Raw genomic sequence first — 57,671 nt, 5'->3', positions numbered from 1 at the left:
TGATATTTATGGTGGTACTTATCGATTATTAAAAACATTTGGTGAAACGTATAATATTAATCCAGTCTATTTTGCATCCATAGAAGAGATTGAAGGATTAATTAATGAAAATACGAAAGCAATTTTCTTGGAAACGCCTACGAATCCATTAATGATCGAATTTAATTTAGACATCTTTGCAAGTTTATGTGAAAAACACAATTTACTATTTATTGTAGACAATACTTTCTATACACCATACTTCCAACGTCCAATTGAACATGGTGCTGACATTGTGTTACATAGTGCAACAAAATATATTGCTGGCCATAACGATGTATTAGCTGGGCTGGTTGTTGCTAAAGGCCAAGATTTGTGCGAAAAGTTAGCTTTTGCTCATAATGGTATGGGATTAGTTCTCTCACCGATGGATAGCTGGTTAGTTATTCGTGGATTGAAAACGATGCACCTTCGTTTGAAACAGCATGACTTAAATGGAAAACAAGTGGCAGCTTATCTAGAAACAGAACCATTGGTTTCGGATGTTCTTTACACTGGTAAAGGTGGTATGCTTTCTTTCCGTGTAAAGAATGCTGAAATGGTGAATCCATTCCTGCAAAGAATTCAATTAATCACATTCGCTGAAAGTCTTGGAGGGGTTGAAAGCTTTATCACTTATCCTGCCACACAGACACATGCGGATATTCCGTATGAAGAAAGAGTTGCTCGAGGTGTTGACGATCGCTTACTCCGTTTCTCTGTAGGTATAGAAGAAGCCGAAGACATTATCGCCGACCTAAAACAAGTCTTTGACCAATTAAGAAATGAATTTTAATAAGACACAAATTTCCCAAGTTTAGATAAAAAATATACCTAATTAGGAAATCTTAAAGCGTGTAGCTCTATTTTGAGCTTCATGCTTTTTTGTACACTTTAATTGTTTGTAATCAAAACTAAAATGTTGGGTATTTCCCCCTCAGGCTCCCCCGACTTTAAGTTTAAGTTGATATGATTCTAATACTGCTCTCAACTATCAACTCACCTTAAAATTTCCAAGCCGCAAAAAAAGCCAGACTATAAAAAGTCCGGCTCTTAAGTTCATACAATTATTTTCCTAAACGTTCTTCAATTAATGTTTTCATATCGATGGCTATTGTATCTAGTGGTACATCTTCAGAACCAGGATAGTTTTTTACAGCAACTCCATTTTCATCAACTAGATAAAAAGTTGAACCATGTATAACTTGATCGCCGTCGGTTGGCATTTTTACTAATGATTTAAAAGAATTTAAAGCGAATTGCTCAATCCATTTTTGGTCATAGCCAGTTACAAAATTCCATTTAGACTCATCTGTAATCGTATACCGACTTAAATATTCAGATAGCACTTCAGGGGTATCGTTTGCCGGGTCTACAGAGAATCCAACAATGTTATAATCTTCAACCCCCTGCTCTTCTAGTGCAGCTTGAACTTCAGTCATATGGAATGTCATTGGCTGACAAATCGTTGTGCAATTTGTAAAAATGAACATAGCTAACCAAGGCTTCCCCTTTAAGCTTTCCAGCGATACTTCTTCACCCTTATGGTTTGTTACAGTAAAATCATCAATGACATATTCTGTGTCTGCTTTAAATTTATAATTACTACATGCACTTAAGACAACAGAAAGTATAAGTATTCCGATAATACCTACTATTTTTTTATTCAACATTATTCAACTCCTCTTTCCTTTTCCCATCTTATCGGAATATTTGGAAACACACAACCAATCAAATTCCTGCATATCGAACAAATTTGTGAATGAATGGCTTTGTGTAAGTTGAATTATTTTCCTGTTAGTGATTCATTGAAACGAGTGCAGTGTGGATTGCTTCAAGTTTGGTTTCAATACGGTATAACAAATAAAAGGAAACCACTATTGGAAACCCTATTTCTTGAATTAAACGAACCCATTCCTCCATCAACGAGTACCCTCCTTGTTTTTTTCTAAAGAGAAAGCCGACAAAACCTTGTATAAGATTTTGTCGACCTATCACTTAATTGTTAAATACCTTCAACGAATTCAATTTCAGATACGGTGCGTTCTACAATCTGTGCTTGGTTAATTCCAATTAAACTACTTCCGGTGTTATGAAAAATATTCGAGCTAATAATCGTTTGCATCACATTTTCAACTTCCGTGGGTGTTAGATTTTCCTTAGGATCATTTACGGTCAATGTCATCGTTTTTCCGTTATCCGTATCAAATTTCATTTCTAATACTTGTGCCACTTAAATCTCTCCTTTTTTTAAAGTTTTACGCATCAACAGTTTCTGTCAGGATTTTTTCAGCTAGTAAAAAATCATAGCTTGATAGACTTGAAAGAGCTTGTACTACAGATAATACTAGAGAAGCTTCAACGTTATCACGTACATTTCGGTACGTTTTAGAAGTAACAATTGCTTTACCTTGCTCATCTACACCTGTGACATAAGAAATTCTTAGTGTTGCACTGTCAAAATTAAATGCTGCCATGCTTATCACCTCCTTTCACTTATATAAATATCTTTTTTCTTTAAAAAAAGAGACATTTAAAGTGAAAACTTTTCTAGTTCCTTTTATAATAAGAAATAGTGATATTAAAGAGGTGAACGGATTGAACAACTTAGAAGGTTGGTTTATGTGGTTTATACTATTTTGGGTATTTGTCTTAATTACCTTGATGGGGATTGGCGGATTCTTTATGTTCCGCAAATTCTTGAAAGCATTACCAAAAAAAGATGGAAGATCTGATTTAGATTGGCAAAACTATTACTTAGATAAAACAATTCATTTATGGGGAGAAGACGCAAAAGAATTGCTGAATGAATTAGTAAGCCCTGTGCCTGATTTATTTCGTCAAGTAGCAAAGGAGAAGATTGCAGGAACAGTTGGCAAGATTGCTCTAAAAGAAAAGGCTAAATCAATTACGCATGACTTACTGATTAGAGGTTATATTTTAGCAACTCCTAAACGCGATCATAAGTTCTTGAGAAAAAAACTAGATGAATTGAAGATTGATGTTACTCCATATGAACATTATTTTGAGTAACATGTTTACATAACAAAATATAAACGGGACCCCCACAAGTAGAGGGTCCCGTTTCGTTTATACTGCAATTAATGTTTTTTCAATCTTCTTATATCGGAAGTACATGACAAGTCTCCATGGCCATAACATAGAAAAAGCCAGTATCCAAAACATTCCAGCAAGTTCACCAACATCAAACGAATCAGAAAGATATACTTTCAAAATAACTCGGAAAATTAATAAACAGGCTAAGATAAAGAAAAACGCCTTTGATCGTTTCATATAAATTTCTGCACTCCGCACTTCGAATCTAGATGTTGCAATCAAAATGGTAGAAAAAACAACTCCCACAGCGACCGCTTCTAAGATTTGTATAGGTGTGACACGAAATTCTTCAAAAATAAACATTAATCCTCCAGATGACATGGCAATAGGAGGGATTAGTATTTTTTTTGCGTTAACAGGTTTCTTTTGTGAACGAATGCGCACAACCATCACAAATAAACCCATTAAAAATGCCATTACCGTTGATCCAATAATAAAATATTGAGAAGGTATATTTGCTAACATAACTCTTCCCTCCTCTGTAAATATCTCTTTAATGGTATTATCATTACCTTATTCTCTGCAATATATCCTATTAACGATATTAAGATGATTAACGTATTGATAATACCGTATTTATTAATATTTTTCCACAATAAGCATAATAAGAAAATTCATTCCCCTATTACAATCGTGTATACTTAATCCAACACAAAGAACCTGCTATTGCTCATAGCAGGTTCCTTACCCTAAGATTCTTCATAACCTAATATATTATTGACAACCGTTTTCAATTGGTTTTTTTCAAAAGGTTTTGTAATAAAATCCTTTGCACCTGCTTCAATAGCTTCAACAATGATTCTTTGTTGTCCAAGAGCGGTCATCATAATGATATTAGCATCCGGGTACACAGGTATAATCTCTTTTACTGCATCCAATCCAGACATTACAGGCATAGTAATATCCATTGTTACAAGATCAGGCTTATAATGGTTGTATAATTCAACTGCTTCCCTGCCATTAGAAGCTTCTCCTACAACTTCAAAGCCCCAATCTTTGAACATATTCCCCACTGCTACCCTCATAAAAAGTGCATCATCAACTATTAATACTGTAGGCATTCTTCATTCCCCTTCTATGCTAATTCTGCTAATTCAATCTATTAGTATGTTGTTAGTAGTCATGGAAAATTTATTTTCAATTAGAATCCTGTAAATCCACCAAAAATTGGGGATAGAATACGAATAAGATAATCTAACCCATTGAAGAATAACAAAATTCCGACAGCAATCATAATGTATCCGCCAACTTTAACAATTTTTTGGCTATGTTTGCGAATCCAGCCTAACTTTGAAATAAAGAATGACAGGACAAAGAATGGAATTGCAAAACCAAAGTAATAAGCGAGCATATACCACATACCTGATTCTGGATTTGTTCCAGCTAATGCAATAATAGACATTAGTATAGGACCTGTACAAGGAGTCCATCCTGCTGCGAATGCAAAGCCAATCAATAATGATCCCAAGTAGCCGGATGGTCTATTTTTAAATTCAAACTTTCGATCTTTCATCAAGAAGTCGACTTGCAGTAATCCCACAATCATCAAACCGAATACAACAATTAAGATCGCCCCGATCTGTCGCATTAAATCTTGATAAGTAACAAAAAAATCTCTTGCGATTGATGCACCAAACCCTATTGCTATAAAAATTATAGAAAAACCAATTAAAAAGAATAACGTATGTAAAATTGCACGTTTTTGCAACATACCCTTTTCATTTTTCAATTCATCATAACTCATACCTGTGATATAAGACAGGAAGGCTGGATAAAGCGGTAATGTACAAGGTGAAATAAAACTTAAAAAACCCGCACCGAACGCTAAAAAGACATTCACATCTGTGTTCATGGTGTTCTCTCCTTACAAATTAATGTCTTCATAGTACCAAAATTTCTCTGATTATGCTTTGAAATGGTTTTGAAGATTTCTTGTCTAAAATGTGTAAGATTTGTGAATGAATAAATGAGCATTCTTGCTACACTAAATCATATCACATACCTAATTAAATAATATAAAATTCTAAAAGTTCAATTATTTTTATTAAATATCAGCATTAGCGGTTTCTTGAATTTGAATTCTCTTTCTAGACTCAAAAATAGTTGAGAAAGTAAAAATAAGTATCGATAACCAAATAAACATAAATGAAATTAACTCTGTTTTTGTAAATGGTTCGTGGTACAAAACAATACCTAAAATGAGTACAATTGTCGGTGTCATATATTGAATAAAACCAATAATGTACTGTGGAAGCAATTTGGCACCCTTAGCAAATAACACTAGTGGAATCGCCGTTACAATTCCTCCAATTACTAAAACAAGATCCGTTTGCCAGTTCACATGTAAAAAGGATATTTTTTTAGTAGACATAATATAAATATAGTAAACTACCGCAACTGGCAGCATTAACATCGTTTCAATTACTAAACCACGAGTTGCATTTAAAACAGTTTGTTTTTTTAACGCACTATAACTAGCAAAACTCAATGCTATTAACAATGCTAACCAAGGAACTTCCCCGTATCCTATTGAAAGTGATAGAACACCAATAAAGGCAACAACTACAGCACTAATTTGCATTTTGGAAAGTTTTTCTTTAAAGAAAATCATGCCAAATACAACCGTGATTAATGGATTAATATAATAACCTAAACTTGCATCAACTACGTGATTATTGTTTACTGCATATATATATAGAAACCAGTTGCAGGAGATTACGAAGGACGCTGCTAATAACGACAAGAATAACTTTTTATTTTTCCATAATGATTTTATATCTTCTATTATTAGTTTTCTTTGTTTAATTACAATAATGAAGAGTAAAGTAAACACAAAGGACCAAATTACTCTGGAAACCAATACTTCTAAACTATTGACATGGGCAAGCAGTTTCCAATAGAGCGGGAAAACTCCCCATATACCATATGCTGCGACTGCATAAAGTATCCCTTTACGATCTATATTCATTTTGACACCTTCTTAAGTATTTTTGCTTGGATTAAGCTAAACCAATTATAGTACTCAGAAAAATTGAAGTAAATGGTATAAGCAAAATGGACGATAACTGAATCCTTTACTTTAATAAAGAAGAGGATACCTACAATAATGCGGCATCCCCTTTATGATACTTACTCGACAATTCCATTTTGCAGTAGATACATTTTATGATACAGCCCTTTTTGTGCAAGAAGCTCTTGATGTGTCCCTCTCTCAACTATCTCTCCTTGATGTAAAACCAAAATTTGCTCTGCATCTTGAATTGTTGAAAGGCGATGGGCAATGGCGATTGTAGTACGACCTTTTCTCATCTTTTCCAGGGAAGCTTGAATTGCCACTTCAGTTTCAGTGTCAATTGATGCTGTTGCTTCATCTAATACCAAAATTTTAGGATTGGTGGCAATTGTACGAGCAAAAGCAACAAGCTGTCTTTGCCCACTAGAAAATGTAGAACCACGCTCAGAAACCTTTTGCTCATATTGACTTGGCAGCTGTTCGATAAATTTATCTGCTTGAACAAATTGTGCCGCTTCCATAACATGTTCTGTTGTTAAGCTTGGATTAAATAAGCGAATATTACTTGCAATTGTTCCATAGAAAAGGAAAGGGTCCTGCAGAACCAGACCAAGTTTGTTTCTTAACTCGTTTTTGCGATAGGACTTAATAGATTTCCCATCTATTAAAATATCCCCTTTTTCAAATTCATAGAAACGCATTAATAGGTTGATAATAGAACTTTTTCCGCTTCCAGTATGCCCCACCAATGCCACCGTTTCCCCAGGTTTTACAGTAAACGATATATTTTTCAAAACGTTTGTTTTGCCATTGTAGCTAAAGGTTACATCTTTAAACTCGATTAAACCATCCGTTATGGTTAGATCACTTTCCTTTTGCTCCGGCTCGACTTCATCATCATCCAACAAATCAAATACTCGCGATGCAGCAACAATGGCTTGTTGATAAAACGCTAACCGTTCCATTACACTATTGATTGGTTCAAAGAATCGGTTGATATATGTGATGAAAACATAAACAATCCCCACCTCTATTGCTGTGTTGAATGAAGTGACACCGAAATAAGTTAAAATAATAACGATGGCAGAGAAATATATTAAATCGATTACAGGTCTTAGCAGAAGACTATTTAATTTGATATTGTTCATCCCTGCGTTGTAATGTTCCTCATTTATTTGATCGAATTCATCTGAAATACGCTGTTCCTGACGGAAGGTTTGAATAATACCCATTCCAGATAAATTCTCGGCTAATTTTGCATTCAACTGACTAAGCTTCTCTCGCATTGCCATGAATATAACGGAACTATATTTTCGGTATAAATAAATAACCAAAAATATCAATGGCAGTAAAACAAGGGCATAAAAAGCAAGCATTGGATTTAATATAAACATCGCGGTATAAACACCGACAATTAAAAACGCCGCTTGCAAAAATGAGCTTAGTACGGATACGAATAATTCCCTTATTGCCTCCGTATCATTTGTCGCTCTTGAAACGATTGACCCTGCCGGTGTTTCGTCAAAATATCGCATGCCCAGTCTATGAATTTTCGTGAAAACATCTATCCGCAATTGCTGAATAACCTTTAACGCAATCTCCTGGAACTTTACAAGCTGTATATAAGAAATGATGACATTTAGTATTTGAATAATAAAATAAGAAACTCCTAAGAAAATAAGTGGCTCCATATGGAAATTATTCTTCACCACATGGTCATCAATAAATACACTTATGAGATATGGCCCGAGTACATCACCGATAACTGTTAGCATCAGTAAAAATAGAGCTAGTATTACAGCCTTTTTATGAGGCTTTAGATAAGAAAGCAGTCTTATGAGAATCTGAGTTTGTTCTTTACTAGAAAAGGCGAGCTTGTTTTTCATTCTCTTCCCCTCCCTTTTCTACCAATCTTTCAAGCTGCTGTAACTGATACATTTCAAAGTATCTACCCTGCAGCGCCATCAATTCCTCATGACTTCCTTTTTCAACAATCGTTCCTTCATGCATTACAATAATTAAATGCGCGTGTTCTATTGCACTTAAACGATGCGAAGTAATAATCGTTGTTGAGTCTTCTCTTGCTTCTTTTAGAGATCTTAGTATTGCTTCTTCCGTTTTTGCATCAACAGCCGATAAAGAATCATCTAAAATCAAGAGCTCTGGTTTCAACATAAGTGCACGGGCTATGGAGATTCGCTGTTTTTGTCCACCGGATAAAGAGACGCCACGTTCTCCAACAATTGTTTGATATCCTTCAGAAAATCTTAAAATATCATCATGTATATGAGCAATTCTTGCTATGTGCTCAACTTCTTCTGCAGCTTCATTCGGATTATTGAATGCGATATTTTCGTAAATCGAAGTGGAAAATAAAAAATGATCTTGAGGGACATATCCTATTGACTCTCTTAATCTAATTTTTTTATACTCATCAGTTGAATGGTTTCCGAATTTAATTTCCCCGTTAAAGCCTTCAAATTCACGTAATAATAGCTTTAAAATGGTTGTTTTTCCTGAACCTGTTTTACCGACTATTCCTAAGGTTTCCCCACGGTTCAACTTAAAATGAACATCGCGCAGCGCACTACTTTGATCGCCAGGGAACTTGAATTCATGAATGTTGAATTGAATCTCTCCATTTGGTTTTATATCCAATGCGTTTTCTTTATCCTCGATTTCTACCGGCACCGATAATAGTTGCTCAATTCGATCATAGGAGGCTGAACCACGTTCCATAATATTGAAAAGCATACCGAAAGCCAGCATTGGCCAAACGAGTAACCCTAAATAGGTATTGAACGCGACCAAATCACCAATTGACATAGAGTCTTCATAAATAAATTTCGCACCAAATCCTAGACTCAGCATAAAGCTAAAACCTATCACTAAACTGATTGTCGGATCAAACAACGAATCGACTCTGGCAACCTTCATGTTTTTATCAACTACATCGTTTGAAAGACGAGTAAAATCTGCAGTATCCTCCTCTTGCTGCCCAAACGTCTTGATAACTTTAATACCAGAAATGCTCTCCTGTGTTTTATCATTTAAATCTGAAAATGCTGCTTGAGCCTCACGAAACCTAGAGTGCAACAGCTTACCATAATAACTTGTTGATATAGCCATTAACGGCATAGGGATTAAGGCGATTAAAGTTAAACGCCAATCAATGGTTACTGCCATGGCCAATATCACAAACCCACCTGTTGTAACGGAATCAAATAGAGTTAAAACTCCCCCACCGGCCGTTTGCTGAACCGCTGCAATATCATTTGTTGCATGCGCCATTAAATCCCCAACCCGTCGTTGCTGGTAAAATGACGGACTCATTTTCGTAAAATGGCGGAAGAGCTTTTCACGCAAAATTTTTGCTAAATAAGTGGAAGAACCAAAAATCATACGACGCCAATAGTAACGAAGGATGTAGATTAAAATTGCTACAACAATGATGATTCCTATCCATTTAGCAAGTGAACTGGGTGTTAACTCCCGACTGCCTATTTCGTCAATTACGTAGCCAATTACTTTTGGAGGTATAAGATTTAATATTGCTACTAATCCAAGCATGGATAGTCCAATCAAGTACTCTTTCTTTCTCAACTTAAAAAACCAACTTAATTTCCAAAAAACTTTCATTTATCCACCTTCTTCACTTTCTAAAGGTACTAAATTTTTAAAAAATTCAGTTCTTATAAAGCCCAACTAATTTTAGCAAATATTAAATTACCCGTGAAGACCATTCTCGAAAATAATTCAGAAATCGAAACATTTCATTCAAAAGTAGTAGTGAAGAAAAAAAGCGGTATATTCACAAAGTATGGTGTTAGGGGTAGATTGGATGTTTTTGAGGTGGTGTTTTAGCGTGAGGTGAACGCTCTAATCTGTTTCACGTTCTTTTTTTCTACATCCTTCCTACTCGTCTCTACTTGGAACTCTGCTGCGGTCTCTATCCTACCGTTTGGAGCTAGTTTCTTCTTGTAGCATCGTAATACCACAGCTATCCTACCGTTTGGATGCTAGTTTCTTCTTGTATCGTCGTAATAATACAAATTTTATAATTCCCGTAACAATAAAAAGACTGTAAGGACATTCGACATTTCGAATCTCTTTACAGCCTGAACTCTGTATAATTATGTTGTCACTTTAAAGACAGTTTTTATTTTTTGAATAACTCCGCCAGAGCTATAAGTTAATACACTACGTTTGTAGAATGATAGGCTGATAATATAGGCACCCAAAACAGTAATAATTAAAACTGCTAATGAAATCATTGGTTCGATTGCTGCTATATCCGTTGCTCCGATACGCAATGGCATGACCATGCCAGAAGTTAACGGAATATACGAGAAAACTTTAATGAGCAATGTATCTGGATTTGCTACACCGGAAATCATGACATAAAAACCAACTAGTGCAATCATGATCCCTGGAGTCATTACTTGAGAAGCCTCTTCTACCTTCGATACAAGTGAACCAAATAATGCACCGATAATTAGGAACAAGACTATCGTTAAAAATAAAAAGGCAATTACGTAAAATACGTAGGAATATGATAGTTCATTTAGAATTGCTTCAACCATTTCCCATTTTGCCCCATCGTCAGTTACTCGCAGAAGGACATAAAGGAAACCAAATATAATGACAAATTGTGTAAGAGCAAGTAGTGTGGTCCCTATAATTTTAGATTGGAAATGTGTACCTGGTTTTACACTTACTAATAGCATTTCAAGTGCTCTAGATCCCTTTTCCGATGCAACATCTGTCGTAATCATTGATAGGAATGCCATGATGAAGAAGTAAATAACAATCCCTACAAAATAGGAAGCCCATATACCTGATTGTTTTTGATCTTCGCTTTTCCCATCCGCAACGCTTTCGTTTAAGTTTGTATTCGTAATGATTGCTTCAGAGTTTAAGATCTTGTCAGCTTCACTAGCTGTTAAGTTCAGTTGCTGGATTCCGTAAATTTTTCCCGCATATTGCACAAAGGATGAAATAGTAGATTGATCATTTAATTTTAGAGGAACATAAGTTGCAATATCTGCTTTTAATTTTTCATTTTCTTCTGTAACTACTACGACCGCATCAAATTTTTCATCTTCAAGTTGATTATATAAAGTGTCGGCTGGTTCCGTTGGGAAACTAAATGCAATGTCTTCATTAGATACAAATATTGGATCTAATTCAATCGATGTTTCGTTAACCAATGCTATTTCAAGTGCCTCTTCATTCACGAAGATTCCTTTAATCTCTGACCAGAACATAATAACCGCAATTATCGCTACGTATAAAAGCGTCATAAGTATAAAAGATTTAGCACGAACCTTTTGTTTATAGAGCTGTTTAATAAGAATCCATAATTTATTCAACATTGCCACCTACCTTATCTTTGAAAATTTCATCTAGCGATAAATAATCAAGACTAAATTTTTCAATATATTGTCCATTTGAGACAACGTCGAAGATAGATTCTGCAAAGGATTCATCTAGCAAAGTCAAAACATATTCATCTCGTTCGACTTTAACTTCTTTTACTCCTGCCATTTTCTCTAACTCTCTTAAAGGAACTTTTGTACGTAACGTTAACTTCGTTTTTCCATATTGCTTTTTCAAATCTAGAAGACTACCGGAGAAAAGAGAGACTCCTCGTTTCAGTAGGCAAAGATGATCACATAATTCTTCAACATTATCCATCTGGTGACTGGAAAATAGTATTGTCACACCTTTTTCCTTTAATAATAAAATAGCCTTTTTCAATAAGTCCCGGTTTACAGGATCTAATCCACTAAATGGTTCATCCAAGATTAAAAATTTTGGTTTATGAATAAAACTTGCAATTAGTTGTACTTTTTGTTGATTCCCTTTTGATAATGTTTCCGCTTTGCTGTTCCGTTTTTCTTCTAAATCGAAGCGTGCGATCCAAAAATCAATTTCCTTTTTTAACTCATCACGTTTCATCCCACGCAATTCACCAAAGAATAGTAATTGTTCCTCCACCTTCATCTGTGGGAAAATACCCCGCTCTTCTGGCAAGTATCCTAAGTAATCATTGTTAATTTTTTTAATGGGTATACCATCCCAAGTAATCGTACCGGCCGTTTGTTCTTGAAGATCTAAAATCATACGGAAGGTAGTCGTTTTTCCTGCACCATTTTGGCCAATAAGACCAAAAATCTCACCCTTTCCTATGGTGAAAGACAGGTCATTTACTGCTGTGAAATCTTTGTATTTTTTCACAACATGTTCTAGAGTTAAAGTCATTGTAGAGCTCCTTTCTAGTCACTGGAAATTTCCAATTGTTGTTTTAAATTTCTCCGTTTATTGCAAATTTTAAAGATAGGGAATAGTAAAATAATTGTGCATCCAATATTAATTCCTCCAACAAAATCATTCAGACTACCATTACTTCCTAATAGAGTTAAATAATGATTCGAATGATTAAGTTAATAAAAAATACGGTTAAAAATCGGGACAATACTCGATTTAGGTAAGCCAGCTTTGAAGTCGTATCACTATATAATTCAAACGGTCCATCTGCAGCCTTCTTCCGAAAATAAGCCCAATTAAAAACAACCTTTACAAGTTCAATTCCTGACGATTGCTAAAGCTAATGTACTCCTTGCTATCTTCTTTTGAATCCATTCCATAAATCATTTCATTACGATAAACATATTCCCCGGTTCACCTCTCTCGAAAGAATAGTATACTAACCCAAAGTAGGTTAAAGTCCACCCTTTTTTTGACATAAAATTTACCCAGGTTTCCTCTTTTTCATAATCGAAAAGAAGACGAATTTTTATTTTGCTATCTCTCAAAATTTGCCACCTCCTGTTATACGTACACCATTATCAAAAAGTTCCCTTAATCTAGAAATTTCTGATTGAATGACCTTTTTTCCTTCTTCCGTAATGATGTATTCCTTTTTTCGCCCAACGTCTTCAGAAGTTCGAATCCAACCACGATCAAATAATGTTTTAATTTCACCATAAATTGTTCCTGCCCCTAATTTCACACGGCCTGCTGTTATTCTTGTGTAAGTTGAATAATACCGTACCCATGTCTAGGTTCGTATAAAGAAAGTAAGATATAACATCCTCCTTCAGTTAAAGGAGGATGTTCATGTGTCATTCCATTCTCTCCTTTCCTCTATATATTGACAGGTAAGCATTGAACCTTATAATTCTTTACCATAAAAAAAGAGAAGCATAATAAAGTCTGCTTCTCTTACCTTTGAAATTATTTTTTCAAAAATGCATGAATTGTTCTTATAGTATCATCAATTTCTTGACTGAAATAATTGTTGTTTGTGAAAAAACTGTGTACTAAACCACTTGCAGTGTGTAATTCAACATGATTACCGAAATATTCGAGTCTTTGTGCATAGGCTTTTCCTTCATCTTTTAAAACATCATTTTCTGCAACGATTATACAAGCTTTCGGTAATTCCCTTAAATTGTTTGAATGTAATGGAGATACGTAAGGATGTTTCCGTAGCCCCTTTTCTTTTAAATAGAAATGGGCAAACCATTCCATGTCTTTGTTCTGTAATCCAAAACCTTCCGCAAACTGATAATAGGAATCTGTAGCAAAAGATAAATCCGTTACCGGGTAAAGCAATATCTGGGATTTAATAGCTGGACCTTGAAGCTCATTATTTAATATTGCCACAACCGCTGCTAAATTCCCGCCTGCACTATCCCCCATTACTGAAACATCACTTAGTAGTCCATTCATCTCCTGTGAATGTTCAACAGTCCAAAGAAATGCATCATATGCATCATATAATGGTATAGGAAATTGATATTCCGGGGCCAATCGGTAACCAACTGAAACGACAATTGATTTCGTATCCGCTGCGAGAAGCCGACAGCTTGCATCGCATGTCTCAATATCGTTTAATACCCATCCTCCCCCATGATAATAAATAATAACGGGAAATGGTTCTTTGCCGTTTGGGGTATAGATACGGATAGGTATTTGTTCTCCATCGCGTACTGTTATGTTTTTGTCTTCGATTTCCTTCAAAGAAGTTTGTATTGGGTTCTTAGGTTTCGGGGCATTGGCCCGTAGACTTCTAACTTCATTTGGTGTCATTGTATGTATTGGTGGTTGCTGTTTTACATTTTCTAAATATCTTATTGTACTATCCAATAAATATGCCATTCAAATCACAATCCTTAAATCGATATTTTAATGCCTATCTATCCACTCAACATTAATTATAAGTAAATAGATAGGAATTATCAAATATAATATAAGTGTATAGCTAATCATATTCTAATACTTCTTTTCCCACTAGTTAGTATTTCTAATACCAACTTGCATTGTTCATATTTTAAAATCATGTTCCCTATATTTCAAAGGGTAGACAAAGTCGAATTTCGATTTTGTCTTTAAGTTTTTTATAAAAATAGGTACCCAGACTTTCTTGAAAACGCTTTTCAGCAAGTTTTGCTCTGCATTGAAAGCTCTGCTACAGATGAAAAGGCACGCAGGCGAATCGTTAACTCGAATAGAAAAAAACGTTCATGAGGGGAAGAGCCGGACAAAAAATACAGGATGCGAGCGTTTTTCAACGCTCTGAGACATGGTCTCCCCCATTTTTTCATCCTTAAGAATAGAATGGAAAATTCATTGGTTGATGGTTCATAGGCACGGAATAGTGTGGAGCATATGCAGGAAAGGGTTGTTGATAGTGATTATTTGGATGGCAATCTATATGTGGACCTATAAAAGTACCGGGTCTAACGGGTGCGATAGTTTGCTTCCATTGCAGTTCGTCAAGACAATACGCTTTTGCCATGATAGTTGAAGGAGTGTATTTCAATATATCTGAACCTAATATCACTTCTGGAGTATTCGAATCAAATATCGCTAAAAAATGTGTATGGTCTGCTTGTGCTTCTATGAAATGCCACCACCCTTGCGGCACATTTACTACTTGCCCAGGGGTGATTGTAAATTGCATTAATTGTTTTGAATAAGGATTAAAAATCGAAACGTTAGCACAACCAGAAATACAATAAACTAGTTCAGCTGCATTTTGGTGGTAATGAGGCTCAACAATATTGCCTTTGCTTAAAAAAGTATCCAACATCGAAAGACCTTTTAATGAATTCAATTCACTTACACCTAAAACATTAATAAAATTTTGTCGATCTTTTTTATACAGCTGACTTTTGTTTACGTCAAAATAAAATTGAGTCGATGGTGAAGAAAAATCAATTGATGAACTCATCTGTGCGTTCCCCTTTTTTACATTATTGAAAATTCACTTAGTCCTTGAGCATCGACAAATATACTGTACTGCTTTAACCACTGGCTTAAATACGTGACATTAGCCCGCCTTCATCCTATTTATCATATGTTTTTTTTCCATTTAGGTTCTTGCACAATAAATTTGGTAAGTTAAAGACTTGAAATACAGTAAATGTTAACTTTATTTATCAACTTCTTATTCTATAATAGGTATTTTATCTAGTTCCTCCTCTCTCTTGTGAATAGATTAGTAATGCACAAACTATTAATGAAGAGGAGGTTAAAGTTTATGAATCGTCGTCATCATTGTGGAGGGCGTTGCAACAACCCCATTTGCTGTCCACCAAATGTTTTTCCAACACAATATGCACCAGCACGAGTATCACCAACTCAAGAAGTTGTAAGAACGAACATCTTCAACACAGTCGTACCACATTACCACCCAGTTCATACGACAACTGTTAATAGACACAACACTCATAATCAGCATTTCTTCCCACGCACTCAATCTGTTGTGAATGAATACTCTGAAACACAAGAATTCTTCCCGCCTTATAATGCAGGAACAAGAGGCAATGCTGGATTTACCGGTAACAGTGGATTCACAGGTAACACTGGCTTTATGGGTGCACCAGTTCGTAGAAGAAGAGGATTTTTCTAGTATCTTGTTTTAGAAAAGACTCATTAATATTTCTTCAAAAAAATAGAGTACCTCCACTAAAAGTGAAGGTACTCTATTTTTACTTACATTCTTTTCAATTTTTCATACTCTAACTGTAATTGTTCAATTCGTTTTCTTCCTTCTTCTCGGTTACGTACAGTTTCTGCTTGGATTTGTTTTGTTTCTTCAATTCCTGACATAATTGTCTGCCAAGTTGTTTCAATTGTTTCGATTTTAATGCTTGGATTACCAGCTGATCGAGCAATTTCTATACTGTTTTGTCGAATATTTTCTGCATTCCGAATCAACATCTCATTAGTGCGTTTATCCAGCTCATTCATGGAATCTGCCACAAGTTTTTGACGCTGTATCGTAACTGCATGAATTAACCCCTGTTTAAAGATTGGAATAGTAGTAACAAATGCTGAGTTAATTTTACCGATTAGATGATTGTTTCCTTGCTGAATCATGCGAATTTGAGGAGCGGCTTGGAAGGAAACTTGTTGTGCCATTTCTAAATCGTACCTGCGTTGCTCTAATAGCTCCATATTCCTTCTAAGCGATTCCAGCTCCATCATCGCTTCTTGATCGCCTTCATTTGCCCTTTGCTCCAAGGCGGGAATTTGTGGTTGCAGCTGTTGCAATTTCACCTCAATTGCTGCTACGTGCTCACTCAAACTTTGAAAATAACTTAGGTTTTGGTCATACATTTGCTCAAGCTCGATTGTATTTCGTTTCATCTCCAGCTCATATTTTTGTATTTCATTGTAAATCACATCGATTTCTTTGTTCATCGTGTCGTATTTCGATAAAATTCTTTCTAACTGTTCTTTTCCCTTGTTAAATAAACGCTTTAATAATCCGCCCTTTTTTTCTTCTTTGAAATCCTGCGGGTCGAAACGATCCATAATTTTATTTAGATTATTTATAAGCTCGCTTGATTTTTCGAGCTTACTTGTCTTAATGGAAGCTAACATTTTATCTGAGAACTTTGAAATAGCTGTTGCTGTTTCTTTTCCAAACTCTAATACAGCAATTTGATTTTTCGCATCTATTTTTTCTGCAAGAGCTTGTACTTGTGGCTCTTCCTTTAAAGCGAGCTGACGTTTTTTTATTTGAGATAATTCTTCCTGACTAACAAGCTGTTGCTGTGGTATTTCAGAAAGTCCATTACCTTCAGCATTCATTTTTGAATTTAAATCATCAAATAATGGGTTTTTTACTTCTGACATTGAAATCCCCCGTTCCGTTTTATAGTAAAGTCCTTATTAGATCAAAAAATACATTCAACACTAATCTTTTACAAAAACTGCTTATAAAAAACATACGAAAAAAAGGGAAAAAAGTTTCATATTATTTTCTTTTTCAGATAGCATGACACAATTTAAATAGATTAAGTAATTGAATAAGTTTATATATGTAACAAGAAATTTTAAAGAATCCTGTTTGTATCGCACAAACAGGATCATGATTTTTCAATTATAGAGATGCTCCTGAACCGCCATCAATATTAACAGCTGTACCAGTAACATAAGAGGCGGCATCCGAGGCTAAAAATGTAATGACATTCGCCGCTTCTTCTGTATTGCCAATACGACCCAAAGGAATTGTTTTTCCGACTTCTTTAGAATACTCTTCCCAAGAAGCTTTTGGCATTTGATTTTGCCATTTATCCTCTATTTGTCGACTTCGTATCAAACCAATACAAACTGAATTTACTCGTATATTATACTTACCTAAATCTTTACTCATCGCTTTTGTTAAGGCTAGGCCTGCTGAGCGACTAACTGTAGTTGGCAAGCTTTGTGCTGGTGGTGTTTTTGCTAATACAGCTGTCAGGTTAATGATAGAGCCGCCGCTTTGTTCCTTAAGATGAGGAAGAGCATATTTAGAGCAATGAATCGCCCCAAATAATTTTAAATTTAAATCCGAATGCCATAAATCAGTGTCCACATCTTCAAATGAATGGGCAGATGATGTACCTGCATTGTTAATGACAATATTCAATTTTCCGTAATGAGCAACTACTTCTTCAATCAGTCTCTTACACTCTGTTTCGTTTGACACATCTACAGAAACAGTCAATACGTCTTTTCCGGTTTGTTCTTGGATGAATGCTTTCGCTTCTTTCAAAGTGTCCTTATTACGTGCCGCAATTGCTACATTTGCTCCCTCTTTTACAAGCTGTAAAGCCGTATATAATCCGATTCCCTTACTTGCCCCAGTAATGACTGCGACCTTATCTTTTAACCCTAAGTCCATATGCAATAACTCCTTTAAATTTCAATTATAGTTAAATTATATAAGAAAAAGGGGTTATTGTGTGAATTTTCTTGCCACTCATTTTTCTTTAGCGTTATTGGATAGGAGTCGGTTTGACAGGAATAGGCCAATTCCGCCAATCATCATGAATAATAAAGCTCGAATAATTAAATTTAAAGAAGCAAGATCGTAGAATACGAGTTTAATAATAGCAATCGCTAGTATACTGTACCCGACTACCTTTACAGCTTTAAGTTGGCCAGTCGTACTCATCCAAAGAGATATACTTGCAGTTATAAATAGTAAAAGTGTTTTACCCGTGACAACAAGGAAGTAATTGACGATACCATCAAATAAGACTTGACTTAATATTGAGTAGACAAGAAGCATTGCCCCTACAATCCCGACAGCTATCAGACTGTCTACATCTAATTTTAAACGCGATATCCAAGTTCTATATAAATAGCCCTTCATATAGATATCTCCGACAATTGCAATGATACTACATACATAAATAGCTCGGATTATAAGGTTCAGCCAAATATCAAAGCCATCTACAAAATGGTTTGGCAGAAGATTAAAGTACATCAATAAAAATGCAAAAATTAAGATGTAGCGAAGTACTCTTCCGATAAGTTTTTCTGGGACAAATAAAGAAATTAGCATGAAGGTCGCGATTACTAATGCTGTCAAATACAGATGATTACTCATTGATAAGTAAGTAAAGTCAAAAATAAATACGTAATATAAGAAATAACTAACCGGGAATATTGGGAATATGTCCAATGAAAAATTCATAGTTGCTTTTCCATCTTCACTTAGTTCAACTTTGGATTGGTTTCTTAAATATAGGAGCAATGCCATTAAATAAATGAATATGAATAGATAATTTAAATGTTCCAAAGTCCAAAATGGCTCTATTTCATCAACTATCAGATGAATGAATACGAAAAAGATAAACAATAAATTATAAGTAATTTTCATCAGCTTGGCATTCAACTTTAAAGCCAACATTAATCCCAAAAATGCGCTTAGAGGCAATAGAACCATTTCCAAATGATCGATCGCTTCTATTTCCATCACGAGGTTGAAGAGCGTTAATAATGAGAGCGTACCGGCAATATCTACAACCCTGGACTCATTACGTCTATTAGCCCAAAAAGCGAAACTTCCGTATATGAATGCAAATAATAGCAATGGCAGTGAGGAAGCATCAATCATAATATTTACCATAAGAACCGTTAGTCCACTCAAGATAAATAATAAGCCTCCATGGATTGCCCTCCATTTACTGAATGGTTTATATAAGTGCCACCAAACAAGCAGTAAAATGACATTCAGCAGGATATGGCTTAGTATATACATTCCAGCATTGTCATCATTCAGGCTCCAGATGACCTGCACTGCGATGATTGAGAAGAAATATGAAATGTACATTGCAACCGATTGGATATGTTTGATAAATACAATCTGCATGCACCCAAAAACTAATAGCACATACAGTAAAATAATTATTCCGTTAAAATTCATGTACTCTAGTAGGTAAGGTAATAGTAATGAAGTAAAAATGACGAAGATTGAGAGTACTTCGTTTTTTTTCACATAACAAATCGCAATTCCATAGGCAATATAAACCAGAGCTAATAGAAGCGCAAAATACAATCCAAGAACCTCATACAATATAGCGCCTGCTGCTGTTGTTAAAATTCCAATGATAAAAGCACCACCGTAGAGCACGATGTTAAAAATCTGTGCGGATTCTGGTCTTTTTATATCCATGAACATAGCTAGAATGATTAAACCAATAGACAAACAGTATGCCAGTACAATTTTTAATGCATTTGTAAATAACCCAAAGTCACTAATTACTTTAAGTCCCCATAGTACACCAAGAACTAAAATAATCATAAAGATTTTCGGAAGTAACCAAAGGATAATTTCTTCGAAACTACGTTGTTTTTGGGGAATTAAAGTTTTAATTTCTGGTTCGTTTTTGTCGATTGGTACTTTGATTATAGAGTCTTTTGTTTTTGCTGCTTTATTTAACTTAACCAAGTGACTTTCTTCTTCATCACTATTCCTTTTTAGTGGTAGATCCTTTTGAATCTCAACTTTTTTTACACTGCTGCTTTTAACCCCTTTTAGCTCATCCAGTTCTAAACGTAGCGCTCGAACTTCCCCTTCTAACCTTTCGATTCGCTTATCCGTTTCATTTTCCATTTAAGAACCCCTTTTTTATTTTTGATAGCACCTCTATTGTAATTGAAAATAATTCATTTTCAAGAAAAAGGTAATTAATTATTTGTTTTGATACCCATGCTTGCGACATAGCGGAATAAAAATAGCCTAATAGCATTACCAGAGAAAAACTTAGTCACTGTAATTTTTTTGAGCATAAAAAAAGCGGGTTTTAAAGCTCGATAGCTTCAAAACCCGCTTTTTTCTCTAGCCTAATTTTTAATAGTTGTTAAAGTAGTAAGCACCAACAATAATTAAAAGGATAAATAGCACAACGATTAAAACAAACTCGTTGCTGTTTTTAGAATGGCCGCCATGGCAATACATAATTTTCTCCTCCTTTGTTTGATATATTACAATTTATGTTTGCAGCTTGATTGTGACAGGGACAAATGCACAGGATTTTATAAAATAAACGAATTATCAGGAATGAAAGGAAAAAATGGAATCTGCTTAAGGGGCCAGCAGACTGTTGACAAACGCTTTCATCCTGCGTTGGTCGCCTCCCTTTTCTGGCAAGCATTTCATGTTAGTTTGGTTATTCATTACTTTTTTAGAATTACCTTAAAACCAGTGTAGACAAAGTCAAATAATCAACTTTGTCTACACTTTGGTGGATTTTCGCATGAGAATCCAGTTATATTTAAAAACTTTATGAGATGGATTTTAGTAACTTCCACCATAAAAGAATGAAGCACCAACGATGATTAAAAGAATGAATAAAACAACTAGTAGAGCAAAAGCATTGCCGTAGCTACCGTTGTTGCCATCACCACAGTAGTCGCCAACTCCACCTACGTTACTAGAGTTTCCCATGTCTTTCCCCCCTTTCAATTCAGATAGTTATAACTTATGTGAATTTAAAAATTATGCTATGGACAATTTGGAAAATTATAAAGTTTTGAATCATTACTTTTGAACTGGGATTTAATTGGAACTTTACATACTTTAAAATTTAGGCATTGCTAGATGGTTAGTACAAATTAGGATAATCCGAAAAACTTCAAAAGAGGAAAAGTTGAGGTGGACTTACTATAGTTCCAAGCAAAATTTTCTACCTTTATAGACATGGGGATTCAAAATGTCGCAAAATTCATCATTTTTTCAAAAATCAAATCCATAACTTAAAAAAAGGTATATAATTAATATATTAATTTATTATTTTTAGGGAGTGTTCAATTTGATTTCAACAAAACGTGCATACAATTTTAATGCTGGCCCATCTGCATTACCACTCGAAGTATTACAGAAAGCACAAGAAGAACTAGTAGATTTTAATAACTCAGGCATGTCTATCATGGAAATGAGTCATCGCAGTAAAGATTATGAAGCTGTACATAATGATGCAATTACCCATTTAAGATCCCTATATTCAATTCCTGATAATTACGAAGTTCTTTTCTTACAAGGGGGCGGCAGTCTTCAATTTACAATGGTGCCAATGAACTTCCTTAGCGAAGCGCAAACAGCTAGCTATATTTTAACTGGCTCTTGGTCTGAAAAAGCGATCAAAGAAGCTAAGTTGTTTGGTCAAACACAACAAGCAGCAAGTACAAAAGATAATGCTTATCGCAATATTCCAGCCTTGGAAGAGATTCAATTTAATGAAACAGATGCATATGTTCATATCACTTCGAACAATACAATTTATGGTACCCAATGGCAAGAGTTTCCTCAAACAGGTGAGGTTCCATTAATCGCGGATATGTCTAGTGATATTCTTTCTAAACCAGTGGATGTAAGCAACTTCGGCATAATATATGCTGGAGCACAAAAGAACCTTGGACCTTCAGGTGTGACGGTAGTCATTATCCGTAAAGACTTACTGGAAAAAGCAAATAAGAATATTCCTACAATGTTAAAGTATTCAACACATGCAGATGCTAACTCTTTATATAATACGCCTCCAACTTTCGGAATTTATATGTTAGGTGAAGTTCTAAAATGGGTGGAAGAAAAAGGCGGGCTTGAAGCTATTGCAAAAAATAACGAAGAAAAAGCCAAGCTTATTTATGATGTGATCGATAACAGTAATGGTTTCTACAGTGGGCATGCAACACCCGAATCTCGTTCACTCATGAACATTACTTTCCGTGTAACAAATGAAGAACTCGAAAAACAATTCCTAGCCGAAGCAAAGGAAGCAGGATTTATTGGACTAAATGGTCACCGTTCTGTTGGCGGTTGCCGTGCCTCAACGTATAACTCTGTACCAGTCGAAACATGTAAAGCACTAGCAGATTTCATGATCGCCTTCCAAAACAAACACCAATAATGCGAGTTCATCGAAGACCCAATTTATTTTGGGTCTTTTTTATATTTAATATTTTTTAAAAGCAAGTTACCTAAAGAGATTCTAAAAAAGTTATTTAGGGAGCGGGCTAAGCACACAAGTGCCGGTTTCTTATACTACCGTATATTGCACAATAACATAGCTAGTCTGTTTTATAATGGAAAACTTTGTATATATCTAGTATTTTGTCATATCTAATTTCATCATAGTCAATACAAATTCAAAAAACACAATTTCTATTTAATAGTCATACAGAGTTTATTAAACGAATACCTTTTATAAATAACAAAAATAATAGGTTTCAAAAGAGCGGACAACTTCAATCTAGAATTAGCTACCATTTCCCTCTTCGATAAACTAAAATGGAGGACTATTAATGGCTCATTCTCATTCTCATTCTCATAACCACCATCATCATCACACAAAAAATAAAAGAGCATTATTAATCAGCTTTTTCATCATTGCTTCTTTTGTCATTATCGTCTTCATCGGCGGATTATTAACCAATAGTTTAACCCTTCTTTCAGACGCTGGCCATATGTTAAGTGATGCTTTGTCATTAGGTATTGGATTACTGGCTTTTAAATTAGGGGAAAAGGCAGTAAATAGTAAAATGACATTTGGATATCAACGATTAGAGATTTTAGCTGCATTATTTAATGGAATTTTACTAGTTGGGATTGCTCTGGTCATAATCTATGAAGCATTACAAAGACTCGCGAATCCAGAAGAAATTTCAAGCTTGGGTATGCTGGCAGTAGCGATTACAGGTGCCATTGTTAATATTATTGTTGCATTCATCTTAACAAGAGCTGATACAAGAGAAAATATTAACTTAAGAGCTGCTTTTATGCATGTTATGGGGGACTTATTGGGTTCGGTTGGTGCCATTATTGCTTCGATTCTAATATTGCTATTCGGTTGGTCAATCGCTGATCCAATCGCCAGTCTGTTTATCTCCATTATTATTCTTAGAAATGGATTCGAGATTACGACTATCTCTTTCCATGTTTTAATGGAAGGGATTCCGATGAATATGGATGTTAAAAAAATACAAGATTCTCTGCTAAATATTCAGGGTGTTGTTGGTCTGCATGATTTTCATATGTGGAGTATTACCTCAGATTTCCCAACCGTCAGCTGCCATTTAGAAATTGTGCGTAACGAACATGATAAAGTAATTAAGGAAGCATTAAAAATTTTACATGATGACTTTCATATTGAACACGCTACCATTCAAGTGGAGCGTGTCAGTGCACAACTAGATCAATATGAACATCACCGTTGTAATTCATATACTAAACTTTAAAAAGTAACGCCTTATTCCATTCTATAAGGCGTTTTTATATGTAGAAATGAATGTATAAATTTCGTACCAAGAAGCAAACTGAAAAGTGAAGTTCATACTATAACAGATACCAATCATTTCTCCTTACGTAGTTTTACAATTCAACTCAAGGGAGCTGATAAATTTGACACAAGATAGATTAGAATCTTTAATCATGTCCCTAATTTATTCCCTTTGCTAAGAGAATGAACTTATAGTATGAATTCAGGTATCCGCCTATTATGGGTGGATATTTTTGTGAGTCTGGTAAGTTATTGACTAAGTTAGTTTATGCTTTTCTATGTACGGTGTATTGAGGTATATGAGATCAGAAAGTAGTCCGATTTGTCCGATTAACAGCTATTTCATAATATTCCAATTTTCGCCAACTCCTGATTTGTCCAATAGAAGTCGATTGAATAAATCTAACCAAAGCGGGCTCGCCTCTTTGTGCAATAGTGAATTGAAAAACACTGCCCTCCTTATCGAAAAAGAGAGCAGTGTTTCTTTGTTTCTTAGTATGCGCGGCCGAACCAAACTGTATGGTTTGCTTCTTTGCCACAGTTGATGCAAGTATGCTTCTGCGCAGGTGGATTGAATGGAATATTACGTGTTGTGAATTTTGTTTCGTCTTTTACATTTGTTTCACAAGCGTCGTCTCCACACCAACCAGCAAGTACCCAACCAGGGATTGTTTCGTTTTTCTCGGAATCTGCTAAGTGGTGTTTTAATTGTTCTAGTGAATCAATATGTGTATGAGAATTCTCATCACGGAATGCTTTTGCCTTATCGAAAAGACGTGTTTGCATTACTTTCAATTCATTTTCAATTGTTTCGACTACTGAACCTAATTCAACCGATTGTTTGTCAGCTTCATCACGCAACTTTAATAATACTTGATTATTTTCTAGATCACGCGGTCCAAGCTCGATTCGAACAGGTACCCCTTTAAGTTCCCACTCATTGAATTTAAAACCAGGTGATTGATCTGAATCATCTAGACGAACACGGATTCCTTTTGCTTTTAAGCCAGCAAAGATTTCATCTAATTTTTCAATGATTGCAGGGTTCTTTTTCCATGGTCCAACTGGAATTAATACAACTTGTGTTGGTGCAATCGTTGGAGGTAAAACCAACCCCTGTTCATCACCATGAACCATGATTACTGAACCAATTAATCGAGTTGATGTACCCCAAGATGTTGTATGAACATATTCGTGTTTGTTTTCCTTACTCAAAAACTTAATATCAAATGCTTCTGCAAATTTAGTACCTAAATAGTGTGAAGTACCTGCTTGTACTGCTTTCCCGTCCTTCATCATCGCTTCGATTGAATACGTATCAACCGCACCAGCAAAACGTTCCGAAGGTGTTTTTTGACCATCGTATACAGGAATCGCCAAGAAGTTTTCTACTACTTCTTTATAGATATTTAACATTTGCATTGTTTCTTTACGAGCATCGTCTTCATCAACATGTGCAGTGTGCCCTTCTTGCCATAAAAACTCGGAAGTACGGATGAATGGCAGTGTTTTCTTTTCCCAACGGAATACATTTGCCCATTGATTAATTAAAACTGGTAGGTCACGGTAGCTTTTAATCCAGTCAGAATATAGGTGGCCAATCATTGTTTCAGAAGTTGGTCGAAGTGCTAAACGTTCCTCCAATTGTTCGCCTGCAGCTTCTGTAACCCATGGAAGCTCCGGTGAAAAACCTTCTATATGATCCTTTTCTTTTTGGAAGAAAGATTCCGGAATTAACATTGGGAAGTATGCATTGCGGTGACCTGTTTCTTTAAATCGGCGATCCATTTCCCCCTGGATATGCTCCCAGAGCTCATAGCCATCAGGTTTAAAGGCGATACATCCACGTACTGGGGTATAATCCATTAAATCTGCTTTTTGAATTGTGTCAATGTACCATTTAGAAAAATCATTCGTTTGTTGTGACATCTTATTTCCTCCTAAAGTTTGAAAAACTCGGTTTATCTTGAATCTTTATGATGATTGTCCATCTTTGCACCCATGCAAATAACACACCTTTAACCTTCTGATCTGCCGTAAGTACAATTTTGATGTACTGATTTATCGTTCTGCTGCAAATTATGGTAGCTAATCTAAGTTTTGGTTATTTCCGCTCTGGTTAAACATCAAAAAAACATAGAGATGGGGTAATATACCTAGATTCCTCTAATATTTTTACAAATAAAAAGCACAAAGAGTCCTCATGACAAGGACGTCTTTGTGCGAAAATAGACGTGGTACCACCTTAGTTTGGTAACAGCAATCCACATGTAGACCATGATTGCAATTACCCTCTACGCGTTTGTAACGATAACGACTCGGCAAGTTGTGCATCTCCGTGATAGGTTTCAACAAGAAGCGGTGATATAGCTCTCAGCAGCTGCTATATTTTCTGTCTCACAATTCTTATTTACTTGGTCACATCATTGATTCAATATTTCTTATACTGTATCAAAAACAAGGAATTAATTCAATCTAAGTGTAAAATTTTCTTTTTATTTTAATATTTTCTATTTAAATTAACCACGAAAGATGGACCTTTATGAGCTATTCGTGGTAGTCGGCTATTTAATTTTTTGTCTTTTGTAATTCGTCGGCCGAACTTTGTACAATTTCCTCTACTTTTTCCTCTAAGAAATTAGTACGCTCAAACATAATGGAACGTAAATGATCCACCTGAAGTATAACTTTTTCCATTAGCCCTTCATGACTATCCTCACGACTTAATACATCCTTTTGAGTTTCTTCAATACTTATTAGTTGATCTGCAATTTGCTGATTAAATTCACTTTGTCCTTCCAACTGTAATTCTATCTTTTCATTTGCCGTAATCACTTGTTCTAAACGGGTGATCAAAGCTTCATTTAACAAAGTGAGTTCTGCTATTATTTTGACAAATTCTTTATGTTCATCTCCTACACCGTTGAGTTGCTGGACTATTTCTTTTTGTGTTTGACTTATTTGAGTAATTTGTTGCTGCAGCTCATTTTGGATATGTTGATCAATTTGATTTACTTGTGTTTGCAAATCATTTTGAATGCGTTGATCGATTTGATTTACTTGTTGCAATAGTTCATTTTGGATGCATTGGTCAATTTGATCTACTTGTTGCTGCAAATCATTTTGAATGTGTTGGTCAATTTGATTTACTTGTGTTTGCAAATCATTTTGAATGCGTTGATCGATTTGATTTACTTGTGAAAGTAGCTCATTATTGATGCGATGATCAATTTGGTTTACTTGTTGTAACAACTCATTTTGAATTCGTTGATCATAATTAATGGTTTGTTGCATAATGTTGTTTTGATCTTCTATCTTTTCTAACCAGTCAATGACTTGATGCTCCATTGCTTCTTGGTATTCTTGAAGTTCCTTTAATTCAATTATTCGTCTGTTTAGTTTTTTGTATTCGATGGCTTGATGCTGATTCCAATCATTTTGTGAATGCTGCATATGAACAAAACTAAGCTGTAATTTTCGATTTTCAATCATTTGTTGTTCGATTAACTCTGACAAATATTCTCTTCTGTACTCAACCTGATTCGGCTCTGGAATTGGTTGGGTATTACAAAACACTCCTGGGTGCTCTTTGTTGATGTAAATGGCCAATTAATGGACACCCCCTTTTATACACCTCTATAGCTTATGCGAGATATGCCTGGGAGGGTACTAAAGAAAATTGTCCATATCAAACTTTAAAAGTACTATTGGACTTTTGCAGTTCTCTTTTAATTAGAGCTGCATTTTCGTTATGGCTATTTATTTGATCTTGCCTATATTTATATCCTTGTATTAAAAACTGATGGTCTCGATCTTCATTGATAGCATTTCTAAGTTCTTGGATATAGCGGTAGGAAAGTACTTTTCTAAAGATTATTTCTTCCATAATATCTGTTGCCGTACCATGACCTGGTACAAGCAATTTGATTTTATGAAGTTCTAAAATCTTGTCTGTTTTTCCAATTGTTTGTTCGTAAGTCTCGCTATTATGATAGATAAATGGGAACTCAACATCTGATAAATAATCCCCAGCAATCCATATTCCTAACGGTTCTACCACTACAAAAATCCCATCATTTGTATGTCCCTCAGCTTTATAAAAGGTAAGCTTTGTATGTCCGATTTCAAGCACTTGTCCGTCTTCCACGACAGGAATATCAACAGTTGGGTATAGAATTGAGTAGGTACGATCCAAATAATATTGGTCATCGAAATGTCGTATTTGATTTAAGATATCTTCTTTATCTTCTCTTGTATGAAAGGCATCGCTTGCAATTACGACTGCATCTTGAAAAGCACCGGATCCAATAATGTGATCCCAATCGGAGTGTGTCAATACTAAATAAACTGGTTTATCTTTCTTAAATTTGTCAACATGCTGCCGAATTTCAAGCACTTCATTAGGCATTAAATTAGGATCGACTACTAGTATGCAATCTTCAGTTTGAATAACAAGGGATGTTGTTTTATATAATACGCTTTGAAAAACTGTTACATTATTTGTTTGATATTTTATCAAATAGCTTCACCCCTAAAGACTTTGGTTTTGAGTTATGAATGCTTCTAATCTGTCGTATTAAATGTATTGAGTATAAAAGAAGTGCACGCATCATATACATGATGGTACACTTTTTTATTTATGCTTGATTCTATTATTCTACTACTAATTTTAAAAAACTTCTTAATTATATTCTATTTTACTTTGAAAGTTTAGTTTTTACATAGTTTTCTAGTTTTTCTGCCATATGCGTCGATTCTATGGAATGATTAGAGATTTCTGAAATACTAGCAGTAGATTCTTCAGACGCAGCAGCAATATTATTCATCGTGCTTTCAACTCCATGGATTGAATGAGCCAGTTCTTGTATACCATGAACAATCTCATCAGATTTTGCCTTTCATTAGATAATAGCTGCGAAATGGTGGAAATTTCTGCTACTGTTTCAGAAACAGCCGTATATATTTTGTGTAGTGCATCTGTAGTTAATTGAACCGTTTGATTACCCTTTTCAATATACTTTTCATTTTCTTGGGAAGATATCATGACATTCCCGATACGGATCATGATTTATTAGGTAAAATTACTAAACTTGTAAAAGAGCATTTATAGATAATTCACCCTAAAAAATCTTCCAATAGTTTTATTGCACAAAAAACCGAATTTTAATAGATTACGATTAATTAATAATTTGGTATATATAACCCTTGAATATTAGTCTTCTTATTTACTGTTCCTTTTCCCTATTTTAAAACTGATTACTAAATCCGAATTTACGAAAGCTATATTCTTCATTTTCTTCTAAACAACTTTCAAATGAGGAACTCGAAAAGTCTCTAAGAAGATTAAAAGGATTAAATCATGTGACAGAACAAAATAAATTATTAAACTAATATTTTATAGTAACTTCTTTATTAGTTCCTGCTATATAAAAATAATGCAAAAAGCCCCACTAATATTAAAGTGAGGACTCTTTACATTTTGTATTTTTTGCAAGAATTTATTTTATTGTTCTTTTGGCGGTTCTACAATACCTAAGCACCATGTGAAGTTGTCCCAAGCAGAATACCAACCGTTAAACAATTCAGAAGAGTCATCCCAACGAACTTCAAATTTCTTTTTGCCTTCAGAATCGATTAAATAAAGGGCAAGTGTCGGATCAACTTTAGAAACCGCTAATTTCATTCCATCTTGTAATTGTTCTTCAGTAAATTCCACATCGGAAACTGAGCGAACCTGTGCTTGTTCAAATACTGGTTTGTTAATAATTTTATAATTCATCATAAGCCTCCAATAAAACTTTCACCTGATCTGTCCTCATTAAATTATGATAAGATCTTGAAAGTATATATTCTATTCAATTAGCAATAATACAACCTAAAATCGTGTGGTTTTGCCGTCCAATTATTTTAACATAAATACCGGCTTACTTACATTCCACTTTTGAATTTTTATTTATATTTTAAGGTGCAATTTGTTTTTTACTCTTTTTAATCGATTGCACTGGAATACTTCATTGGTTGCAGGAAGTATAATCTTCAATATTTTACTCTATTCTCTCTTAAAGATACCTTACCATTCCTGGAAGTATCATAATGAAATTTTTCATACGTTATTCACTAAAAGGTAGATAATATATTTTAAGTAAAATTCATATTTAGCTATATTCCGAATCTAAAAAAATATTAAACGATTAATAACCATCTAACAAGTAATAGAAATTAACATATTTTCCAATAATTATTTTGAAATATTATAATAAAAGCAGTGTTATTTTTTTATAACACTGCTTCAAAAATTTCATGTTAATGGTTCATTTTTCATTCTTTGTATTGCATGTTTTCGGCGTTCATTTTTTTCCTGCAGATGCTCCAGCTCTTCTTCACCGGCAAATTCCATGCTGATTTCTGCTTCTCGCATATTGTCTTTCGTATTGTTTATCATTTCTTCTCTACTAACAAATTTTTTGGGTCTTCCTGCAACATCTTGTGGGTTTTGTTTCATTGAAATAACCTCCTAATTTTAAATTACAAAATTAGTTTGTTTTTCTTTGTTTCATTTATACTACCTTAAAATAATACAATGGTTTTTGGATATATTATAAAAAGAAACTTATTTTAAACAATGCATTGCTTCTTCTGCTTCATTCCATGGAACCGAAAAACCTTTCCCTTTAGCACAAAAGATACTGGAGGAAGTATATTCGGGATCTGCATTTTTATCATAGCCAATATGTTCAATTATTTCTTCTTCGTTATGGCATAGATCGTAGCCACAGTATTGAAGAGATAAGACTCCTTTACCATTGGTATATGCAGCGAAGGTTGTACTGTAATTGAAAAAAGTTGATACTGGTACTTTCCCAATAACGGTAACCCTGTCTTCTGTCATAATGGGTGTTTCAAACGTGCCATTAGCTTGCTGGATATCTATGAGCATTCTCCCCATATACTCAATTGACGCTTTCATCTTAAACCGGTAATAAGGTTCCAACAACACATTTTCAGCTTGTTCCAGGCCCTGGCGTAGTGCACGAAATGTGGCTTCTCTGAAATCTCCACCTTCTGTATGCTTGTTATGGGCACGTCCAGTTAATAAAGTAAAGCAAATATCTGTTACAGGATATCCGGTAAGTAAACCATGGTGTTCTCGTTCAAACAAATGCTTTTCAATTAAACGTTGATGACCGACTGATAAATCATCCGCATGACATTCATTTTTAAATTGAATGCCAGAACCTCTTGCAGCTGGCTCCATTCTCAAATGTACTTCTGCGTAATGTTTCAAGGGCTCGAAGTGTCCATAGCCAATAGAGCTGTTTTGGATTGTTTCCATGTACAAGATTTTAGGATCTTCAAATTGTACGTCGATCCCAAAGCGTTCCTTCGTCACTTCAACCAATACCTCTAATTGAATAACGCCCATTACGTGAACGTTTATCTCTTGGAACTTTTCACTCCATACTACTTTTAAAGTCGGTTCTTCCAACTCAAGTATACGGAAAACTTGAAGTATTTCTTTTATATGCTCTTTCCCATTATAAACAACCTTTGCCTGTAAAGTTGGAACAAGTTCAAACTCCTTGCCTGCACTCATTTCTACTCCAATCACATCCCCAATTTGGGGATTGGATAATCCTTTAACTGCAAAGACTTCTCCCGCTGCTACTTGTTGTACGGATTCATGGCGATTCCCGTTATACAAACGAATCTCGGTTACCTTTTCCGTGACATCAGCAAATCTCAATTCATCACGGACTTTCAAAATACCGCGTAATGCTTTTATAAAAGTGATTCGATGATTCTTTTCATCATGCCGAATTTTAAACACTTGTCCTTTGAATGATGAATGATACCCAAATTCGGTTGGTGTTAGTAGAGATAATTGATCAAAAAATTCCATTACTCCAATATCCTTTAGTGCCGAACCCGCCATACAAACAAAGGCACGTTCATTTTTAATCATAGATTGTAAGGCAGCAAAAAAGGAAGCATTGTCTATTCTTCCTTCCATATATCGCTCTAATAAACATTCATCTCGTTCAGCAATCCATTCAAGAATAGTTTCGGGGATAAACTCTGGAGTCGCAAGTTCATTGATCAATATGGCATCTTCGGATAGTTCTTTATGAATAGTCTGCATGACCCCATCTATATCTGCACTTTCACGGTCCATTTTATTAATAAAAATAAAGGTCGGAACATGATATTGTCTTAATAATTGCCAAACCGTTTCTGTATGGCCCTCAATTCCATCGACAGCACTAACTATCAAGATAGCGTAATCCAAAATACGGATGGCTCTTTCCATTTCTGGAGAGAAATCGACATGTCCTGGTGTATCAATTAAAGTATATGTATCCCCTTTGTAGTGAATCCGTCCTTGTTCGGCAAAAATCGTTATGCCACGCTTGCGTTCTATGGTGTGATTGTCCAAGAATGCGTCTTTATGATCTACCCGCCCTCGTTCTTTAATACTTTCCGTGTGATAAAGGAGCTGTTCTGAAAAAGTTGTTTTTCCAGCATCCACATGAGCAAGGACGCCGATTGTTTTATACATAAAAATCCTACTTTCTAGATGTTCGATAAAATGATTGTAGCAGATTCTGAATGTTAAATTAAATAATCAAAACAATAAACCCCGTTAGAGTTGGATTGCATCTGAATAGCACTAGTGCTCTTAAAATTAAATTCCCCCTACATAGAAAACCCCTTTGTTAAAAGTTTCTTTTAACAAAGGGGTTTCTTTTATTTTTGGGATTTACAGTTTCATTGTACCTGTTCTAGCTGCGTTTACATGCCAGGATAGCGCTTTTTCTAGGTTGTGCGGGGTATGGGCATTCCCTGTTAAGGAAACTGCTTCATTATAATAATTCCAAAGCTGTTGTTTAAAGTCCGGATGTACACAATTTTCAATAATTAAAGAAACTCTCTCTTTTGGTGCTAGGCCCCTTAAGTCTGCTACTCCCTGTTCCGTCACAATGACATGAACATCATGCTCTGTATGATCATGATGGGCAACCATTGGGACGATAGAAGACAGCTTTCCGCCTTTAGCATAAGATTTCGTAACGAAAATACTTAATCGTGAGTTGCGAGTGAAGTCACCAGATCCTCCAATTCCATTCATCATCTTCGTTCCGCCAACATGAGTGGAGTTTACGTTCCCATAAATATCAACTTCTAGTGCCGCATTAACGGCAATCAGACCTAAACGACGGATAACTTCAGGATGGTTAGATACTTCTTGTGGACGAATGATGATTTTATCAGCATAATTTTCAATATTCCCGTATACTTTTTTCTGTAATTCTTCCGAGATCGTGATTGAAGTGCATGATGCAAAGGCTACCTTGCCTGCATCGATCAAGTTAAACACCGCATCTTGCAGAACTTCAGAAAAAATAACCAAATCTTCAAATTCCGACTCTTTAAATCCTTCTAATACAGCATTTGCAACAGAGCCAACACCCGATTGCAATGGCGCTAACTTGTTTGTAAGACGACCTGCTTCAATTTCACTTCGGAGGAAATTTAATAAATGATTTGCCATTTCTTGTGTTTCATGGTCCGGGTCGACAATAAGTGATGGTGCATCCTGTTCGTTGGACACAACAATAGCTATTATTTTCCCCGGATCAACTTTAATGCCAATGTCCCCAATTCGGTCAATTGGATTTAATATTGGAATTGGTTTTCTTTCGCCTTGATCTTCAGGGATATATATATCATGCACCCCTACTAATGATTCCGAGTGTGCTAAATTTAATTCAACGATAATATTCTTTGCATGTTTAGCAAAAATCGGCGAATTTCCAACTGATGTCGTTGGAACTAGGAAACCATCGCTAGTAATAGCAGTTGCTTCTATAATCGCAAAATCAATTGGACCAATAATTCCTTGACGTACTAATTCTGCATTATGGGAAAGGTGAGCATCCACATATAATACTTCCCCACTATTAATTAGATTTCGTATGGCAGGGTCTCCTTGATACGGTCCGCGTTTCCGAATCCCTCCAGCTTGAGCTAAAATTTGATCGACTTCTGGTCCCAATGATGCCCCAGTATAAACATCGATTTTCAGCTTTTCATTTTTTGCACGTTCAGCTAACGCTAAAGGTACTACTTTTGCATCACCTGCACGCGTAAAACCACTCATACCAACAATATCGCCATCTTGTATGAATCCCGCTGCTGCTTCAGGTGAAACAACTTTGTTGACTAAACTATTTATTCCAATTCTTTTTACAACTGCTTCTTCCATTTCTTCTCCCCCTAATCTCATTTAATTTAAAATGATAGATTCTCTCACCCATTTATTTATGCAAATAGATTTAAAAATAGAACAAAAGCAGGAAGAGAAAATGTTTAGGAGGAAAATTTAAGTTTACATAATCATATCATTGTTGATATAAAAAAGACTTGCTAAATAACCAAGTCTTTATCCTACCTATTGAAGTTCTATTTGTCCTGTAATTTCAACTCCTTGTAGACTTTGAGTAGCTAGTCTATCCGCTTCAGCATTTAACTTACGTGGAACAAGTTCAAATTCCGGTGTTATGCCAAGATTGTTTAGTTTCTCGTCAATTCGATCTGCCCAGCTTGCAAGGTCTTTTTCATATGCCGGCCATTCTCCACTCATTTGGTTAATGACAACCTGTGAATCTCCTAAAAATTGAACAGTTTGATGATGTACATCCAGTAAATCCAACTCAACAATAGCTAAGTGAAGTGCAGCATACTCAGCTTCATTATTTGAATTCAGTCCGGAAGCAGGGGCATTTCGTCTTAGTCTATAGGATTTTCCATTTTGTTCATAATATATAGCAATCCCTAAACCAGCATTAGCTGTTTGAATATCGTAGCCCCCATCAAAATAAACTCTTACATTATGCGGTTCTGTATCGATTTCTTTTATATATTTCTTTAGCTCTTTAGACACCCATGTACTGTCATGCTGGTCAATATACTCAATCTTTTTCGCACGCCCAGTTTTCTCTAAATCTTCTCCAATTGTCAAAGCGTGTGCAGGTGGCATTTCATCGGAACGGAATATTGTTTCAATTCCATTTTTCGTTTTGTATGTCCATTCGATTGTTATTTTCATGAAGCCCTCCTAAAGTATCCTACTTACAGATATTATGACCAATACTCAGATTATTTTTCAACCCGTATGTATTAATTATAGAAGGATTTTGTTACCTCATATTAAATTACAAAAATTAACGCAACCATTGTTAGTCGCCTATAAGAAAAACGCCCCTATTTCGAGACGTTTCAAAAGATATTTTTATTCCTTTGTTGAAGAAGACGATTCTTTCACAAATGTATCTACTTGTGATTTCAATTCTTCAACTAAATCCCTAATCGCCTGCTTTTGCTCATCAGATAACTTTGATTTGGCATTATCAATATTCACATTGTTTTTGCGAAAAACTTCACTTACAAGTAAATCAACAACCTTATCCGGAATTGCACTCATTTTATCACTCCTTTTCGAAATGACGTTTTTTATAAGTATATGCAATTAACCTAAGAAACGAGAGGATTATACAAGTCTTGTACATCTAATCTCTTCAACTGGCCCATTGACTCTATATATAGGAATTTTCCACGCAACATTGAAGAATTGTACAAGTTGCGTGGAAAACTTTGTGTAATTTAAATTCAATTTAATTTTTTATGATTGAATGTTTCACTGAAAATTAAATTTTATCGTGGTTGTTATAGCACATCTAATTTAGCAACAATTGCAACTAGAATTTGAAGAAGCGCTTGAATATTTACAGAAACATCAGTATCTGTTGTTTTAACCTTAACATTTTTACTGCCTTCAATAATTGTTTTTTGTCTATTGCTTTGCTTTGTTTTCATAAATTGTTTTAAGTCTTGAGCCACATTGTTTCCTTGCTCATTATCACCAATTGTTATACTAATAACAGCCACAATTGCTGCTTGGATTCCTAGTTGTAATGATAAAGCTACCTGTGTATCAGTAGTAGTTACTTCAACACATTCAGAATCCCTAACAATAATCCATTCGTCGGATATTTGCTTTGTTACTTGTTTTTGCACCGCTTCTTGATCAACATCTGCGTCATGATTTCTGTGGTGGTCATCACAATGATCTAAAGCTCGCCACTTTTTTTCTGCCATTTTATTCCCCCCTTTAAATTCGGATTAAAGTACATCGATTTTCACTACTAACGTAAGTAATACTTGGAGCAATGCTTGAATGCTGACTGATAAATCAGTATCTGTTGTGTGGATATGAACATCTTTACTGTTATCTACATAAATTCTTTGTCTATTTGATTGCTCATCATCAAATTTTTGGAAGACTTCTTGTGCAACTGCACGGCCCTGTTCTGAATCTCCAATTGAAATGCTGATTACTAAAGCAATCGCAAGTTGTAATCCTACTTGGAGAGAAACTGCACCTTGAGTATCGGTAGTTTTTACGTCTACGTTACAAGAATCCTTGATCCATATTACTTCGTTTGATTCTTGTTCCATTTTAAAAATTTGGTCATATTCCTGATCTACGAAAGCATCCTCACTCCAGTTTCTTCTCTTGGGCATCATCATTCCAGTTTCAGCAACCATTACTGATTCGGTTTCAGCAACCATTACCGATTCCATTTCCGCAGCCATGACACTTTCCTCCTCCATTACTAAACTAGGAGTGTTGCAGTGTCTGCATTTCTTTTTCTTGCTAGCGTTTTTGTGGTAACAATTTGTACATTTCCAACTTCCCATTTATGTTCCTCCTTTCCTGGTAGATTCAAGCTGTAACCTATTATCAACTTGACACTAATAGAATATGGATATTTAGATAGTTGGTGTAGTTGAATATCATTATTATGAAAATTTTATATAAAGTTAAAAACCGATTGAATAAAGACATAGGCGAGAAAGCGAATTGGTGGGCTATTAGATTAGTTCCGAGGAATTTTCGATTAATTTAGTTATACTATCGGGAGTTTTAGATCAAGGTTATGTACTTTATTTGTGCATATCTATTCCATAATTCCTTTTAATTTACTCTTCTTTCCCAACAGTGATATGATTTCCATACTAACTTTTAAAGGGGGAATTATTATGGTTAAAGAAATTAAGTTAAATGATACCGTGATACCTGTCGAGAAATACGAAAAGACAACTGTAGATGGTTTACATAACATTATTATTGACTTTAAAGTGACAAGTGAAAATTATCATGATATTGCAGTCTTGTTATATGAAGGAACATTTAATGTCTCAGTTCCGGAAAAAAACTTAAGTTTTAAAGGATCCATACAGCAATATTGGACCTCTGTTACGAATCTTTATGAAAATGGGCAAATTGGAGATTATCATGTTTCCTTATTAGAGGTGAAGAATTAAGAAAAGAGGTAGTACACAATGAAATTGAGTATATTAGATCAATCCCCTATTTCATCCAATCAAACAGCACGTGATGCCTTAAATGAATCACTTCACCTTGCAAAAGCTTGTGAACGGTTTGGATATACACGATATTGGATTGCAGAACATCACGATTTACCGGGATTGGCATGCTCTGCACCTGAAGTAATGCTAAGTTTAATAGGAGCAAACACAGATCGAATACGCATTGGCAGTGGTGCAGTATTATTACCTCACTACAAACCTTATAAAGTTGCCGAAACCTATAATATGCTTGCCACCCTCTTTCCAAATCGAATTGATATAGGTATCGGTCGTTCACCTGGCGGCTCAGCTGAAGCAACAAATGCTTTATCGGATAACTTTTTACAACAAGTATTTAAAATGGCTGATTTAGTGGATGAATTACTTCATTTTCTAAAATCTGATTTTCCGAATGAACATCAATTTTCTAAAATAAAGGCTTCTCCAGTTCCAGAAAATCCACCCATCCCTTGGATGCTGGGCACCAGCGAAAAAAGTGCCCAACTTGCGGCTCAAAATGGCTTACCCTATGCCTTTGGACAATTTATGAGTGATTTGGATGCCGTTTCGATTATTGATAACTATAGAAAGGCATTTATAAGCAATAAATTTAGTCATGTTCCTGAAGTATTGTTAACGGTTCCTGTAATATGCGCTGATACAACAGAAAAAGCTGAGGAAATAGCTTGGAGCTCACTCATTTGGCAAATACAGCAAAACCGTGGAGAAGGGTCAAGGGTACCTACAATTGAGGTAGCGAAGAATTTTGAGCTTACAGTAAAAGAAAAAGAGCAATTAATAAATTTAAAACAAAAAATGATTATTGGTAATCCACAAGAAGTTAAAAATGTTCTTACAGAAATGCAATCAAAATATAAAATAGATGAGTTTATGATTCTAACAATTACCCACTCCCCAGAAGATCGACTGGAGTCTTATAAACTATTAGCAGAGGAAATATTTTCTCATTAACCATTTTTAATCACGATTGGAGAATTACATAAGTGAACGAAGAATACTATGAGAAATTGCTAAATATCAATACTCAAGGAAATAAAAGTGAAATCAATCATTCGATACATTACCATCCTTATGAACCTACACCATACTTGGCACTAGAGGAATTATTCAAGCATTATGAAGTACGGCCAAATGATCACATTGTTGATTTCGGCTGTGGTAAAGGAAGGTTAAATTTTTATCTAAACCACATATTTCAAGTACATGTTGCAGGAATCGAGATGAATAAAACCTTTTTTCAATCGGCATTGAAAAATAGAGAACGTTACTTAAAGAAGGCATCTAGTACTTCAGAGACTATTCAATTTCACTGTTGCTTAGCAGAACTTTATGAAATTCAGCCAGATGATAACCGATTCTATTTTTTCAATCCCTTTTCCTTACAAATCTTTATGAAGGTTTTAAATAATATCTTGATATCAGTAGAAAACCATAAACGGGAAGTTGACTTAATCTTCTATTATGCTTCGGATGATTACACATATTTTTTAGGTCAACATTCTAGGTTTGAGTTGATAAAAGAGGTCCCTCTTCCGAATCTTTATGTAAAAAATGCATACGAAAGATTTTTAATCTATCGTCTAACTGTTTAAATAAAAAATAAAAAACCGTTTCCACATGTTAAGTGTTACCAAGCACCTAACGGAAACGGTTTTTTAAATTGAATCTCTTGTATTCTATAAATTATTATAAAGTATCTTATTATTTTTGTATAGTTCTGATAGCAAATTTATAGCTGGCAATTATTAGCTCTATGAAAAACTATGAAAATATTTCTGGTATATGTTATTGTATATTCTCCAGAATTTTTATATTAGAAGGTGAAAGAATTTGTTAGAAGTAAGCGAAAGTAAATTAAAACAGTACGTCTTGCATTATGTGAGTGATACATTAATTCTAGGCGAAGAGGCATTTCCTCCGCCAGAGCTCCTCCTTGAAGCAGCCTTTACGCAACTAGCATTCAACAAAATTGACCTAGACCAGCAATACGAGTTTTTCCATGAAACAGACATTCATTTAAATGAGATTTATACATTTACAAAATCAATTTTTAATGATGAGAATACATTCCTGGAACAATCAAAAAATATCGCGACACATTTACATAGTTCATCCCAGCATCCAAATATTAAAGATGGTGAACTGTTTATCGGACTTTTCGATAATTGTATTTGGAACAATGAAGTAAAAAAAGTTATTTCCATTGTCAAAATTGATGAAAAGGAAATATTCCTGGATGTGAAAAATGATCAAAATAAAATGATTGTTAATGGAATCGATGGGATAAACGTAAAGAAAATCAATAATGTGGCTATCTTTGTGGATATGGGTGCTGACGAGACACCTGCTGTATTTATTAAGACTAAAAGAAAAGAAGATATTGTTTACTGGCAAGAACGCTTTTTAAAAATCAAGGTAACAGATGAACATTATTTTAAAACGAATTTAGCACTAACTGAATGTAAAAAGTATATTCTAAAAGAAGATCGCTTTACCAACACAGAGAAACTGGGATTATTAAACAAAACCCTTGATTTCTTTAGAAATGAAGAAGAATTTCAGGTGGACGACTATATTGAATCCGTCTTTGAAAAGGCGGATACTACTCAAAAAGATATTATTGTGAATACGGTAAAACCATATGAAACAGTTATTTCTGGTTTTGCTATTGAAAAAGCAGAAAAAACATACAAACGAAAAATTAAACTTGATTCCAATATTGAAATTCAAGTTAACGTCCAAAACATCGAACAAGTTGACGAACTAATTGAAGTCGGCTATGACGAGGCTACCAATCGCAAATATTATAAAATATATTTTCAGGAAGAAGAATAATTTTCCCCAAAATACATGCAGGCGGAAAAAAACATCGAGTTTTTCTCCGCCTGCTTCTTTTACTCTACTTACATGAAGAACTACATTTAGAAGAGTCTATCTCCTCTAATTCATTCAGCACAGCTTGAATGATTGGTGTTTGGTTCTCTATAAGTCGATAATGCTTCCAGGTGCCTAGTTTACGCGCCGTAATAATACCAGCTTCCTCCAACTTTTTTAAATGCTGGCTGACAGCGGGTTGAGAAATTCCCAGGACATCGACGAGATCACAAACACATACCTCTCCAACCTTTAAGCAGCTTAATAGAGTTAAACGATTGGCATCTGATACCGCCTTTAGCTGTTTTTCCATTAATTGAAGGTCCATATGTTCACCTCTGCTCTATTATAGTCCAGTACCAGCAAAACGTTGGATTCTCTCTCCTATTTCATCACGGACACGCTGGAAGAAAGCCCATTTTTCCTCTTCATTGCCTTGCGCTTTAGCAGGGTCATCAAATCCCCAGTGTTCACGTTTGACATTTGGTGGTGTTACGGGACACTTATCGTTGGCATCCCCACATAAGGTAACGACTAGCTCCGCATTATTTAGTGTTTGTACATCAATAATATCAGAAGTCTGAGTCGAAATATCAATACCCACTTCTTTCATTGCTTTAATTGCATTGGGATTTACGCCATGCGCCTCGATGCCAGCACTTTTCACTTCCCATTCATCGGTTGGTAATAACTTTTTTGCCCATCCTTCTGCCATTTGACTTCTGCAAGAATTCCCTGTGCACAAGAAATAAAGTGTCTTTTTCGTCATGTTAAAATGCTCCTTTAGAATAAAATCAAAGATAAAAATAATCCAAGTAATGTAATGAATAGAATTGGTATTGTGAGAATTATCCCCGTTTTAAAATAAGTTCCCCAAGAAATTTTTACGCCCTTTTGAGAAAGTACATGGAGCCAAACTAATGTAGCTAGTGACCCAATAGGTGTAATTTTCGGCCCTAAGTCAGAACCAATGATATTTGCGTATATTAAAGCTTCCCTTACAATTCCAGTGGTGTTTGTCTCAGCTATAGCTAATGCATCAATCATAACAGTAGGCATATTATTCATGACAGAAGACAAAATAGCCGCTATAAACCCCATAGCAATTGTTGCTGCAAACAATCCTCTATTTGCATAGTATTCAATAACACCAGCCAATGAATCTGTTAACCATGCATTTCCCAGTCCATAAACAACCACATACATTCCTATTGAGAAAAACACAACATTCCATGGAGCCCCTTTCATAACTGCTGTCGTATTGACCACTGCGCTTTTTCTTGCCATCAATAGGAAGAAAACTGCAATGATTCCTGCTACAAAGGATACAGGGATGCCTATATACTCACTTGAGAAATATCCAATTAGCAACAATGCCAAGACATACCAAGAAAGTTGAAACATTTTGTGATCTTTGATGGCTTCTTTTGGCTGTCTTAACTTTGAAATTTCGTAATTTCTAGGTATGCTTTTTCTAAAATAGACTAGCAAAACCGAAATCGTTGCAAGTAATGAAAATAGATTTGGCAAAATCATTCTTGCAGCGTATTCCAGAAACCCAATATTAAAAAAATCTGCCGATACAATATTCACCAAATTACTTACTACGAATGGCAATGATGTTGTATCTGCGATAAATCCACTCGCCATAATAAATGGAAAAATCATTTTTTCCTGGAAATTTAAATTTCGAACCATCGCTAACACAATTGGCGTTAATATTAAAGCAGCTCCATCATTTGCAAATAATGCGGCCACAATCGCCCCTAAAATGCTTACAAAAACAAACATTTTAAACCCATTGCCTTTTGCGGCTCTAGCCATATGTAATGCAGCCCATTCAAACAACCCAATCTCATCCAGTATTAATGAGATCAGTATAATGGCTACAAACGAGATTGTGGCGTTCCAGGTAATCTCTACGACTTCTCCCACATCCCCTAAATCAACTACACCTGCAATTAAAGCAAGAATTGCCCCTATACATGCAGTCCAACCAATATTTAGCCCCTTTGGCTGCCAAATAACGAAAATTAATGTAACTAGAAAAATAAGTGTTGCTGCTATCGCTGTAAACAATGAAGATTTCCTCCTAAATATAATGAAAACAAATGCTGGTATTGGGGTTAATATTATTTGAATCCCTAGGCATATATAATGAATCTCTTATATAATAGATTACTTATATATAAAAATCAATTATTGAATTTAACAACCTATGAATAACGCAAACACTAACAAAACCCTCGTACATAGATTGCCCATTGTGAAGATTTCGCATGCGGTATTTAATAAACCAAACCCAACAGACACAACAAAAAACCATCAATCTGCAACTTGACTCACAGATTGATGGTTCATGGATTTATTGAAATTAGTTATGAACTACTTCTTTTTCGTTCAGTCCAAGAACTTCAGCAGTTGAAACTTGGATTTCTTCTAGTAATGCTGTGTTTTCAACTAGTGAAAGACCATATGAAGGAATCATTTCTTTGATTTTTGGTTCCCATTCTTTGATACGATCTGGGAAGCACTTATTCATAACATCCAGCATTACATTTACAGCTGTAGAAGCACCTGGAGAAGCTCCAAGTAATGCAGCTACCGAACCGTCAGCAGCAGTTACCACTTCAGTACCGAATTGAAGAGTTCCTTTACCTGCATCTGTATCCTTAATTACTTGAACACGTTGTCCAGCTACAACGATATCCCAATCTTCAAGTTTAGCATTCGGAACAAATTCTTGTAGTTCCTCTAAGCGTTGCTCGTTTGATAACATTACTTGTTGGATTAAATACTTTGTTAAAGACATTTCTTTTACACCAGCAGATAACATTGTGAATAGGTTATTTGGTTTAACCGACGCGATTAAATCCATATTTGAGCCAGTTTTTAGGAACTTAGGCGAAAAACCTGCAAATGGTCCAAACAATAATGATTTTTTGTTATCAATATAGCGAGTATCTAAGTGTGGTACAGACATTGGCGGCGCACCAACTTTTGCTTTACCATACACTTTGCCATGATGTTGTTCAACGATTTCTTGATTATTACATACCATGAATAAACCGCTTACCGGGAACCCACCAATATGTTTTGATTCAGGAATACCCGTTGCTTGTAATAATGGAAGACTCGCGCCACCAGCACCGATAAAGACAAATTTCGCTTTATGGTATTCCATTTTGCAACCATCCAGGTCATGGACTTTTACTTCCCACATACCATCGCTGGAACGTTTGATATCAGCAACAGAATGCTTATAGTTTACTTCAACATTTTGTTTTCCTAAGTGTTCGAATAACATACGTGTTAAAGCACCGAAGTTAACATCCGTACCGCTATCAATTTTAGTAGCAGCAATAGGCTCGTTTTCTTTACGTCCATCCATTACCAGAGGCATCCATTCTTTTAGCTTTTCTGGATTCTCTGTGTACTCCATACCTTTGAATAATGGATTAACTGAAAGCGCTTCAAATCGTTTTCTCAAGAAATTAACATCATTTTCTCCCATAACTAAGCTCATATGTGGAATTGCTTTGATGAAATCTTCTGGATTAGTGATTAAGTTGTTTTTTACAAGATATGCCCAAAATTGTCTTGAAAGTTGGAACTGTTCGTTAATATCAATTGCCTTTTTTATTTCAACCGTACCATCTGGTTTTTCTGGTGTGTAGTTTAGTTCACAAAGTGCAGAGTGTCCTGTACCAGCATTATTCCATTCGTTAGAACTTTCCTCACCTGGTTTATCAAGTGATTCGAAAACCTTAATTTCCCATTCAGGTGCTAATTCTTTAAGCATAGATCCTAAAGTAGCACTCATTACACCAGCACCAATTAAGATAACGTCTGTTTTTTCATATCTAGTACTCATAATTACCTTCCTTATCTCCCCTATATTTGCAAAGATGCAGGTGATTTCCCGTAGTAGTTAGATACATCCAGGACCACCTTCTCTGTATTAATTATAACCGTATAACATTATAATATATTTTGTGTTAGATTAAAATATCTACTATTATATAATAAGTTTCCAGTTTGTAAAAGGTGAAATAAATAGCATTCTAAGTGCTAAGTCTAGAAAATTCTCGTAATGTTTATTTTAAGGGAATTTTTTAAATACCAATTAAACACATGAATTTATTGCTTCAAATATGGATATTTCACCTGAAATGACCTTGAATTCCTTTTGAATGGTTGACTGATTGTCTAAGCATGCAAGAACAAGTTTTGCAACATCTTCTCTAGAAATTTCACCTCTGTTAACATCCTTGTTAATGACCTTCACAGACCCCGTTCCCTTTTTATCATTCAATTGCCCGGGATGAATGATTGTGTATGCGAATGATGACAATCTTATCCACTTGTCAATATAATAATTTTTAATCATTATTGGACGAAAGTAAACAGGGAGATGATTCCAATCTGCTTTACTAGTTTCAAAAGTACTTATATGAACAATCCGTTTAATCTGTGTATGCTTTAATGCTTCCAATAATTTAATGGTCTCATCAATTTCATCTAATGGATCTGTTTGTATGTGGTCAATACTATGTTCAGCAATTACGAGAGCATCCATATTTTGAACTGCCTTCACAAATTTTTCAGTCGATTCTTCATTTTTGTATATAAAATTATCAATACCTTTTTCATTAAAATACGCTTCCTGTGCTTTGTTTTGCAACATTACTTTTGCCCGGTGTCTTCCACCTTCAAGTATATATTGAAGTAAATGCCTGCTAATTTGACTATTCGCACCAATCACGAGAATATTCAATTCCCTCACAACCTTTAGACGAGATCTTCTACCTACATATTGGTCTAAAAATGATAAATTTAACCATAAAAATTATAATTTCTAATGTTTGAACCCATCACGAAAAACCGACACATGGCTATTTACATGTCGGCTAGACAATCCTAATTTGCTATCCACTAATTATCATCCTGAATCTTATCAAATAACCAATAGCTGGCTTGATCAGCAATATACCTCTCGTATTTATTTTTACTATATAAATAAACAGTTTTAAGTAATGAATGGACTTCTTTCCAATGAAGGACACTAATTCCTTTCGGGAATGGAAGTTCTAGCCGGTGAGGCAATAATTCCCTTACCAGTTCCTCGGAAGTTCTATATTCATTTACCTTTCGAAAACCAATGGGACTATTATATCGATCTAAGATTAATAATGAAAAATAATAGTCTCTCTTCTTTGCATAATTAGTACCGACATCAATATGCCTTATAATTTCATCTCTTTTTGATTGATAATCGGAATCTAAAGTAATATCTGATTTGTACTTTGCCTCGATAAACCATACAAAGGTGTCGGACTCAATGATAATGTCAATATCCGCTTTTCCTTCATTTACTGGGAGGCTTTTTGGTGGGCGAATTGTTTTCCATAATTTGATTTGAATTTGTTCTGTTACATGCGAAAACTCTGATTGAAATGCTTTATAAAATAACTCATCAACCCAAAGTCGACGATTTATCTGGTTTAGTGTTCGAAAAACATTCCAAACCATTGCATCTTCTCTATTTTCACTTTGGGACTTTTCAAGTCTTCTTTTTTGCCAATATTCCAGCTGAGGATCAAATTTATCTATGAGTAACGAATCTCTGAAATGCTCATGGAGCTGCATCATTTCGTTTACAGATACTCTTTCCATTTCTTCCCTCCTACAGTTCTACACGTTACTGACCAAGAAAATGGGTATCAGTAAACTATACGATTCAACTTTAAGAGACATTCATTTTGCCTTCAATTTGTCATAGGTAAGACATTGTTTAAAATGTACATACTATAAGTGAAACCTTATGACATATAAAACGTAGAAATATATAACGATATGGGAATGATGGGAGATATGATATTGGAATCAAAAGAACAATTAAATATTTACTTAGAGGAAATTCAAAAATGGGAAGATGATCAAAAAGGGCTTTTCTTTTGGGAGAAATTAGGTCGACTGCCATTTAAGGTGATTGATAAATTAACACCAAAATTCATCCAAGCCAAGATTGGCATTTTAGTAAATGAATTAGGTAGTTACATTCAAACTGGCGGAAAATATTTAATTAGTGAAAAGCAGATGATGAAAAAAATTCAAAAATCCACTTCTCATCCAATTGAGACATTTGAAGATATAGGGATTATGCCTATAGAAGATATGATTTCAATGAGTCAGACCTTGCAAAGTGAACGAAGTAAATTAGCAACTGTCCAAGGAGCTTCTACTGGAATCGGCGGGATCTTCACTCTTGTCATTGATATTCCGGTTATTCTAGGCATGGCATTGAAGACCTTACAGGAAATCGCCATAATCCACGGCTATAATCCAAATGAAAAACAAGAACGAGTTTTCATAGTGAAATGTTTGCAGTTTGCTTCGGCTGATATTGTTGGTAAAGAAGCAATTTTAAGCGAACTGGCAAGCATAAATCAAAAGAAAGAATCTGCCGAAAGCATGATTAGTCAATTAAAGGGCTGGCAAGAAGTTTTCTTTACTTACCGCGATAATTTTGGATGGAAAAAGTTATTTCAAATGGTCCCAATTGCGGGAATGGTGTTTGGGGCAATTATTAATAAAGGCATGATGGATGACGTATCAGAAGCTGGTATTATGCTTTATCGAAAAAGAAGAATTTATGAAAAATTACATGGAATAGAAGAAGTAAAAAATACACCAGTTGAATAAAGCTTATAGAATTGTCCCAAAAGTTGGCTAAATAAACTTTCGGGACTTTTTTATATAGAAAGCTGATTATTATTTAATGGAATACGATTGTTTTATTTCCCTCAACAATAATACGATTTTCTAAATGCCACTTCACAGCTTTTGCTAAAACGCGGCGCTCAATCTTTCCACCAATTTTCTTTAATGTCGCAACATCATCCCGATGATCAACCCGTTCCACATCTTGTTCGATAATTGGTCCTTCATCTAAATCATTGGTTACATAGTGGGAAGTTGCTCCGATTAATTTTACCCCTCTTTTATATGCACGGTCATAAGGATTTGCACCAATAAATGCTGGCAAGAATGAATGATGGATGTTGATAATCTGATTTTCAAAATGATTCACAAATTCAGGGGTTAAAATTTGCATATATCGCGCTAAAATCAACAAATCGACATTGTATTCTTCCATCAACGCAATCTGTTGTGCTTCCACCTCTTTGCGAATATCTTTATTGGCTGGCAAGTAATAAAATGGAATGCCGTAAGACTCTACGATGGAACGAGCATCCTCATGATTACTGATTACCACCGCAATATCCGTTTGTAGATCTCCATTTTGCCATTCCCAAAGCAATTCTAATAAACAGTGTAGCTCTTTTGATACATATATTGCCGATCGTTGACGGTTATTTAAATAGTAAAAGTGATATGTCATCTCATAATTATCCGCAATTTGCCTAAATTCCTGTTCCATCTCTTGAGCTTTAGTTTGAAGATGGTCGCAATAATATTCTAATCGGATAAAAAAAGTCCCATTTTCCGGGTCACTTGAATATTGACTGGATTCTATAATATTCGCATTGTATTTTAGTAAGAAGCTTGATAGCACAGATACAATTCCAGGTTTATCAGGACATTTTACTAATAGTCTTGCTCGATTCTCTACTTGTGAACTTTGTTGTTTCTTTTCTTTCTTTACTTGTTCAGCTTGCATTTTATGTACACTCCTACTCATTCTTAATTTTTCCATTATCTATTATTTTCTATTTAGTAGCAACCATTTGGAATATTGTTTACATAATCTACACAAAAAATTCGCATATTAAAGAAGAAAGGAGATGAGCAGATGAGCCAAAATAAAGATTTTGATGAATACTCAAACTTCGATGATCGAGGATTACAAAGTCAAAGCAGTGCTACTACATCAAAAAGTTCTTATCAAGTCAATTCTAAGTCGAATGAAGAATTTGCCGAAGAGAAAAACCCACTCATGAAAAAAATTAAAAATAGCACTATTATGAAAAAGGTTGAAAAATTTATCAATGCTAATAAGTAACACTGCACCTATACCTCGATTTCAAGTCGAGGTATTTAATTTTCCAATTCAATTCATTCTTCAATGTTACTTCAAATTCTCGCATTTCCGATATATTTCTTCTATAATAAACCTCATATTACTCACCTAGAAAGGGAGACTATCAAATTGATACTAGTCATCGATAATTATGATTCATTTACCTTTAATCTGGTCCAATATATTCAATCAGTTGGTGAGGAAGTCGTTGTAGTTCGAAATGATGAGATTAGCTTAAAAGCAATAGAGGATATGCAACCTGATTCTATTCTACTATCCCCTGGACCTGGAAATCCGGATAGTGCAGGAATTTGCTTAAGCGTTGTAAAAGAGTTTCATGAACAGATTCCAATTTTAGGCGTATGTCTTGGTCATCAAATTATTGCACAGGCATTTGGCGGGAAAGTACATAAAGCAATCACTCCCATGCATGGGAAAGTCGAATTTATTATTCATGATGGAAAACAGATTTTTAAAGATATACCCTCCCCTGCCCCTGTTACACGATATCATTCATTAATTGTTGATGCATCAACATTACCGGGCTGCTTGGAAGTCAGTGCTAAAACAGAAAGTGGAGAGATAATGGCCATACGACACAAACATTATCCTATCGAAGGTGTACAATTTCATCCTGAAGCAATTCTTACGGAAAACGGACTTCAAATGATACAAAATTTCTTTACTAATAGACAAAGGATACCATCATGAAAAAAAAATCTGTAGAACCACTCTTATCATTCGAATTTGCTTCTTCCAACGGTGAAGTGCAACCTATTACATTTACAAGCCCTATAAAGACAATTGTTGCTTATACAATAAAAGAAATTTACCCAAGCTTTCAATTAATCCAGGAAGCAGTCGACCGCGGGTTTTATGCCGCTGGATATATCTCCTATGAAAGTGCACCTGCCTTTGACCAAGCGTTTCAGGTAAATCAAAATCCAAATATGCCCTTACTATGGTTTGGGATATTTTCTGAACCTGTAAGAGAGAACCTTGAAAGTGATAAAAGCTACACACTTACTAATTGGACACCAAATGAAACACGTCAACAATACGATTGTGCAATAGAATCCATTAAATCTTCGATTGAAAATGGGGATTCATATCAGACAAATTATACAATTAGGCTAAATTCACAGTTTCAAGGTGATGACGTAGCTTTCTTTAACAAGTTAAAACAGGCGCAATCATCTAATTATTGTGCATATCTTAATACCGGGGAATTTAGTATTTTATCTGCATCACCAGAGCTTTTTTTCCATTTAAGGGGCGATCAAATTACAACACGGCCTATGAAAGGAACAATTGCTAGAGGCAAAACTCTATCAGAGGATCAGGAAAATGCAAAATGGCTATACGATTCAGTAAAAAACCGTGCTGAAAACGTAATGATTGTCGACTTATTGCGAAATGACTTAAGTATCATTGCAGAACAGGGGTCCGTTCACGTTCCAAAGTTATTTGAAATTGAACACTACCCTACAGTTCACCAAATGACATCTACCATTACAGCGAAAGTGAAACAGAACACTTCCTATTTCGACTTATTCAAGGCCCTTTTCCCTTGTGGTTCGATTACTGGGGCACCCAAAATTAGTACGATGGAAATTATTTCTCAACTAGAAACGGCTGCCCGGGATGTATATTGTGGTGCGATTGGTTATTTCACACCTGAAAAAGAAGCAATATTTAATGTGCCGATCCGAACAGTAGTCGTTAATCAAAAAACAGGAAAAGCAACCTATGGTGTTGGGGGTGGGATTACTTGGGATTCAACAGCATCAGGCGAATTTGAGGAGGTACTGACAAAAGCAAGCTTCCTTGAACAAGAGAAACCTGTTTTTGATTTGCTTGAAAGCATGCTTCTAACTAATGGGGAAATCTATTTACTAGAAGAGCATCTCAATCGACTTGAAGAATCATCCAAATTTTTTGATTTTCCATTTAGTCGGGGTGAAATAAAGGCTATTTTATTTAATTTCTCTAAAGATATTCCATCAGGCGATTATAAAATCCGTCTGCTTATGGCACAATCAGGGCAAATAACAATAGAATCGCAACCTATAGTTGAGCAAGCAGATCTGAAAGTTGTTAAATTAGCAATGGGCCCAATTAGTAAAAAGAATGTGTTTTATTACCACAAAACTACTCATCGTCATGTCTATAACCAATTCCAGCAGGATGGTGTCTTTGATGTGCTTTTATGGAATGAAGACGAAGAAATAACTGAATTCACGAATGGTAATATCGTATTAGAAATAGATGGAATGCTTTATACCCCTCCTATTCGAAGCGGGCTTCTTGCAGGGACTTTTCGTGATAAGTTAATAAAGGAAGAAATTATCCAAGAAAAAGTGCTGACATTGTGTGACCTAAAAGAATGTTCGAAAATTTGGTCCATCAATAGTGTTCGAAAATGGGTCGAGGTCGAACTAATTTAATATGTAAGAAGAGAATGTTATCTTAGCTGATTACATTCTCTTTTTGATTCTCGTATATTTGTAACGAGATGCTTATTTTTTATACTAATGATCCGCCATTTTTTAAATATAAATCAATACCCTCGGCAGCCCGGTAAGATAATGCACCTACTGTACCAGTCGGATTATACCCTGAGTTATGTGGGAATGCACTCGCCCCTGGTACGAATATATTTTCATAATCCCACATTTGCATGTAATTATTTAATGCACTTGTTGAAGGATCATCCCCCATAATTACGCCACCCGTGTTATGTGTTGATTGATATGGAACAATATTATAAGGACCCTTTTCTCTTTGTACGATAATTTCAGAGGCACCCATTTCCTTCATAATCTCTTCAGTTTTGGTTGCCATGAATTTTGACATTTCGTTATCTTGCTCTTTAAAGTCATACGTCATTCGCAATAATGGATTTCCAAATGCATCCTTGTAGGTTGGATCTAAATCTAAATAATGATAACGGAATGGCATAGAAGCCCCTTGAGCGTTAAAAGAAATGGAACGGTTATGGTATTTAACGGATTCCTCTTTGAATTTTGCCCCCCAACTTGGTGTATCCGGTCTAACAGCATTATTTTGAATAGGTCGTTTTCCAAGTTGTCCTAAGAAAATATTTGCACCATGGAGGAAATTCAAATCCGAATGATCAAAATTATCTCCGTTGAACTCATCTACAGACATACCAAGTGAACCTGCACCTGCGTAAACGTTAAATTCGCGTTCCTCAAAGAAACCTGTGGTAGAAGCACACATATTTTGATATGCATAGTTTTTACCAATGACGCCAGTACCAGTTTTTGGATCATAAGGTTTCCCTATTCCAGATTGCAGCAGTAATCGAACATTATTTAACACATAACTTGTTACAGCTACTACTTCAGCCGGTTGAATGAACTCTTCACCTGATTGCGTATCGATAAATCGTACCCCAGTCGCTCGATTTCCTTCATGCAATATTTCAACAACATTTGCATGTGTTCGTAAATCGAACTTTCCTGTCTTTTCCGCTACTGGAAGAACTGTCACGGTTGGATCAGCTTTTGCGCCGTATTCACAACCAAATCGCTCACAGAATCCGCAATACTGACATGCAGCACGGGCAATACCATCAGGGTTTGTATAGGCTTCAGATAAATTAGCAGATGGTTGTGTAAATGGTTTATAACCTAGATTCTCGCTGGCTTCCTTAAATAGAGTCATTATTGGCGTATGTTTCATTGGACCCGTAGGATATGGATTTGAACGTGGCCCACCATGGGGATTTTCTTCTCCTGAAATACCTGCCATTTGTTCAAATTGGTCAAAGTAAGGTTCAAGTTCGTCGTAAGTAATTCCCCAGTCTTGAAGTAGCATATCTTCTGGAATTTTATTTTTTCCATAACGTTCTTCTGTCATGGTTCTTATTTGGAAATCATAAGGAAGAAATCTCCACGTTTGACCGTTCCAGTGGACCCCGGAGCCACCTACATCCGTCCCCAATAAGAAAGAACCATATTGACGCATTGGAAGAGCTCGCATTTTTTCGTTATTTCTAAATGTAATTGTTTCTTTGGATAAATCCTGCATCAAATCGTATCGTAATGCATAGCGTAGTTCATCATGGACCATTATAAAATCGGATGTTTTGCGCCCTTTCCCACGTTCAAGACCAACTACTTGGTATCCTTTTTTTGTTAGTTCTGCAGCTAAAATACCGCCTGTCCAACCTACACCTATTAACACAACATCCGTTTTAGGTAATGTCGTTGCCATTCTCTATCACTCCTGTATTTTGCTATTAATTTTTAATTGCAATCAATGATTATGTTGTGAGGATAAAGATTTTGGCTCAATTTCCTCAAACTCTTCTTGTTCAATCATATTAAAGTAACTCATTTGATGACCTGGGTATTTCTTCAATTCCCATCCGGCCATACCTGCATTTCCACCATATAATGGATCTGCATATACGCCTTCAATTGTTGTGGAACGAAGTAAATTAAAGAAGTAATTCGAAGAAACTCCTTTCATCTCAACATTTCCTTCTTGGAAGTCCGTTAATACTGCATCTTGCTCTTCTCCAGATAATTCAACGAAAGGTTTTTCATATTTCTCAACACTATGATTTTCAATCGTTTCAAGCCCAACAGTAAAGATTTCTTGTCGATTTAAGCTACCTTGATACCCTTGTGTTTCTTCGCCCGGGTAGAAAGGACCGGCCATATATTCTTTTGCATTTATTCCCCAACCACTTGCTAATTGATGGTCAATAAAATAAGCTACCAATAGTTCTTGTGCTCCTGGGCCGTTATCATCAGCTGGGAAGATTCTTTCCACGGCTGCATTAGTAATATCAAATTGATTAGGTGTAAAGAACATAAGTGCAGCATTCGGATTTGCATTTCCTGTTCCTTGTGGAGTTGGTGCTTTTTTTGGATCTTCCGTTGTCGTCGTTTCATTTGTTTCTCTACCTATTAATGTTCCTACCGCACCACCGACAATTAATCCTCCGACTGTTAAACCAGAACTTTTAAGAAATGATCGTCTGGATGTACGTTTCTCTAATAGTGGATCCTTTTTATCTTGATCTGCCATAAAGTTACCTCCTAATTTAACTTTGAAATGTATAAACTACTCTATCTACTTGAAAAGGAAACTAATAAAATATAGTTCACAAGTATTTTGTATCAAATTTTCTTTTTAATACTGTTTAATCCAAAATTTTAACCAAAAATCCATGTTTTATCTAAATAGCACTGATTTGGAATTTTATGTATAAAAAAATCGACCCATTCAGGGCCGATTCTTTTAAAAAGATTTAGTCTGCTTCATTATTTGCATCGTTATTTTGTCCTTCATCTGTAATGCCTTGACCACCAACATCATTTGTAACAGGTGGCTGTTGCTCAGAATTTTCACCTGTATTACCTTCCGGTTCATTTTCTAATTGAGTATCTGTTGATGTATTATTATTCGTATTATCGTTTTGTCTCAAAGAATTCTCCTGAACCTCTTCTAAATCTTCCTCAATAACTTCAGTCGTTTCGTTAACATTATCGCTTGTTTCTGATGCATTGTCTGTATTACAGCCGACAAGTGATAACATGAGCATTAATAGGAATGGTGCATACCAAAATTTTTTCACTGACAAAACCTCCATAATAATTTGGAATTATTATGTGAGCTTTCAGAATTATTATTCGTTAAATTAATCAATTGATAAATATTAATACAAATCAACAAAACCATTTTATATAATGAACTTTTTGGCAGATACCATTTTTAATGAGGATAGATTAAATAACTTTTAATTTTGAAAAGTTATTAAAGCTCTTTCTCCTAAAATTGGGTATTGTGAATAAAAATAACCGACTAATAGCAGGAGGAAGAATAGGATAAATGCGATTAAATTTCGTTTCTTCAAACTATCAGCTCCTTTAAAATGAATGGTTTTCCCCAGTAGCGAATGATCCATATATTTCATATTTCTATGAGATTCGCGATAATTCCTTTTATTCCTACAAAAAAGAATAAAAAATAATGTTCCTTAGAGCTTTTTAAAATCAAGTTTCACCCTCTAAAAACAAAAAATCTCGCCAGTTATAAACTGACGAGCTCGACTACTTCATAAATTCCATAACTTGACTTCTCACCTCATCCATATCGATCAGTTTGCCTGGACAACTTTTCTGTACTCCCTTTAGTTCACGGTGTCCCAACACTTGATCTGGCTGTATATTATATAGTTTTAACATATAATTGCTTAACCAAAGAAAGGATGTCCATTGTTCATTCGTCGGCACTTCCATATCAAAGTCCCCTGTCATACAAATTCCAATGGAAGTTCTATTATATCCATATGCATGTGCGCCAACATGTTGTCCTCTTCCTTCAATGATGGATCCATTTTTTTCTATGAAATAGTTATAGCCTATTCCACTCCAACCTCGCTCTTTTTGATGAAATTCATGACATTCTTCTGCTGTCATGTGTTCTCGGGAAGTATGGTGAACAATTATATTTTGTACTGTTTCTAATGGTTGGAATGATTCTAAAAAGTGAAAGTTCTTTTTTATAATATTCATGTGTCTCCTACTGCATCATTTGTCAGAATTCTTGTTTCAACTATATCATGTACTATTTGTATCTAATTTTATTCCATTTAAAATCAAGTCCATATAGATACTGACAAGTTCTTCTTCTGACACTTCACCTTCAGGATTAAACCAATTATAAGAACGGTTAACCATGCCTAAAATGCCAAAAATGACAATATCACTTCTTAGATGTTCCCTGAATTCTCCTTTTTCAATACCTTCTTCAATTAATTTCTGGAGATTAATGCGAAATTCTTTTCTATAGCCATTCACCAATTTTACTTGTTCTTCATCCAGATGGCGAACCTCTCTGTTAAATACTCTTGCACTTTTCCCATGCACCTTTATATTTCGAATAATTAAATAAATCAGCCTATTCATCTTCTCTTTACAGCTAATAAATGCATCATTCAAGATAACTTCTTGTTCTTTTAAAAGTTCCATAATGTAGTTTAAATGAATATCCCTTAATAACTCTTGTTTACTTTTGAAATAATAATAAAAGGTACCCTTGGTCACGCCAATAGTATCAACAATATCTTGTATGGAAGTTTTACTGAAGCCCTTCTTATCGAAAAGGTCTATACTTTCTTTTATAATTCTTCCTCTCATAATATTGTTCCCTTCGAAAAAAAGATTTCACTACATTTTTAATTCGACTCCCTTTCTATCACTAAAGAGATTCCTTGACCGCCACCAATACAAGCTGTTATTAAAGCAAATTGTCCAGCAGAGCGTTTCAATTCATAAACTGCCTTAGTTATTAAAATTGCCCCTGTTGCTCCTAAGGGATGTCCATGTGCAATTGCACCACCGTTGACATTTAGTTTTTCTGGATCAAATTCTAATTCACGATCACAAGCAATTACTTGTGCAGCAAACGCTTCATTTAATTCAATAATATCCATATCAGATAAAGAGAGGCCGAGCTTCTCCATTAATTTCTGCGTTGCAGGTACAGGGCCAATTCCCATGATGTTCGGGTCTACTCCTGCAACAGTTGAACCCTTTATAGTAGCAAGGGGTTGAATACCTAGTTCTTCTGCTTTTTCTCGTGACATGATGACCAATGCAGATGCTGCATCATTCAAGCCTGAGCTGCTACCTGCTGTTACGGTACCATCTCTTTCAAAGGCAGGCGGCAATTTGGCTAAGGCCGCTAAAGTCGAGTTCGGACGCGGATGTTCATCCTTGTTAAAGAGTATTGGATCGCCTTTGCGCACCGGAATACTAATTGGAACGATTTGCTCATCGAAACGGCCTTCCTCTATCGCTCTTGCCATCCTTTGCTGACTTTTTAATGAGTATTCATCCTGCTCTTTTCTTGTAATCTCGTATTTTTTTGCCAGGTTTTCAGCAGTAGTCCCCATAGCCGGGTTTCCTATTTCCTCAGGTGAGAGCAATGTTTTGCGATACTTTGGTGGAATGGAACTATAGGCTTGCTCAGGTCGTTCATATTGATAGGGTGCACGACTCATACTTTCAATACCGCCAGCAACATAAATATCCCCGGCTCCCGATTGAATAGCCTGAGCGGCTAATGCAACTGCATTGATACCAGATCCACATTGTCGGTCGACCGTTAGCCCTGGAATGTTCACAGATAGACCACCTTGTAAAGCCGTTAATCTAGCAATATTGCCACCACCGCTTAATACATTCCCTAAAATCACATCATCGATTAACTCAGGGTTTAAGTTGACTCGCTTGATAGCTTCTTTAATTACTTCTCCTCCATAAATATGTGCAGGTATGCTTGCTAGTGCTCCACCTTGTTTACCGATTGCCGTACGAACAGCCGATACAATAACAGCGTCTCTTTTCATTCATTCATTCCTTTCAGTTATTCATTTTGAATAAAATGGATTTGCCTCTTATTTTTTATTTAAATCGAGACAAACCCATTTTCATTAATAAAGTTCAAATTTAAGGTTTCCTTTTACCACATCTTTTTGCTTTTGGTTAATGGCTTTCACGTCAAAAATTAAAATTTGTTCAGTTTTCTCAACTAATTCTGCTTTTAGTGTCAGGACATCGTCCAAGAAAACCATTCCTGAGAATCGAATATTATAATCCCTGATAAACCCTTCTTCATAATAGGGGGTAAATAATTTTGAAAGATTCCCCATTGTCCACATACCGTGGGCAATTATTCCTGGCAACCCCGCTTTTTTTGCTTCTTCATCGATTGTATGAATCGGATTAAAATCACCAGAAGAACCGGAGTACTTGATAAGATCCATTCGGGATACGGGCTTTAAGGAAGTCTCAAGAGATTCTCCTATACCTATCTCATTTAAAACTGTCATACGTTTAAGGACCTCCTTACTGTTTCAGTAATAATTGTAATCGATTCTTCTGTGAAGATTAATTGACCGTTCGAATCTTCACCATATCTTTTCATTTTTAGAAAGCCCATTTTCCCTGTGCTACCTTCTTTTTCATAGTAATCTTCAATTTTCGAATAACAGTAGACTTCTTCACCTACTAACAAAGGTCTCTCGTAATGATAGATTTGCTCT

The 57,671-nt window shown here is 35.2% G+C and carries 63 protein-coding genes (2 of these 63 cut by a window edge); 13 read left to right on the top strand and 50 right to left on the bottom strand.

What is annotated here, in order from left to right; translation table 11 throughout:
• A protein-coding gene (locus ACFQU5_RS13510) for a methionine biosynthesis PLP-dependent protein (RefSeq protein ID WP_390288593.1) crosses the window boundary here: on the top strand, nucleotides 1-814 show its 3' portion. It extends 293 nt beyond the left edge of the window; only the last 814 of its 1,107 coding nucleotides appear in the window; the start codon falls outside the window, past its left edge; its stop codon occupies nucleotides 812-814.
• Between the two features lie 271 nt (nucleotides 815-1,085).
• Here the strand turns inward: ACFQU5_RS13510 and ACFQU5_RS13505 are convergent, their stop codons facing one another.
• The 4 genes from ACFQU5_RS13505 to ACFQU5_RS13490 form a co-directional block, all read right to left on the bottom strand.
• Nucleotides 1,086-1,688, bottom strand: a complete 603-nt coding sequence (locus tag ACFQU5_RS13505) for an SCO family protein (protein ID WP_390289329.1) — start codon at nucleotides 1,686-1,688, stop codon at nucleotides 1,086-1,088.
• 127 nt (nucleotides 1,689-1,815) lie between these two features.
• Nucleotides 1,816-1,941, bottom strand: coding sequence for a YvrJ family protein (locus ACFQU5_RS13500; protein ID WP_390289326.1), 126 nt, complete (start codon nucleotides 1,939-1,941; stop codon nucleotides 1,816-1,818).
• 82 nt (nucleotides 1,942-2,023) lie between these two features.
• Nucleotides 2,024-2,251 carry a DUF2922 domain-containing protein gene (locus tag ACFQU5_RS13495; protein WP_390288591.1) on the bottom strand — a complete coding sequence of 76 codons (228 nt, stop codon included), beginning with the start codon at nucleotides 2,249-2,251 and terminating at the stop codon, nucleotides 2,024-2,026.
• Nucleotides 2,252-2,276: 25 nt separating this feature from the next.
• Nucleotides 2,277-2,495: a DUF1659 domain-containing protein gene (locus ACFQU5_RS13490; protein ID WP_390288589.1), complete on the bottom strand. Its 219-nt coding sequence runs from the start codon at nucleotides 2,493-2,495 to the stop codon at nucleotides 2,277-2,279.
• A gap of 145 nt (nucleotides 2,496-2,640) precedes the next feature.
• On the opposite strand from ACFQU5_RS13490, the gene ACFQU5_RS13485 reads away from it, so the two are divergent.
• Complete coding sequence (locus tag ACFQU5_RS13485; protein WP_390289323.1) at nucleotides 2,641-3,051, top strand: DUF2621 family protein; 411 nt, start codon at nucleotides 2,641-2,643, stop codon at nucleotides 3,049-3,051.
• A gap of 57 nt (nucleotides 3,052-3,108) precedes the next feature.
• Here ACFQU5_RS13485 and ACFQU5_RS13480 read toward each other — a convergent pair whose 3' ends face one another.
• The 13 genes from ACFQU5_RS13480 to ACFQU5_RS13420 all read right to left on the bottom strand — a co-directional run bounded on the left by ACFQU5_RS13480 (nucleotide 3,109) and on the right by ACFQU5_RS13420 (nucleotide 15,389).
• Entirely contained in the window at nucleotides 3,109-3,600 is a 492-nt protein-coding gene (locus ACFQU5_RS13480) for a CcdC family protein (protein ID WP_390288587.1), read from the bottom strand.
• A 224-nt stretch (nucleotides 3,601-3,824) separates the two neighbouring features.
• Nucleotides 3,825-4,196, bottom strand: coding sequence for a response regulator (locus tag ACFQU5_RS13475; RefSeq protein ID WP_390288585.1), 372 nt, complete (start codon nucleotides 4,194-4,196; stop codon nucleotides 3,825-3,827).
• 80 nt (nucleotides 4,197-4,276) lie between these two features.
• Nucleotides 4,277-4,987 (bottom strand): cytochrome c biogenesis CcdA family protein, encoded by a 711-nt coding sequence (locus ACFQU5_RS13470; RefSeq protein ID WP_390288583.1) that lies wholly within the window; start codon nucleotides 4,985-4,987, stop codon nucleotides 4,277-4,279.
• A gap of 192 nt (nucleotides 4,988-5,179) precedes the next feature.
• Nucleotides 5,180-6,103: an EamA family transporter RarD gene (gene rarD / locus ACFQU5_RS13465; protein ID WP_390288581.1), complete on the bottom strand. Its 924-nt coding sequence runs from the start codon at nucleotides 6,101-6,103 to the stop codon at nucleotides 5,180-5,182.
• 161 nt (nucleotides 6,104-6,264) lie between these two features.
• Nucleotides 6,265-8,034: an ABC transporter ATP-binding protein gene (locus tag ACFQU5_RS13460; RefSeq protein ID WP_390288579.1), complete on the bottom strand. Its 1,770-nt coding sequence runs from the start codon at nucleotides 8,032-8,034 to the stop codon at nucleotides 6,265-6,267.
• On the bottom strand, nucleotides 8,009-9,787 hold the full coding sequence (locus ACFQU5_RS13455) for an ABC transporter transmembrane domain-containing protein (RefSeq protein WP_390288577.1): 1,779 nt from the start codon (nucleotides 9,785-9,787) through the stop codon (nucleotides 8,009-8,011). The genes ACFQU5_RS13460 and ACFQU5_RS13455 overlap by 26 nt, the downstream gene beginning before the upstream one ends.
• Before the next feature lie 494 nt (nucleotides 9,788-10,281).
• A complete protein-coding gene (locus ACFQU5_RS13450; protein WP_390288575.1) occupies nucleotides 10,282-11,523 on the bottom strand; it encodes an ABC transporter permease in 1,242 nt (413 codons plus the stop codon).
• On the bottom strand, nucleotides 11,513-12,412 hold the full coding sequence (locus ACFQU5_RS13445) for an ABC transporter ATP-binding protein (protein ID WP_390288573.1): 900 nt from the start codon (nucleotides 12,410-12,412) through the stop codon (nucleotides 11,513-11,515). Before ACFQU5_RS13445 ends, ACFQU5_RS13450 begins: the two co-directional genes overlap by 11 nt.
• Before the next feature lie 157 nt (nucleotides 12,413-12,569).
• The gene (locus ACFQU5_RS13440; protein WP_390289320.1) at nucleotides 12,570-12,740 is read right to left on the bottom strand and encodes a DUF2812 domain-containing protein; all 171 of its coding nucleotides are present in this window, start codon (nucleotides 12,738-12,740) and stop codon (nucleotides 12,570-12,572) included.
• 61 nt (nucleotides 12,741-12,801) lie between these two features.
• Nucleotides 12,802-12,966, bottom strand: coding sequence for a DUF2812 domain-containing protein (locus ACFQU5_RS13435; RefSeq protein WP_390288571.1), 165 nt, complete (start codon nucleotides 12,964-12,966; stop codon nucleotides 12,802-12,804).
• On the bottom strand, nucleotides 12,963-13,163 hold the full coding sequence (locus ACFQU5_RS13430; protein ID WP_390288569.1) for a PadR family transcriptional regulator: 201 nt from the start codon (nucleotides 13,161-13,163) through the stop codon (nucleotides 12,963-12,965). The genes ACFQU5_RS13435 and ACFQU5_RS13430 overlap by 4 nt, the downstream gene beginning before the upstream one ends.
• Before the next feature lie 224 nt (nucleotides 13,164-13,387).
• Nucleotides 13,388-14,314, bottom strand: coding sequence for an alpha/beta hydrolase (locus tag ACFQU5_RS13425; protein ID WP_390288567.1), 927 nt, complete (start codon nucleotides 14,312-14,314; stop codon nucleotides 13,388-13,390).
• A 448-nt stretch (nucleotides 14,315-14,762) separates the two neighbouring features.
• Nucleotides 14,763-15,389, bottom strand: a complete 627-nt coding sequence (locus ACFQU5_RS13420; protein WP_390288565.1) for a cupin domain-containing protein — start codon at nucleotides 15,387-15,389, stop codon at nucleotides 14,763-14,765.
• 309 nt (nucleotides 15,390-15,698) lie between these two features.
• Between ACFQU5_RS13420 and ACFQU5_RS13415 the strand changes: the two genes are divergently transcribed.
• Nucleotides 15,699-16,070, top strand: coding sequence for a CotD family spore coat protein (locus tag ACFQU5_RS13415; RefSeq protein WP_390288563.1), 372 nt, complete (start codon nucleotides 15,699-15,701; stop codon nucleotides 16,068-16,070).
• A gap of 83 nt (nucleotides 16,071-16,153) precedes the next feature.
• Here ACFQU5_RS13415 and ACFQU5_RS13410 read toward each other — a convergent pair whose 3' ends face one another.
• The 5 genes from ACFQU5_RS13410 to ACFQU5_RS13390 all read right to left on the bottom strand — a co-directional run bounded on the left by ACFQU5_RS13410 (nucleotide 16,154) and on the right by ACFQU5_RS13390 (nucleotide 21,386).
• Nucleotides 16,154-17,302, bottom strand: coding sequence for a toxic anion resistance protein (locus ACFQU5_RS13410; RefSeq protein WP_390288561.1), 1,149 nt, complete (start codon nucleotides 17,300-17,302; stop codon nucleotides 16,154-16,156).
• A gap of 247 nt (nucleotides 17,303-17,549) precedes the next feature.
• The gene (locus tag ACFQU5_RS13405; RefSeq protein ID WP_390288559.1) at nucleotides 17,550-18,332 is read right to left on the bottom strand and encodes an SDR family NAD(P)-dependent oxidoreductase; all 783 of its coding nucleotides are present in this window, start codon (nucleotides 18,330-18,332) and stop codon (nucleotides 17,550-17,552) included.
• A gap of 78 nt (nucleotides 18,333-18,410) precedes the next feature.
• A complete protein-coding gene (locus tag ACFQU5_RS13400; RefSeq protein WP_390288557.1) occupies nucleotides 18,411-20,552 on the bottom strand; it encodes a DUF2339 domain-containing protein in 2,142 nt (713 codons plus the stop codon).
• A gap of 237 nt (nucleotides 20,553-20,789) precedes the next feature.
• The gene (locus tag ACFQU5_RS13395; protein WP_390288555.1) at nucleotides 20,790-20,897 is read right to left on the bottom strand and encodes a YjcZ family sporulation protein; all 108 of its coding nucleotides are present in this window, start codon (nucleotides 20,895-20,897) and stop codon (nucleotides 20,790-20,792) included.
• 339 nt (nucleotides 20,898-21,236) lie between these two features.
• Nucleotides 21,237-21,386: a YjcZ family sporulation protein gene (locus ACFQU5_RS13390; RefSeq protein WP_390288553.1), complete on the bottom strand. Its 150-nt coding sequence runs from the start codon at nucleotides 21,384-21,386 to the stop codon at nucleotides 21,237-21,239.
• Between the two features lie 364 nt (nucleotides 21,387-21,750).
• Here ACFQU5_RS13390 and serC point away from each other — a divergent pair, with 364 nt between their 5' ends.
• Both serC and ACFQU5_RS13380 read left to right on the top strand, forming a co-directional pair.
• Nucleotides 21,751-22,845, top strand: a complete 1,095-nt coding sequence (gene serC / locus ACFQU5_RS13385; protein ID WP_390288551.1) for a 3-phosphoserine/phosphohydroxythreonine transaminase — start codon at nucleotides 21,751-21,753, stop codon at nucleotides 22,843-22,845.
• A gap of 394 nt (nucleotides 22,846-23,239) precedes the next feature.
• Nucleotides 23,240-24,172, top strand: a complete 933-nt coding sequence (locus ACFQU5_RS13380) for a cation diffusion facilitator family transporter (RefSeq protein WP_390288549.1) — start codon at nucleotides 23,240-23,242, stop codon at nucleotides 24,170-24,172.
• A 533-nt stretch (nucleotides 24,173-24,705) separates the two neighbouring features.
• On the opposite strand, the gene proS is transcribed toward ACFQU5_RS13380, so the two are convergent.
• The 13 genes from proS to ACFQU5_RS13315 form a co-directional block, all read right to left on the bottom strand.
• Nucleotides 24,706-26,142: a proline--tRNA ligase gene (gene proS, locus ACFQU5_RS13375; RefSeq protein ID WP_390288547.1), complete on the bottom strand. Its 1,437-nt coding sequence runs from the start codon at nucleotides 26,140-26,142 to the stop codon at nucleotides 24,706-24,708.
• Nucleotides 26,143-26,781: 639 nt separating this feature from the next.
• The gene (locus ACFQU5_RS13370) at nucleotides 26,782-27,822 is read right to left on the bottom strand and encodes a hypothetical protein (RefSeq protein ID WP_390288545.1); all 1,041 of its coding nucleotides are present in this window, start codon (nucleotides 27,820-27,822) and stop codon (nucleotides 26,782-26,784) included.
• Between the two features lie 79 nt (nucleotides 27,823-27,901).
• The gene (locus ACFQU5_RS13365; protein ID WP_390288543.1) at nucleotides 27,902-28,732 is read right to left on the bottom strand and encodes an MBL fold metallo-hydrolase; all 831 of its coding nucleotides are present in this window, start codon (nucleotides 28,730-28,732) and stop codon (nucleotides 27,902-27,904) included.
• Nucleotides 28,733-28,910: 178 nt separating this feature from the next.
• A complete protein-coding gene (locus ACFQU5_RS13360; protein ID WP_390288541.1) occupies nucleotides 28,911-29,039 on the bottom strand; it encodes a hypothetical protein in 129 nt (42 codons plus the stop codon).
• Complete coding sequence (locus tag ACFQU5_RS13355) at nucleotides 29,036-29,257, bottom strand: hypothetical protein (protein WP_390288539.1); 222 nt, start codon at nucleotides 29,255-29,257, stop codon at nucleotides 29,036-29,038. Before ACFQU5_RS13355 ends, ACFQU5_RS13360 begins: the two co-directional genes overlap by 4 nt.
• Nucleotides 29,258-29,716: 459 nt before the next feature.
• Entirely contained in the window at nucleotides 29,717-29,992 is a 276-nt protein-coding gene (locus tag ACFQU5_RS13350) for a hypothetical protein (protein ID WP_390288537.1), read from the bottom strand.
• A 519-nt stretch (nucleotides 29,993-30,511) separates the two neighbouring features.
• Entirely contained in the window at nucleotides 30,512-30,715 is a 204-nt protein-coding gene (locus ACFQU5_RS13345; protein ID WP_390288535.1) for a hypothetical protein, read from the bottom strand.
• Between the two features lie 108 nt (nucleotides 30,716-30,823).
• The gene (locus tag ACFQU5_RS13340) at nucleotides 30,824-32,770 is read right to left on the bottom strand and encodes a GTP-binding protein (RefSeq protein ID WP_390288533.1); all 1,947 of its coding nucleotides are present in this window, start codon (nucleotides 32,768-32,770) and stop codon (nucleotides 30,824-30,826) included.
• A gap of 201 nt (nucleotides 32,771-32,971) precedes the next feature.
• A complete protein-coding gene (gene scpC, locus ACFQU5_RS13335; RefSeq protein WP_390288531.1) occupies nucleotides 32,972-34,477 on the bottom strand; it encodes a succinyl-CoA:acetate CoA-transferase ScpC in 1,506 nt (501 codons plus the stop codon).
• A gap of 186 nt (nucleotides 34,478-34,663) precedes the next feature.
• Nucleotides 34,664-35,320: a ribonuclease H family protein gene (locus tag ACFQU5_RS13330; RefSeq protein WP_390288529.1), complete on the bottom strand. Its 657-nt coding sequence runs from the start codon at nucleotides 35,318-35,320 to the stop codon at nucleotides 34,664-34,666.
• Nucleotides 35,321-35,503: 183 nt separating this feature from the next.
• Nucleotides 35,504-35,695 (bottom strand): spore coat protein, encoded by a 192-nt coding sequence (locus ACFQU5_RS13325; RefSeq protein WP_390288527.1) that lies wholly within the window; start codon nucleotides 35,693-35,695, stop codon nucleotides 35,504-35,506.
• 242 nt (nucleotides 35,696-35,937) lie between these two features.
• Nucleotides 35,938-36,369 carry a spore coat protein gene (locus ACFQU5_RS13320; RefSeq protein WP_390288525.1) on the bottom strand — a complete coding sequence of 144 codons (432 nt, stop codon included), beginning with the start codon at nucleotides 36,367-36,369 and terminating at the stop codon, nucleotides 35,938-35,940.
• Between the two features lie 24 nt (nucleotides 36,370-36,393).
• Complete coding sequence (locus ACFQU5_RS13315; protein ID WP_390288523.1) at nucleotides 36,394-36,867, bottom strand: spore coat protein; 474 nt, start codon at nucleotides 36,865-36,867, stop codon at nucleotides 36,394-36,396.
• 447 nt (nucleotides 36,868-37,314) lie between these two features.
• Here ACFQU5_RS13315 and ACFQU5_RS13310 point away from each other — a divergent pair, with 447 nt between their 5' ends.
• The 4 genes from ACFQU5_RS13310 to ACFQU5_RS13295 all read left to right on the top strand — a co-directional run bounded on the left by ACFQU5_RS13310 (nucleotide 37,315) and on the right by ACFQU5_RS13295 (nucleotide 40,500).
• Nucleotides 37,315-37,599, top strand: a complete 285-nt coding sequence (locus ACFQU5_RS13310; RefSeq protein ID WP_390288521.1) for a DUF3219 family protein — start codon at nucleotides 37,315-37,317, stop codon at nucleotides 37,597-37,599.
• Nucleotides 37,600-37,617: 18 nt separating this feature from the next.
• Nucleotides 37,618-38,616: an LLM class flavin-dependent oxidoreductase gene (locus tag ACFQU5_RS13305; RefSeq protein ID WP_390288519.1), complete on the top strand. Its 999-nt coding sequence runs from the start codon at nucleotides 37,618-37,620 to the stop codon at nucleotides 38,614-38,616.
• Between the two features lie 32 nt (nucleotides 38,617-38,648).
• Nucleotides 38,649-39,257, top strand: a complete 609-nt coding sequence (locus tag ACFQU5_RS13300; protein ID WP_390288517.1) for a methyltransferase — start codon at nucleotides 38,649-38,651, stop codon at nucleotides 39,255-39,257.
• 238 nt (nucleotides 39,258-39,495) lie between these two features.
• Nucleotides 39,496-40,500, top strand: a complete 1,005-nt coding sequence (locus ACFQU5_RS13295) for a nucleoid-associated protein (protein ID WP_390288515.1) — start codon at nucleotides 39,496-39,498, stop codon at nucleotides 40,498-40,500.
• Between the two features lie 64 nt (nucleotides 40,501-40,564).
• On the opposite strand, the gene ACFQU5_RS13290 is transcribed toward ACFQU5_RS13295, so the two are convergent.
• From ACFQU5_RS13290 to ACFQU5_RS13265, 6 genes are all read right to left on the bottom strand, one after another.
• The gene (locus tag ACFQU5_RS13290; RefSeq protein WP_390288513.1) at nucleotides 40,565-40,867 is read right to left on the bottom strand and encodes an ArsR/SmtB family transcription factor; all 303 of its coding nucleotides are present in this window, start codon (nucleotides 40,865-40,867) and stop codon (nucleotides 40,565-40,567) included.
• A gap of 18 nt (nucleotides 40,868-40,885) precedes the next feature.
• Nucleotides 40,886-41,308 (bottom strand): arsenate reductase (thioredoxin), encoded by a 423-nt coding sequence (gene arsC, locus ACFQU5_RS13285; RefSeq protein WP_390288511.1) that lies wholly within the window; start codon nucleotides 41,306-41,308, stop codon nucleotides 40,886-40,888.
• A gap of 14 nt (nucleotides 41,309-41,322) precedes the next feature.
• A complete protein-coding gene (locus ACFQU5_RS13280; protein ID WP_390288509.1) occupies nucleotides 41,323-42,618 on the bottom strand; it encodes an arsenic transporter in 1,296 nt (431 codons plus the stop codon).
• Nucleotides 42,619-42,913: 295 nt separating this feature from the next.
• Nucleotides 42,914-44,413: a malate:quinone oxidoreductase gene (locus ACFQU5_RS13275; protein ID WP_390288507.1), complete on the bottom strand. Its 1,500-nt coding sequence runs from the start codon at nucleotides 44,411-44,413 to the stop codon at nucleotides 42,914-42,916.
• Between the two features lie 252 nt (nucleotides 44,414-44,665).
• Complete coding sequence (locus ACFQU5_RS13270) at nucleotides 44,666-45,316, bottom strand: SDR family oxidoreductase (RefSeq protein ID WP_390288505.1); 651 nt, start codon at nucleotides 45,314-45,316, stop codon at nucleotides 44,666-44,668.
• A 158-nt stretch (nucleotides 45,317-45,474) separates the two neighbouring features.
• Nucleotides 45,475-46,215: a hypothetical protein gene (locus ACFQU5_RS13265; RefSeq protein ID WP_390288503.1), complete on the bottom strand. Its 741-nt coding sequence runs from the start codon at nucleotides 46,213-46,215 to the stop codon at nucleotides 45,475-45,477.
• 204 nt (nucleotides 46,216-46,419) lie between these two features.
• Here ACFQU5_RS13265 and ACFQU5_RS13260 point away from each other — a divergent pair, with 204 nt between their 5' ends.
• Nucleotides 46,420-47,244 (top strand): EcsC family protein, encoded by an 825-nt coding sequence (locus tag ACFQU5_RS13260; RefSeq protein ID WP_390288501.1) that lies wholly within the window; start codon nucleotides 46,420-46,422, stop codon nucleotides 47,242-47,244.
• Nucleotides 47,245-47,317: 73 nt separating this feature from the next.
• On the opposite strand, the gene purU is transcribed toward ACFQU5_RS13260, so the two are convergent.
• Entirely contained in the window at nucleotides 47,318-48,223 is a 906-nt protein-coding gene (purU, locus tag ACFQU5_RS13255; RefSeq protein WP_390288499.1) for a formyltetrahydrofolate deformylase, read from the bottom strand.
• A 132-nt stretch (nucleotides 48,224-48,355) separates the two neighbouring features.
• Between purU and ACFQU5_RS13250 the strand changes: the two genes are divergently transcribed.
• The 3 genes from ACFQU5_RS13250 to pabB all read left to right on the top strand — a co-directional run bounded on the left by ACFQU5_RS13250 (nucleotide 48,356) and on the right by pabB (nucleotide 51,030).
• Entirely contained in the window at nucleotides 48,356-48,565 is a 210-nt protein-coding gene (locus ACFQU5_RS13250; protein ID WP_390288497.1) for a hypothetical protein, read from the top strand.
• A gap of 147 nt (nucleotides 48,566-48,712) precedes the next feature.
• Nucleotides 48,713-49,294: an anthranilate synthase component II gene (locus ACFQU5_RS13245; RefSeq protein WP_390288495.1), complete on the top strand. Its 582-nt coding sequence runs from the start codon at nucleotides 48,713-48,715 to the stop codon at nucleotides 49,292-49,294.
• Complete coding sequence (gene pabB, locus ACFQU5_RS13240; RefSeq protein WP_390288493.1) at nucleotides 49,291-51,030, top strand: aminodeoxychorismate synthase component I; 1,740 nt, start codon at nucleotides 49,291-49,293, stop codon at nucleotides 51,028-51,030. The genes ACFQU5_RS13245 and pabB overlap by 4 nt, the downstream gene beginning before the upstream one ends.
• A gap of 79 nt (nucleotides 51,031-51,109) precedes the next feature.
• On the opposite strand, the gene ACFQU5_RS13235 is transcribed toward pabB, so the two are convergent.
• From ACFQU5_RS13235 to ACFQU5_RS13200, 8 genes are all read right to left on the bottom strand, one after another.
• A complete protein-coding gene (locus tag ACFQU5_RS13235; RefSeq protein WP_390288491.1) occupies nucleotides 51,110-52,825 on the bottom strand; it encodes a GMC family oxidoreductase in 1,716 nt (571 codons plus the stop codon).
• Nucleotides 52,826-52,867: 42 nt separating this feature from the next.
• Nucleotides 52,868-53,647: a gluconate 2-dehydrogenase subunit 3 family protein gene (locus ACFQU5_RS13230; protein ID WP_390288489.1), complete on the bottom strand. Its 780-nt coding sequence runs from the start codon at nucleotides 53,645-53,647 to the stop codon at nucleotides 52,868-52,870.
• A 223-nt stretch (nucleotides 53,648-53,870) separates the two neighbouring features.
• Entirely contained in the window at nucleotides 53,871-54,197 is a 327-nt protein-coding gene (locus ACFQU5_RS13225) for a hypothetical protein (RefSeq protein ID WP_390288487.1), read from the bottom strand.
• A 475-nt stretch (nucleotides 54,198-54,672) separates the two neighbouring features.
• Nucleotides 54,673-55,137 carry a peptidoglycan recognition protein family protein gene (locus tag ACFQU5_RS13220; RefSeq protein WP_390288485.1) on the bottom strand — a complete coding sequence of 155 codons (465 nt, stop codon included), beginning with the start codon at nucleotides 55,135-55,137 and terminating at the stop codon, nucleotides 54,673-54,675.
• 45 nt (nucleotides 55,138-55,182) lie between these two features.
• Complete coding sequence (locus ACFQU5_RS13215) at nucleotides 55,183-55,761, bottom strand: TetR/AcrR family transcriptional regulator (protein ID WP_390288483.1); 579 nt, start codon at nucleotides 55,759-55,761, stop codon at nucleotides 55,183-55,185.
• 38 nt (nucleotides 55,762-55,799) lie between these two features.
• Nucleotides 55,800-56,975, bottom strand: a complete 1,176-nt coding sequence (locus tag ACFQU5_RS13210) for a thiolase family protein (RefSeq protein WP_390288481.1) — start codon at nucleotides 56,973-56,975, stop codon at nucleotides 55,800-55,802.
• Between the two features lie 84 nt (nucleotides 56,976-57,059).
• Nucleotides 57,060-57,458: a MaoC/PaaZ C-terminal domain-containing protein gene (locus tag ACFQU5_RS13205; protein WP_390288479.1), complete on the bottom strand. Its 399-nt coding sequence runs from the start codon at nucleotides 57,456-57,458 to the stop codon at nucleotides 57,060-57,062.
• Nucleotides 57,455-57,671, bottom strand: the 3' portion of a protein-coding gene (locus tag ACFQU5_RS13200) for a MaoC family dehydratase N-terminal domain-containing protein (RefSeq protein ID WP_390288477.1). It continues 233 nt past the right edge of the window; only the last 217 of its 450 coding nucleotides appear in the window; its start codon lies off the right edge, out of view — the gene reads right to left on this strand; its stop codon occupies nucleotides 57,455-57,457. Before ACFQU5_RS13200 ends, ACFQU5_RS13205 begins: the two co-directional genes overlap by 4 nt.

Origin of the sequence: Ureibacillus sp. GCM10028918 (assembly GCF_042666115.1) — a bacterium.
GTDB lineage: Bacteria > Bacillota > Bacilli > Bacillales_A > Planococcaceae > Ureibacillus.
This window is presented reverse-complemented; position numbering and strand designations above follow the sequence as displayed.

What these genes read in the sequence shown, in the direction of transcription:
- ACFQU5_RS13500 (WP_390289326.1), bottom strand. Translation starts at nt 1,941, where the DNA reads ATGGAGGAATGGGTTCGTTTAATTCAAGAAATAGGGTTTCCAATAGTG.
- ACFQU5_RS13490 (WP_390288589.1), bottom strand. Translation starts at nt 2,495, where the DNA reads ATGGCAGCATTTAATTTTGACAGTGCAACACTAAGAATTTCTTATGTC.
- ACFQU5_RS13485 (WP_390289323.1), top strand. Translation starts at nt 2,641, where the DNA reads ATGTGGTTTATACTATTTTGGGTATTTGTCTTAATTACCTTGATGGGG.
- ACFQU5_RS13480 (WP_390288587.1), bottom strand. Translation starts at nt 3,600, where the DNA reads ATGTTAGCAAATATACCTTCTCAATATTTTATTATTGGATCAACGGTA.
- ACFQU5_RS13475 (WP_390288585.1), bottom strand. Translation starts at nt 4,196, where the DNA reads ATGCCTACAGTATTAATAGTTGATGATGCACTTTTTATGAGGGTAGCA.
- ACFQU5_RS13470 (WP_390288583.1), bottom strand. Translation starts at nt 4,987, where the DNA reads ATGAACACAGATGTGAATGTCTTTTTAGCGTTCGGTGCGGGTTTTTTA.
- rarD (WP_390288581.1), bottom strand. Translation starts at nt 6,103, where the DNA reads ATGAATATAGATCGTAAAGGGATACTTTATGCAGTCGCAGCATATGGT.
- ACFQU5_RS13460 (WP_390288579.1), bottom strand. Translation starts at nt 8,034, where the DNA reads ATGAAAAACAAGCTCGCCTTTTCTAGTAAAGAACAAACTCAGATTCTC.
- ACFQU5_RS13455 (WP_390288577.1), bottom strand. Translation starts at nt 9,787, where the DNA reads ATGAAAGTTTTTTGGAAATTAAGTTGGTTTTTTAAGTTGAGAAAGAAA.
- ACFQU5_RS13450 (WP_390288575.1), bottom strand. Translation starts at nt 11,523, where the DNA reads ATGTTGAATAAATTATGGATTCTTATTAAACAGCTCTATAAACAAAAG.
- ACFQU5_RS13445 (WP_390288573.1), bottom strand. Translation starts at nt 12,412, where the DNA reads ATGACTTTAACTCTAGAACATGTTGTGAAAAAATACAAAGATTTCACA.
- ACFQU5_RS13425 (WP_390288567.1), bottom strand. Translation starts at nt 14,314, where the DNA reads ATGGCATATTTATTGGATAGTACAATAAGATATTTAGAAAATGTAAAA.
- ACFQU5_RS13420 (WP_390288565.1), bottom strand. Translation starts at nt 15,389, where the DNA reads ATGAGTTCATCAATTGATTTTTCTTCACCATCGACTCAATTTTATTTT.
- ACFQU5_RS13415 (WP_390288563.1), top strand. Translation starts at nt 15,699, where the DNA reads ATGAATCGTCGTCATCATTGTGGAGGGCGTTGCAACAACCCCATTTGC.
- ACFQU5_RS13410 (WP_390288561.1), bottom strand. Translation starts at nt 17,302, where the DNA reads ATGTCAGAAGTAAAAAACCCATTATTTGATGATTTAAATTCAAAAATG.
- ACFQU5_RS13405 (WP_390288559.1), bottom strand. Translation starts at nt 18,332, where the DNA reads ATGGACTTAGGGTTAAAAGATAAGGTCGCAGTCATTACTGGGGCAAGT.
- ACFQU5_RS13400 (WP_390288557.1), bottom strand. Translation starts at nt 20,552, where the DNA reads ATGGAAAATGAAACGGATAAGCGAATCGAAAGGTTAGAAGGGGAAGTT.
- ACFQU5_RS13395 (WP_390288555.1), bottom strand. Translation starts at nt 20,897, where the DNA reads ATGTATTGCCATGGCGGCCATTCTAAAAACAGCAACGAGTTTGTTTTA.
- ACFQU5_RS13390 (WP_390288553.1), bottom strand. Translation starts at nt 21,386, where the DNA reads ATGGGAAACTCTAGTAACGTAGGTGGAGTTGGCGACTACTGTGGTGAT.
- ACFQU5_RS13380 (WP_390288549.1), top strand. Translation starts at nt 23,240, where the DNA reads ATGGCTCATTCTCATTCTCATTCTCATAACCACCATCATCATCACACA.
- proS (WP_390288547.1), bottom strand. Translation starts at nt 26,142, where the DNA reads ATGTCACAACAAACGAATGATTTTTCTAAATGGTACATTGACACAATT.
- ACFQU5_RS13360 (WP_390288541.1), bottom strand. Translation starts at nt 29,039, where the DNA reads ATGAATAATATTGCTGCTGCGTCTGAAGAATCTACTGCTAGTATTTCA.
- ACFQU5_RS13355 (WP_390288539.1), bottom strand. Translation starts at nt 29,257, where the DNA reads ATGATATCTTCCCAAGAAAATGAAAAGTATATTGAAAAGGGTAATCAA.
- ACFQU5_RS13350 (WP_390288537.1), bottom strand. Translation starts at nt 29,992, where the DNA reads ATGAATTATAAAATTATTAACAAACCAGTATTTGAACAAGCACAGGTT.
- ACFQU5_RS13345 (WP_390288535.1), bottom strand. Translation starts at nt 30,715, where the DNA reads ATGAAACAAAACCCACAAGATGTTGCAGGAAGACCCAAAAAATTTGTT.
- ACFQU5_RS13340 (WP_390288533.1), bottom strand. Translation starts at nt 32,770, where the DNA reads ATGTATAAAACAATCGGCGTCCTTGCTCATGTGGATGCTGGAAAAACA.
- scpC (WP_390288531.1), bottom strand. Translation starts at nt 34,477, where the DNA reads ATGGAAGAAGCAGTTGTAAAAAGAATTGGAATAAATAGTTTAGTCAAC.
- ACFQU5_RS13330 (WP_390288529.1), bottom strand. Translation starts at nt 35,320, where the DNA reads ATGAAAATAACAATCGAATGGACATACAAAACGAAAAATGGAATTGAA.
- ACFQU5_RS13325 (WP_390288527.1), bottom strand. Translation starts at nt 35,695, where the DNA reads ATGAGTGCAATTCCGGATAAGGTTGTTGATTTACTTGTAAGTGAAGTT.
- ACFQU5_RS13320 (WP_390288525.1), bottom strand. Translation starts at nt 36,369, where the DNA reads ATGGCAGAAAAAAAGTGGCGAGCTTTAGATCATTGTGATGACCACCAC.
- ACFQU5_RS13315 (WP_390288523.1), bottom strand. Translation starts at nt 36,867, where the DNA reads ATGGCTGCGGAAATGGAATCGGTAATGGTTGCTGAAACCGAATCAGTA.
- ACFQU5_RS13310 (WP_390288521.1), top strand. Translation starts at nt 37,315, where the DNA reads ATGGTTAAAGAAATTAAGTTAAATGATACCGTGATACCTGTCGAGAAA.
- ACFQU5_RS13305 (WP_390288519.1), top strand. Translation starts at nt 37,618, where the DNA reads ATGAAATTGAGTATATTAGATCAATCCCCTATTTCATCCAATCAAACA.
- ACFQU5_RS13290 (WP_390288513.1), bottom strand. Translation starts at nt 40,867, where the DNA reads ATGGACCTTCAATTAATGGAAAAACAGCTAAAGGCGGTATCAGATGCC.
- arsC (WP_390288511.1), bottom strand. Translation starts at nt 41,308, where the DNA reads ATGACGAAAAAGACACTTTATTTCTTGTGCACAGGGAATTCTTGCAGA.
- ACFQU5_RS13275 (WP_390288507.1), bottom strand. Translation starts at nt 44,413, where the DNA reads ATGAGTACTAGATATGAAAAAACAGACGTTATCTTAATTGGTGCTGGT.
- ACFQU5_RS13265 (WP_390288503.1), bottom strand. Translation starts at nt 46,215, where the DNA reads ATGGAAAGAGTATCTGTAAACGAAATGATGCAGCTCCATGAGCATTTC.
- purU (WP_390288499.1), bottom strand. Translation starts at nt 48,223, where the DNA reads ATGCAAGCTGAACAAGTAAAGAAAGAAAAGAAACAACAAAGTTCACAA.
- ACFQU5_RS13250 (WP_390288497.1), top strand. Translation starts at nt 48,356, where the DNA reads ATGAGCCAAAATAAAGATTTTGATGAATACTCAAACTTCGATGATCGA.
- pabB (WP_390288493.1), top strand. Translation starts at nt 49,291, where the DNA reads ATGAAAAAAAAATCTGTAGAACCACTCTTATCATTCGAATTTGCTTCT.
- ACFQU5_RS13235 (WP_390288491.1), bottom strand. Translation starts at nt 52,825, where the DNA reads ATGGCAACGACATTACCTAAAACGGATGTTGTGTTAATAGGTGTAGGT.
- ACFQU5_RS13230 (WP_390288489.1), bottom strand. Translation starts at nt 53,647, where the DNA reads ATGGCAGATCAAGATAAAAAGGATCCACTATTAGAGAAACGTACATCC.
- ACFQU5_RS13220 (WP_390288485.1), bottom strand. Translation starts at nt 55,137, where the DNA reads ATGAATATTATAAAAAAGAACTTTCACTTTTTAGAATCATTCCAACCA.
- ACFQU5_RS13215 (WP_390288483.1), bottom strand. Translation starts at nt 55,761, where the DNA reads ATGAGAGGAAGAATTATAAAAGAAAGTATAGACCTTTTCGATAAGAAG.
- ACFQU5_RS13210 (WP_390288481.1), bottom strand. Translation starts at nt 56,975, where the DNA reads ATGAAAAGAGACGCTGTTATTGTATCGGCTGTTCGTACGGCAATCGGT.
- ACFQU5_RS13205 (WP_390288479.1), bottom strand. Translation starts at nt 57,458, where the DNA reads ATGACAGTTTTAAATGAGATAGGTATAGGAGAATCTCTTGAGACTTCC.